At 38.3% G+C, this 49353-nt stretch carries 45 protein-coding genes; 34 read left to right on the top strand and 11 right to left on the bottom strand.

The features are described from left to right. Nucleotides 1-282: 282 nt before the first annotated feature. The gene (locus tag JZO83_RS10315) at nt 283-681 is read right to left on the bottom strand and encodes a VOC family protein (protein ID WP_207115682.1); all 399 of its coding nucleotides are present in this window, start codon (nt 679-681) and stop codon (nt 283-285) included. A gap of 87 nt (nt 682-768) precedes the next feature. Then, complete coding sequence (locus JZO83_RS10310) at nt 769-1248, bottom strand: hypothetical protein (protein WP_207115681.1); 480 nt, start codon at nt 1246-1248, stop codon at nt 769-771. Nucleotides 1249-1458: 210 nt separating this feature from the next. Between JZO83_RS10310 and JZO83_RS10305 the strand changes: the two genes are divergently transcribed. Beyond that, a complete protein-coding gene (locus tag JZO83_RS10305; protein ID WP_207115680.1) occupies nt 1459-2091 on the top strand; it encodes a helix-turn-helix transcriptional regulator in 633 nt (210 codons plus the stop codon). A 132-nt stretch (nt 2092-2223) separates the two neighbouring features. Here the strand turns inward: JZO83_RS10305 and JZO83_RS10300 are convergent, their stop codons facing one another. Continuing rightward, nucleotides 2224-2568, bottom strand: a complete 345-nt coding sequence (locus tag JZO83_RS10300) for a DUF3788 family protein (RefSeq protein ID WP_206857526.1) — start codon at nt 2566-2568, stop codon at nt 2224-2226. Between the two features lie 224 nt (nt 2569-2792). On the opposite strand from JZO83_RS10300, the gene JZO83_RS10295 reads away from it, so the two are divergent. Then, the gene (locus JZO83_RS10295; protein ID WP_206857524.1) at nt 2793-3563 is read left to right on the top strand and encodes a phosphotransferase; all 771 of its coding nucleotides are present in this window, start codon (nt 2793-2795) and stop codon (nt 3561-3563) included. 96 nt (nt 3564-3659) lie between these two features. On the opposite strand, the gene JZO83_RS10290 is transcribed toward JZO83_RS10295, so the two are convergent. Further along, a complete protein-coding gene (locus JZO83_RS10290) occupies nt 3660-4517 on the bottom strand; it encodes an AraC family transcriptional regulator (RefSeq protein WP_206857515.1) in 858 nt (285 codons plus the stop codon). A 164-nt stretch (nt 4518-4681) separates the two neighbouring features. On the opposite strand from JZO83_RS10290, the gene JZO83_RS10285 reads away from it, so the two are divergent. From JZO83_RS10285 to JZO83_RS10230, 12 genes are all read left to right on the top strand, one after another. Then, nucleotides 4682-6022, top strand: coding sequence for a PTS transporter subunit EIIC (locus JZO83_RS10285; RefSeq protein WP_207115684.1), 1341 nt, complete (start codon nt 4682-4684; stop codon nt 6020-6022). 91 nt (nt 6023-6113) lie between these two features. Further along, entirely contained in the window at nt 6114-7895 is a 1782-nt protein-coding gene (locus JZO83_RS10280) for a beta-galactosidase family protein (RefSeq protein WP_207115679.1), read from the top strand. Between the two features lie 495 nt (nt 7896-8390). Continuing rightward, nucleotides 8391-9251: a ribosome biogenesis GTPase YlqF gene (gene ylqF, locus JZO83_RS10275; protein WP_206857504.1), complete on the top strand. Its 861-nt coding sequence runs from the start codon at nt 8391-8393 to the stop codon at nt 9249-9251. Continuing rightward, the gene (locus JZO83_RS10270) at nt 9244-10011 is read left to right on the top strand and encodes a ribonuclease HII (RefSeq protein WP_206857502.1); all 768 of its coding nucleotides are present in this window, start codon (nt 9244-9246) and stop codon (nt 10009-10011) included. Before ylqF ends, JZO83_RS10270 begins: the two co-directional genes overlap by 8 nt. A gap of 55 nt (nt 10012-10066) precedes the next feature. Further along, nucleotides 10067-10924, top strand: coding sequence for a DNA-processing protein DprA (gene dprA, locus JZO83_RS10265; protein ID WP_207115678.1), 858 nt, complete (start codon nt 10067-10069; stop codon nt 10922-10924). Nucleotides 10925-11051: 127 nt separating this feature from the next. Continuing rightward, nucleotides 11052-13130, top strand: a complete 2079-nt coding sequence (topA, locus tag JZO83_RS10260) for a type I DNA topoisomerase (RefSeq protein WP_207115677.1) — start codon at nt 11052-11054, stop codon at nt 13128-13130. Between the two features lie 22 nt (nt 13131-13152). Then, the gene (gene trmFO, locus JZO83_RS10255) at nt 13153-14478 is read left to right on the top strand and encodes an FADH(2)-oxidizing methylenetetrahydrofolate--tRNA-(uracil(54)-C(5))-methyltransferase TrmFO (RefSeq protein WP_207115676.1); all 1326 of its coding nucleotides are present in this window, start codon (nt 13153-13155) and stop codon (nt 14476-14478) included. A 235-nt stretch (nt 14479-14713) separates the two neighbouring features. Then, entirely contained in the window at nt 14714-15652 is a 939-nt protein-coding gene (gene xerC, locus JZO83_RS10250) for a tyrosine recombinase XerC (RefSeq protein WP_206857475.1), read from the top strand. A 24-nt stretch (nt 15653-15676) separates the two neighbouring features. After that, the gene (hslV, locus tag JZO83_RS10245; RefSeq protein ID WP_206857465.1) at nt 15677-16225 is read left to right on the top strand and encodes an HslU--HslV peptidase proteolytic subunit; all 549 of its coding nucleotides are present in this window, start codon (nt 15677-15679) and stop codon (nt 16223-16225) included. Between the two features lie 11 nt (nt 16226-16236). Continuing rightward, nucleotides 16237-17634: an ATP-dependent protease ATPase subunit HslU gene (hslU, locus tag JZO83_RS10240; RefSeq protein ID WP_206857458.1), complete on the top strand. Its 1398-nt coding sequence runs from the start codon at nt 16237-16239 to the stop codon at nt 17632-17634. A gap of 15 nt (nt 17635-17649) precedes the next feature. After that, nucleotides 17650-18441 carry a GTP-sensing pleiotropic transcriptional regulator CodY gene (gene codY / locus JZO83_RS10235; RefSeq protein ID WP_206857456.1) on the top strand — a complete coding sequence of 264 codons (792 nt, stop codon included), beginning with the start codon at nt 17650-17652 and terminating at the stop codon, nt 18439-18441. A gap of 66 nt (nt 18442-18507) precedes the next feature. Then, nucleotides 18508-19383 (top strand): aldose 1-epimerase family protein, encoded by an 876-nt coding sequence (locus JZO83_RS10230; protein WP_206857454.1) that lies wholly within the window; start codon nt 18508-18510, stop codon nt 19381-19383. Between the two features lie 124 nt (nt 19384-19507). On the opposite strand, the gene plsY is transcribed toward JZO83_RS10230, so the two are convergent. Continuing rightward, nucleotides 19508-20143, bottom strand: coding sequence for a glycerol-3-phosphate 1-O-acyltransferase PlsY (gene plsY / locus JZO83_RS10225; protein ID WP_206857453.1), 636 nt, complete (start codon nt 20141-20143; stop codon nt 19508-19510). A gap of 97 nt (nt 20144-20240) precedes the next feature. Between plsY and JZO83_RS10220 the strand changes: the two genes are divergently transcribed. From JZO83_RS10220 to JZO83_RS10190, 7 genes are all read left to right on the top strand, one after another. Next, nucleotides 20241-20666 carry a CoA-binding protein gene (locus JZO83_RS10220; protein WP_207115675.1) on the top strand — a complete coding sequence of 142 codons (426 nt, stop codon included), beginning with the start codon at nt 20241-20243 and terminating at the stop codon, nt 20664-20666. Between the two features lie 280 nt (nt 20667-20946). Beyond that, nucleotides 20947-22992 carry a DNA topoisomerase IV subunit B gene (gene parE / locus JZO83_RS10215; protein WP_206857451.1) on the top strand — a complete coding sequence of 682 codons (2046 nt, stop codon included), beginning with the start codon at nt 20947-20949 and terminating at the stop codon, nt 22990-22992. 11 nt (nt 22993-23003) lie between these two features. Next, complete coding sequence (parC, locus tag JZO83_RS10210; RefSeq protein WP_207115674.1) at nt 23004-25454, top strand: DNA topoisomerase IV subunit A; 2451 nt, start codon at nt 23004-23006, stop codon at nt 25452-25454. 273 nt (nt 25455-25727) lie between these two features. After that, entirely contained in the window at nt 25728-27959 is a 2232-nt protein-coding gene (gene pflB / locus JZO83_RS10205; RefSeq protein ID WP_206857446.1) for a formate C-acetyltransferase, read from the top strand. A gap of 136 nt (nt 27960-28095) precedes the next feature. Beyond that, nucleotides 28096-28857 carry a pyruvate formate-lyase-activating protein gene (pflA, locus tag JZO83_RS10200; RefSeq protein ID WP_206857444.1) on the top strand — a complete coding sequence of 254 codons (762 nt, stop codon included), beginning with the start codon at nt 28096-28098 and terminating at the stop codon, nt 28855-28857. 84 nt (nt 28858-28941) lie between these two features. After that, a complete protein-coding gene (locus JZO83_RS10195; protein ID WP_207115673.1) occupies nt 28942-29868 on the top strand; it encodes a manganese-dependent inorganic pyrophosphatase in 927 nt (308 codons plus the stop codon). Nucleotides 29869-29959: 91 nt separating this feature from the next. Beyond that, nucleotides 29960-30808 (top strand): DUF1803 domain-containing protein, encoded by an 849-nt coding sequence (locus JZO83_RS10190; protein ID WP_207115672.1) that lies wholly within the window; start codon nt 29960-29962, stop codon nt 30806-30808. A 44-nt stretch (nt 30809-30852) separates the two neighbouring features. On the opposite strand, the gene JZO83_RS10185 is transcribed toward JZO83_RS10190, so the two are convergent. Together JZO83_RS10185 and JZO83_RS10180 are read right to left on the bottom strand one after the other, a co-directional pair. Further along, nucleotides 30853-31464, bottom strand: a complete 612-nt coding sequence (locus JZO83_RS10185; RefSeq protein WP_207115671.1) for a hypothetical protein — start codon at nt 31462-31464, stop codon at nt 30853-30855. Between the two features lie 138 nt (nt 31465-31602). Continuing rightward, the gene (locus JZO83_RS10180) at nt 31603-32151 is read right to left on the bottom strand and encodes a DUF2179 domain-containing protein (RefSeq protein WP_206857435.1); all 549 of its coding nucleotides are present in this window, start codon (nt 32149-32151) and stop codon (nt 31603-31605) included. A gap of 137 nt (nt 32152-32288) precedes the next feature. Between JZO83_RS10180 and JZO83_RS10175 the strand changes: the two genes are divergently transcribed. Together JZO83_RS10175 and JZO83_RS10170 are read left to right on the top strand one after the other, a co-directional pair. After that, nucleotides 32289-32675 (top strand): hypothetical protein, encoded by a 387-nt coding sequence (locus JZO83_RS10175; RefSeq protein WP_206857434.1) that lies wholly within the window; start codon nt 32289-32291, stop codon nt 32673-32675. A gap of 8 nt (nt 32676-32683) precedes the next feature. Continuing rightward, a complete protein-coding gene (locus tag JZO83_RS10170; protein WP_207115670.1) occupies nt 32684-33433 on the top strand; it encodes an alpha/beta fold hydrolase in 750 nt (249 codons plus the stop codon). Nucleotides 33434-33576: 143 nt separating this feature from the next. On the opposite strand, the gene JZO83_RS10165 is transcribed toward JZO83_RS10170, so the two are convergent. Both JZO83_RS10165 and JZO83_RS10160 read right to left on the bottom strand, forming a co-directional pair. Then, the gene (locus tag JZO83_RS10165; protein ID WP_207115669.1) at nt 33577-34314 is read right to left on the bottom strand and encodes an ABC transporter permease; all 738 of its coding nucleotides are present in this window, start codon (nt 34312-34314) and stop codon (nt 33577-33579) included. Further along, complete coding sequence (locus JZO83_RS10160; protein ID WP_242542584.1) at nt 34307-35212, bottom strand: ABC transporter ATP-binding protein; 906 nt, start codon at nt 35210-35212, stop codon at nt 34307-34309. The genes JZO83_RS10165 and JZO83_RS10160 overlap by 8 nt, the downstream gene beginning before the upstream one ends. A 954-nt stretch (nt 35213-36166) precedes the next feature. On the opposite strand from JZO83_RS10160, the gene JZO83_RS10155 reads away from it, so the two are divergent. The 3 genes from JZO83_RS10155 (at nt 36167) to JZO83_RS10145 (ending at nt 39076) form a co-directional block, all read left to right on the top strand. Then, the gene (locus JZO83_RS10155; protein ID WP_207115668.1) at nt 36167-37120 is read left to right on the top strand and encodes a LacI family DNA-binding transcriptional regulator; all 954 of its coding nucleotides are present in this window, start codon (nt 36167-36169) and stop codon (nt 37118-37120) included. A gap of 77 nt (nt 37121-37197) precedes the next feature. Continuing rightward, nucleotides 37198-37890 carry a hypothetical protein gene (locus JZO83_RS10150; protein ID WP_206857420.1) on the top strand — a complete coding sequence of 231 codons (693 nt, stop codon included), beginning with the start codon at nt 37198-37200 and terminating at the stop codon, nt 37888-37890. A gap of 148 nt (nt 37891-38038) precedes the next feature. Continuing rightward, nucleotides 38039-39076, top strand: coding sequence for a zinc-binding alcohol dehydrogenase family protein (locus JZO83_RS10145; protein WP_207115667.1), 1038 nt, complete (start codon nt 38039-38041; stop codon nt 39074-39076). Between the two features lie 90 nt (nt 39077-39166). On the opposite strand, the gene JZO83_RS10140 is transcribed toward JZO83_RS10145, so the two are convergent. Continuing rightward, complete coding sequence (locus JZO83_RS10140; RefSeq protein WP_206857416.1) at nt 39167-39832, bottom strand: YitT family protein; 666 nt, start codon at nt 39830-39832, stop codon at nt 39167-39169. A 489-nt stretch (nt 39833-40321) separates the two neighbouring features. Here JZO83_RS10140 and JZO83_RS10135 point away from each other — a divergent pair, with 489 nt between their 5' ends. From JZO83_RS10135 to JZO83_RS10100, 8 genes are all read left to right on the top strand, one after another. After that, nucleotides 40322-40537 (top strand): hypothetical protein, encoded by a 216-nt coding sequence (locus JZO83_RS10135; protein ID WP_206857414.1) that lies wholly within the window; start codon nt 40322-40324, stop codon nt 40535-40537. Nucleotides 40538-40666: 129 nt separating this feature from the next. Further along, nucleotides 40667-42205, top strand: coding sequence for an ABC transporter permease/substrate-binding protein (locus JZO83_RS10130; protein ID WP_207115666.1), 1539 nt, complete (start codon nt 40667-40669; stop codon nt 42203-42205). Beyond that, nucleotides 42202-43149, top strand: a complete 948-nt coding sequence (locus JZO83_RS10125) for an ABC transporter ATP-binding protein (protein WP_207115665.1) — start codon at nt 42202-42204, stop codon at nt 43147-43149. The genes JZO83_RS10130 and JZO83_RS10125 overlap by 4 nt, the downstream gene beginning before the upstream one ends. Before the next feature lie 413 nt (nt 43150-43562). Then, nucleotides 43563-45047, top strand: a complete 1485-nt coding sequence (locus tag JZO83_RS10120) for a helix-turn-helix domain-containing protein (RefSeq protein ID WP_206857409.1) — start codon at nt 43563-43565, stop codon at nt 45045-45047. Between the two features lie 312 nt (nt 45048-45359). Further along, the gene (locus JZO83_RS10115; protein WP_207115664.1) at nt 45360-46832 is read left to right on the top strand and encodes a helix-turn-helix domain-containing protein; all 1473 of its coding nucleotides are present in this window, start codon (nt 45360-45362) and stop codon (nt 46830-46832) included. A 372-nt stretch (nt 46833-47204) separates the two neighbouring features. Further along, a complete protein-coding gene (locus JZO83_RS10110) occupies nt 47205-47561 on the top strand; it encodes an LPXTG cell wall anchor domain-containing protein (protein WP_242542582.1) in 357 nt (118 codons plus the stop codon). A gap of 38 nt (nt 47562-47599) precedes the next feature. Further along, nucleotides 47600-48202: a hypothetical protein gene (locus JZO83_RS10105; protein ID WP_206857405.1), complete on the top strand. Its 603-nt coding sequence runs from the start codon at nt 47600-47602 to the stop codon at nt 48200-48202. A gap of 99 nt (nt 48203-48301) precedes the next feature. Further along, nucleotides 48302-48823 (top strand): hypothetical protein, encoded by a 522-nt coding sequence (locus JZO83_RS10100; RefSeq protein ID WP_206857404.1) that lies wholly within the window; start codon nt 48302-48304, stop codon nt 48821-48823. 119 nt (nt 48824-48942) lie between these two features. On the opposite strand, the gene JZO83_RS14430 is transcribed toward JZO83_RS10100, so the two are convergent. Then, nucleotides 48943-49353: peptidase M23 (locus tag JZO83_RS14430; protein ID WP_242542580.1), on the bottom strand; the 411-nt coding region annotated here is incomplete at its 5' end.

Raw genomic sequence — 49353 nt, 5'->3', positions numbered from 1 at the left:
ATGATTATTGTACTATCGTTTTTAATTTAACGTAAAATAAAAGTTTTAAAAATAAAAGTCAATTATGAGTTAAAAAAAATGACTAAAAAAATATTCAGTTCCTTTATTATATTACCCGAATAGAATCGAACCAAAGAAAGGTAGATTCCTAAAGATAAAATAGATGAATATCAAAAAAGAGCCTAGTTTTGTCGATATAATGAATGATCCACAAAAAGTTAGACTAAAAAAATCTAATTTTTTGAACCGCTATATACATCAAAATAAGGCTCTTCTTCTGTTTTACATATTCATCCACATTGGTTCCAACGTGTTTCCATCGGGATCTTGGACTTCGAGGGAGAACATTTCTTCCTCAGGCATCCCCATATCAACTGTATGGTAGCTACCACCATTTTCTTTTGCGATTTCACCAAAACGTTTGACTTCAGCGGCATTAGCTAAGCTAAAAGCAATCAGTGCGCCACTTGTTTTCTTTGTATCTGCGATATCTTTATCTTTCAAGAATTTTTTGTAAAAGTCATGTGTCAAGAGCATGATCCAAAATGTGTCATTCCAAACCATTGCACTAGCATCCTCAGTTGAAAATTCTTTGTTTTGCTTGAATCCTAGTTTAGTGTAAAATTCGACTGATCGACTAACATCATGTACAGGGAAATTGACAAAAACCATTGTGTCCATTTGATACAGCTCCTTTCAATTTTCCTCTATCATGCGCCGATAAGTAAGCGTTGTCAAAAGATTCAGCTTGGGGAAGAGACTCTTTTCTTACTGGACATATCCAGAAAAAACATAATCAACTGTGCTGTAAAATTCGTAGTAGAATCTTGAATTTCGGTCCGTCATATTTAGGCTACTAGTGATTGTAGAACCAGAGGAAACAAAGTGTGTTTTTAAGACCGCATGGTTCACTGAGTTTCTCATTCGAATTTCCAATGTTCCACGACCTTGGTTATGGAAGTAATAATTATACGTATTCTTACCTAAGATATTGTAGTTAGAATAAAGGTAATATCCGCCACTATAAGTGCCAGACATCGTATTTCTACCTGATGACGCGACATTCCAATTGGCTGTTGGTAAACTGGTACCTCTTGTAAGCGCAGGAGTCAAATTGTACAACATGACCTCCGTTTGCATTTCGACGTTTTCTGGTGGACTCACTAATTCATTGGCAGAAACAGAGGGGCCTATCATTGATCCGTAAAAAAATAAAAGAGGCATTAGTGTTAAGAATAGTTTTCTCATAAATTCTCCTTGATGTTATTTTTTGGTAAACGTTTACTACTAAATGATAAGCGTCAAACTGCTAGATTTCAACCAGAAAAACCTTATTTTAACGTGTGTCACAGATTGTGGCATCCGATTTTTTCGAAAGATCATACTAGACACTAGAAATATCTTTCAAGTTTTTTTATTAAATGGTTAAATGTTAGATAGAGTGAAGGAGGAGATGAAATGGAGTTTGGAAAAATCTTAAAAGAAAAAAGAAAACAGTTAGGGATCACTCAAGAAGATTTGGCAAAAAAATTGAATGTCAGTCGATCAGCGATCTCAAATTGGGAAATAGGTAGAAACTATCCAGATATACATACCTTAGTAGAAATATCGGCACTTTTAGCTGTTTCTTTAGATGAACTACTAGAGAATACAGATGCGATTGAGGAAGCAGTAGAATCGGAGCTGAAACAGAAACGACGACTGAAGAAAATGGTGGTCGGCATATCAACTTGTTTTGCGATCTTTTTGGCAATGGGGATTTTGTATTTTATGACGAATCAACCCAAAATCGAATGGGCTCAAGCAAAGACGACTACATCTGGTGAAGTGGTGCTTTTCAACAAAAAAGATATTAAAGAGATCAATCTATCAGATAAAAAATTATCGATCGTCTTTGATTTACCGGATGAAAATCACTATGCAGGTTACTACGTAGATGGTAGTGAGCAATTGGGAGAAGTCAACTTGGATATTTATAAAATGCAAAATTCTGAGATCAGCAAGCATGGAGTCGATCACGACGGTCTTGTTGAGATCGACCTTAGCAATTTTACAAGAGTAAAAAAAGTCAATATCAATCATGCACAATAGAAAAAATATCAAGTACTAGTGAAAAAATTTAGTTAGAAAAGCAAGCTTCGTGAAGTGATCGCTGATTCAATCACTGCACGAAACTTGCTTTTTTAGATTATGCAGAGTTTTTTGGTCGATGTCAGGATAGGATCATTTTGTGCTTATTTCCTCATAACGCTGAATGACTGCCAGTTTTGCTTCTTCCAAAACTTTCTCATCACGAACTTCAAAGGAACGGCCAGGGATCAGAACCAAAAGGTATCCTGCTTGAGGGTAAATGGTGCAAAGTATTTTACCATGTTTGCGGTATTTGATATTCCAACCTCGCCAAATATTTTTGTCCATTCTACAGTTTGAGTAAGCATACTTGGGTTTGATCTTATATCCTTCAGTCAGGTACTCATTTAGTTTCGAAAAAAGCTCGGGATCGGTAAATTCCTTGATTTCAGCTTCTGTAGGTTGAGTTTCTTTATCAAAGTTTTCGTAATTAAGCATATACTTTCTCCTTTTTTTATTTATTAAGTAGAGAGATCTTCAGAAATTAACTCAGTCGTTGCATAGAAGAGTCAGCTTCTTTCGTTTTAATGTAAACGATTTCTTAAAATGATTATAACAAATGAGAGATCATTTGAAAAACCATCGTCCATTCGCATGTTTTTCAAATATATAGGGGAATCAATATGGTAAACTGATTAAAAGAGCTGAAAGTGAGGATTCAGATGATCGAAAAGAAACCAAAAGGACGTGACGGTGTAGTTATCCAAGAAGAGCATGTGATTCGTCCAAAAAAAGTTTGGTCAGAGGATGTTCAAAAGTTTTTAAGGTATCTGAGAGAAAAAGGTGTAGATTATGTCCCAGAACCGTATGGCTATGATGAACAAGGAAATGAAGTGGTTTCTTATCTGGCTGGTGAGGTCTATGACTATCCGTTACCACCACAACTGTTGACGGATGCTGCTATTTGTTCCGCAGGGCGATTGCTAAGAAATTTTCACGATCAAAATCAAGCCTATCTTGCTTTTTTGAGCGGGGAAGAAAAATGGATGCTCCAGTCATTCGGGGAGCCTGAGGTGATGTGCCATAATGACTTTGCTCCATATAATGTGACAACAGAAAATGGTCTAGCCATTGGTATCATTGATTTTGACACAATAGCTCCCGGTTCAAGAATTTGGGATGTGAGCTATGGTGCCTATCGTTGGGTACCTTTGGAGTCGGCACAAGAAACCCTGATCACGGACGAAGCTTGTCTTCGGTTGAAAAAATTTATTGAAGCTTATGGCCTTCATGAATCTGCCTATCCAGACTTGATTCCTACGATGGTCAAACGCCTCGCTTATATGATTGCGTTCATTACTTATGCAGCCGAAAGTGGCGAAGCAAATTTTCAAACAAATATTCAAGATGGGCATACAAAAAAATATGAACAAGATATTCATTGGTTGCTAGAAAATGAGGAAAAGATTTTAAAAGAGTTACAAAGAAAATAAAAGATGAACTTGCTTGAAGAAGCATACTCGAGTAACCAGGCGACATCCACGAATATTGGTGGGTGCCGCCTGGTTGAAGTCGTTTAGAAATCACGTTCATTTAAATCGAATATTTTTCAATTGCTCTTTATCTAGTTTTCTGAATTTGGAAGGACAGTAACCCATGTTTTTGGAAAAAGTTTTTGAAAACAAAAACTCATCTTTGTAGCCAATCCTGTGCGCGATTTCTTTGATGGTTGCATCAGAATCGAGTAGTAGATCGACAGAGACTCTCATTCTGTGGTTAGTGATTATTTTTTTAGGGCTCGAATGAAATTTAGACATACATAATTTGTACAATTGGCTATAACTTATATTAAAATGTTCAGCGATGTTTAGCGGGGAAATATTGTCCATATAATGATTATTTATGTAATCAACAATATTAACCTCAGTAGGTCTATTTGTGTTTAAAGAAGGTAGTAAAAAAGTCTTTTTGATCCGGTACAAAAAATCATATAAAGCGGCTGTATTTCGAAGCTCTTTTAAAGACTCAGATTCATCGATCTGTTCTCTGTTATCTTGTATGATCTCTAGCATGATTTTTTTTATATTGCTCGTCATATCATCAGTTAAGGTTGCGGTATGCTTATTTACGAGTGTTGTTTCGTCTAGAAAATCGAAAATTTTTTCTCCTTGAACACCTAACCAAATCAGTGTCCATGGCTGTGCTTTATCTGTATAATATCTCACTTTTTGTCCTTGGAAAAAGAAGAAAACATTATTTTTTTTTAGTTCATAATGTTGTCCATCTACTTCTAAGAATCCTTTGCCAGATAAGACATAATGAAATATCCATTTTTGCTGAACAGTATACCTGCGAACAGTAGAGTTTGCTTGGTAAGATTCATATCCGCATTGAGAGAGCGAAATAGGGGTTGCAATTGATTGACTATGGTACCAAAAATCTTCCATTACTTCCATCCTTTAAATTATCATTTATGAAGAAAATTCCATGTTTTAAGTATAAAATATCATGTTCAAAAGTTCAATTCGAATGTATACTCTTTTCGTGGATAGCGCTTCCAACATGTTTTTTTATATTTTTGAAAGTGGTGAATAGAGTGAGTAGTAAAATAATGGATGGGATTCAGAATAAAATTTTACCCATTGCGACTAAAATTGGTAACCAACGATTTTTAGTTGCGCTTAGAGATTCTTTTATAGGAACGATGCCTGTAGTAATGACAGGTTCGATTGCTATACTGATCAATGCATTTTTAGTTGACATTCCTAGTCAATTCAATTTAGAAAATATCACAGCGATGTTCCAATGGTGGGTGGATATCAATAGTTTAGTGTTTAAAGGAAGTATCTCAGTTGTTGCTTTACTCTTTATTTATTGTTTAGGTGTAAATATTGCGAAAATATATAATATCGATACATTATCTTCTGGTTTAGTTGCTTTATCGGCCTTTATTATTTCGATTGGAAATTCTATGACTTCAACTTATAGTCTAACGAATACTGGGGATGCTGATCTTTCAAGTCTATTTAAAGGGATCGATGGCATAACAGTAACAGGAAATAACTTGAATGTGACGATCACAGGTTTACTGCCTGGTGCGCAAATCAATTCAAATGGATACTTTACAGCGATAATCGTAGGTTTTCTTTCCTCGATTGTTTTCTGTAAATTAATGGGGAAAAATTGGACGATAAAATTACCAGAGACAGTTCCTCCTGCGATTGCCAAACCTTTTTTATCGATCATTCCGGCTCTTGTTTCTTTATATGTAGTTGGTGTTATCACTTATTTCTTCAGCCAAATCACTGGCTCGTTACTGATCGATTGGATCTATAGAGTTTTACAAACGCCATTGCTAGGTTTATCGCAAAGCTTCTTTGCTGTAGTGTTAGTCGCTGTATTGACGCAATTTTTCTGGTTTTTTGGTATTCACGGTGGAAATGTGATGGCACCGATCATGGAGGGCGTGTTTGGCGTCGCTTTGCTAGCTAATTTAGAAGCTTTCCAAAACAATGAACCAATTCCATATGTTTGGACAAGTGCTTCATATGGTTCATATGTTTGGTATGCGACGTTAGGTTTGTTGATCGCTATTTTTTGGTTCTCAAAAAATGGTCATTACAAAGAAGTGGCTAAGTTAGGCGTTGCTCCATGTCTGTTCAATATTGGGGAACCAGTGATGTATGGACTACCTACAGTATTGAATCCACTTTTGTTTATTCCTTTCATTCTTTGTCCAGCTGTAATGTCTAGTGTGGCATATTTAGCAACTGATCTAGGCTGGGTTTCTCCAGTGACACAGAATGTCACGTGGGTCATGCCCCCTGTTTTATATGGCTTCTTTTCAACCGGTTTTGATTGGCGAGCCATTGTCTTATCGCTTGTAAACTTAACTTTAGCTACTCTGATCTATTTACCATTTGTCAAAATGGCGGATAAGGAAGCTGTATAATTTTAGTTGCTTGATAAATAAACAAATCACCCAAGTGCAAAAGTAACTTTTTAAATTAAAAAATGGAAATTTTGACCAGAAAGAAGTAAATATGCAAATGTTTGAGATACAAGAAGAGTTTTTATTTGATGGAAAACCAGTAAAATTGATCAGTGGAGCGATCCACTATTTTCGAATGACACCGGCACAGTGGGAAGACAGTTTATACAATTTGAAAGCTCTCGGTGCGAACACGGTAGAAACTTATATTCCTTGGAATTTACATGAACCGATCGAAGGGGTCTATGATTTTGAGGGGATGAAAGATATCGTTGCTTTTGTGTCATTGGCACAAGAACTGGGCTTGATGGTCATCCTAAGACCATCCGTCTACATTTGTGCCGAATGGGAATTCGGTGGGTTACCAGCATGGCTCTTGAAAGAAAAAGGACGATTACGCTCGACTGATCCACATTTCATGGCAAAAGTACGCACCTATTTCAGTGTACTTTTGCCCAAATTAGTACCTCTACAGGTGACTCATGGTGGACCAGTCATCATGATGCAAGTCGAAAATGAGTACGGTTCTTATGGGATGGAAAAAGAATACTTGCGCCAAACTAAGCAATTGATGGAAGAGTTTGGGATCGATGTTCCGTTATTTACCTCAGACGGGGCATGGGAAGAAGCATTGGATGCGGGTACATTGATTGAAGAGGATGTATTCGTGACTGGAAATTTTGGAAGTCATTCCAAAGAAAATGTTGCAGTGATGAAAGCATTTATGGCAAAGCATGAGAAAAATTGGCCAATAATGTGCATGGAATACTGGGATGGCTGGTTCAATCGTTGGGGCGAACCGATCATCAAGCGTGACGGGCAAGAGCTAGCGAATGAAGTCAAAGAGATGTTGACGTTAGGTTCTTTGAATCTTTATATGTTTCATGGAGGAACTAACTTTGGTTTTTACAATGGTTGTTCCGCTCGTGGGGTTCTTGATTTGCCGCAAATAACAAGTTATGACTATGATGCTTTATTGACCGAAGCTGGTGAGCCAACTGAGAAATATTTCCATGTGCAAAGAGCGATTAAAGAAGTCTGTCCTGAAGTATGGCAAGCTGAGCCTCGCAAGAAGGTTTTCGGTACATTAGGAACTTATCCAGTGACCAACAGTGTATCGTTACTCGCAATCAAAGATCAGATCATGCCACCACAAGAGACGATATATCCATTAACGATGGAAGAAGCAGGTACTGGCTATGGCTACATACTTTATTCAGCCAGTATCAAAAACTATCATCATGAAAACAAATTAAAAGTCGTTGACGCCGGTGATCGTTTGCATATTTTCGTTGACGGCAGGCTACAAGCAATCCAATATCAAGAAACGCTCGGCGAAGAAATAATGATCAATGATATGCCGGAGACAGAGTGGATTGAACTGGACGTTTTAGTGGAAAACTTAGGTCGGGTAAACTATGGCTTCAAATTAAATAGTCCTACGCAAGCAAAGGGCATACGTGGTGGAATCATGCACGACATCCATTTCCATCAAGGATATTTGCAATATGCGTTGACGTTGTCCGAAGAGCAACTACAAAAAATCGATTACACAGCAAATAAAAATGCCACACAACCTTCTTTTTATCAGGTTGAATTCGCGTTGGAAACCCTTAGTGATACTTTTATCGATTGTAGTGATTATGGTAAAGGTGTAGTGATCGTCAATGGCATCAATCTAGGACGGTATTGGCAAAATGGCCCGATCCATTCTTTGTATTGCCCAAAAGAATTTTTGAAAAAAGGATCAAACGAAATCGTGATTTTTGAAACCGATGGGGTAGAGATCAAGGAACTTATCTTTTGTGAGCAACCAATGATCAGCAAAAAGTAAATTTGAACGTTAGGGTTTCAACTAGGGAATGTGTCCTTCTCCTTTTGACTTTATCGAGGCTATGGAGTGGATAACACCAACTAACTCTTATATATTTGGATGGAAAGACGTTTAAAAAAAGATATATGACATTGCTGGAAACACGTAGACAAGAAACTACGTGTTTTTTCTTTTTTAAAAGTTCTAGTCCTTAAAACATAGCTGCGCTTAGAACGTAGTATAGCTGATTCTACGGATTACTTGAGGATGAATCGTGGGAATGGTCAAACGATCAGGGGGAAGCTTGCTGCATGAAGGGAAAGATGGCAGATATTCACTATTTAACTGATTTATGGTAAAATGCGAAAGATACTTGGTTATAAGAGATTGTTCAGGGATAATCTTTTTATTTTATGGAAAAGATAAGTTATCCATCGTTCTCCCAGTTACACGTTACTTGGATTTATGGGAAAAACGCTCTTAAAACCTTGATATGAAAGGAGTGGCCTTAAAGAAATGACTATCCAATGGTTCCCAGGGCATATGGCGAAAGCCAGACGTGAAGTTTCAGAAAAAATGAAGTATGTCGATATCGTTTTTGAACTAGTCGATGCACGCTTGCCTTTATCTTCACGTAATCCAATGCTAGACCAGATCATTCAACAAAAACCAAGACTTGTTCTGTTGAACAAAGCAGATTTAGCCGATCCACAACAAACAAAATTATGGCAACAATATTTTAGAAAACAAGGACATCAAGCCTTAGCAATCACTGCACAGGAAAGTAAAGGAATCAAGGCGTTGATTCCTGCTGCAAAAGAAGCACTGAAAGAAAAGCGGGAAAGAGATGCAGCTCGTGGGATCAAACCTCGAGCGATCCGCGCGATGGTCTTAGGTATCCCCAATGTAGGGAAATCGACCTTGATGAATCGATTAGTTGGTAAAAAAATCGCGCAGACAGGAAATAAACCTGGTGTGACGAAAGGGCAACAATGGCTTCGTTTAGGTAGTGAATTAGAACTCTTAGATACACCGGGGATTTTATGGCCTAAGTTTGAAGATGAGGAAATCGGGAAGAAATTAGCATTGACTGGCGCGATCAAAGATCAATTGGTCCACCTTGATGATCTAGCGATTTACGGTTTGGATTTCTTTGCCCGTTACTACCCAAATAAAATCAGTGAACGTTATGGATTGTCACCAGAAGAAGAGCAACAAATCGCACCTGAACTTTTGATGACGATCACGCAACGTAGAGGGTATCGAGATGATTATGACCGTGGGAGCGAGCTAGTGGTCTTTGATATTCGCCAAGGAAAACTAGGCCGCTATACTTTGGATCGCTGTGAGGAAATGGAAGAGACTACGCATGAGTGAATCCATCCAAAGCATCAAAGAAAGACTGAAACAAATCACAACCTTAGATGATCCAGTGGTCACTCAACTAAGATTGGATGAGCGAAAAGGTGTGCAGCAAGCGTTGCTCTCTTTTGAAAAGCGCTTGGCAAAAGAAGCACTGATCCGAGAAAAATATGAAACGATGTCTTTCTATGAAAAAGAAGGGTACGCACAAGGGCATCAACTGATTGCTGGCATCGATGAAGTCGGCAGAGGTCCGTTAGCTGGTCCTGTTGTCTCCGCAGCAGTTATTTTACCTAACGATGTTTCGATCTATGGTTTGAATGATTCAAAGCAACTTTCGGAGAAAAAGCGGGAAGAATTGTACGAACAGATCCAAGAAAAAGCTCTCTCGATCGGTATCGGTGTGATCGATGAACAGACGATCGATCGTGTCAATATTTACGAAGCAAGTAAATTAGCGATGTGTGAAGCGGTGAAACAATTGACCCCTCAACCTACGTATTTATTGATCGATGCAATGACGTTAGATTTACCGATTGCACAAAATAAACTGATCAAAGGGGATGCTCGCTCGATCTCGATCGCAGCTGCAAGTATTATTGCGAAAGTCTATCGTGATCGATTGATGAAGGAATATGAGGAACAATACCCTGGCTACGGTTTTGCGAAAAATGCAGGTTACGGTACCAAAGAGCATCTCTTAGGATTAGCGCAACACGGTATTACACCGATCCATCGTAAAAGCTTTGCACCAGTCAAACAATATTTATCATAAACAATGCGCCGCTTTTCACGTATCTTATTAAAAAGATTAGAAAAGGTGGCGCTTTATGATTTTTCACAATGAATTTATTACAAAATTAGCACTGGTCAAAGGTCTGAGCGGACCACAAAAATGGCTTGTGATCCAGCATCTATTGGTGGAGAAGAAAGCGTGGCTTTCGATCGATGAAATACTGACAGTCATTCGTTTCCATCGTTCAAAAGAGCAATTTTATGAAAATTGGCAGCAGATCAACGATACGTGGCGGCAAGTAATAAGAGGGAACCCGTACATAACTTTTCTTGATCCGATTTACCCTCCCCAACTGCTTCACTTGGCAAATCCTCCGATCATCTTGTTTTACCAAGGAGACCTTTCGTTGTTGCAACGAAAAATGATTGCTGTTGTTGGGGGTAGAGAAACTTCTGGGTACGCGAAAAAAATAGTTGAAGAAGTTCTTGCCCCTGTGATCGATCAACACTATGTGATCGTTAGCGGTTGTGCAAAAGGCGTGGATACTTATGCGCATCAAGTAACGATGCGTCGATCAGGTAGGACGATCGCAGTGATCGGTACTGGCATCAACCAGAGTTATCCGAAAGAAAACCAACAACTGCAACGAGAGATTGCGCGTAATCATCTTTTATTGAGTGAGTTTCTACCAGATGCGCGTCCTCAAAAATTTCATTTCCCAATGAGAAACCGACTGATTGCTGCTTTGTCACAAGGGATTTGCGTGATTGAGGCAAGAGCAAAAAGCGGATCGCTGATTACCGCAGAGCAAGGGTTAGAGATCGGACGACCAATTTTTTCTATCCCTGGGAATATTTTGACAGGACAATCGACTGGCTGTCACCAATTGATCCAAGATGGAGCAATATGTACATTTTCGGGCCAAGATATCCTGAATGAATTGGAATCATAACGATTGATTTATTATTGCTTTCCTTGACAAACGTTTTCTGAATGGATATGATAAGCTACGATTTGTAAAAAGTCCTTGTGGCATATATATAGTAGGAACCCGAAAATGGAAAGGAGTCCATTCAGGAATGGCATATAAATATTTAGTGATCGTAGAATCACCTGCAAAAGCCAAGACGATTGAAAAATATCTTGGCCGTAATTATAAAGTAATGGCTAGTGTAGGACATATTCGTGACTTACCTAAGAGTAAGATGGGGATCGATTTTGAAAATAATTATGAACCGCATTATATCTCGATTCGAGGTAAAGGCGATGTGATAAAGAGTCTCAAAGCAGCGGCAAAAAAAGCACAAAAAGTTTACCTCGCAAGTGACCCGGATAGAGAAGGGGAAGCAATTGCTTGGCATTTGGCCTATTTATTAGGCTTGGATCTAAACGATAAGAATCGGGTTGTCTTCAATGAAATCACCAAGGATGCAGTCAAGGCGGCATTTAAAGAGCCACGTTCGATCGATGTGGATCTTGTTGATGCGCAACAAGCACGTCGAACGCTTGACCGTATCGTTGGTTATTCGATTAGTCCGATCTTATGGCGTAAAGTGAAGAAAGGATTGAGTGCTGGTCGGGTCCAATCGATCGCATTGAAGATCATCATTGAACGCGAAAAAGAAATCCGTGATTTCACACCGGAAGAGTATTGGAGTATTGACGGAAACTTTAAGAAAGAACGCAAGAAATTCAAAGCGAACTTTTGGGGAGTTGACGGGAAAAAGAAAAAACTTTCTGATGCTGAAACTGTAAAAGAAGTGACTGATCGTATCACTGGCAAAGAGTTTGCTGTGACAAAAGTTGAAAAGAAAGAACGCAAGCGAAACCCAGCGAATCCTTTTACGACAAGTAGCCTGCAACAAGAAGCGGCACGTAAACTGAATTTCAGAACACGTAAAACGATGATGGTCGCGCAACAGTTGTATGAAGGAATCTCACTCGGGAAGCAAGGAACGATCGGGTTGATCACTTATATGCGTACCGATTCCACACGGATCGCTGACACTGCAAAAGCGGAAGCCGCAACATTTATCGAAGAAACTTATGGGAAAGAATTCTCGAGTCATTCAGAACGTAAAGCAGCAAATTCTAAAGGCGCACAAGATGCCCATGAAGCGGTCCGTCCGACAAGTGCATTGCGTACACCTGATGACTTGAAACAATACTTGGATAAAGACCAATTAAAATTGTATACGTTGATCTGGTCACGTTTTGTTGCCAGTCAAATGACACCAGCTGTCTTAGATACGATGAAAGTGACGTTGGAACAAAATGATGTCAGATTCATTGCGAACGGCTCAAAAATCAAGTTCAAAGGATTTATGCAAGTCTACGTTGAAGGTCGCGACGATGGGAAAGAAGACAAAGAAAATATTTTACCAGAGTTAGCAGAAGGCGATACAGTGCAATCGGTCGATATCGAACCGAAACAACATTTCACTCAACCGCCTGCTCGCTATAGCGAAGCGACATTGATCCGTGCGTTGGAAGAAAATGGGGTAGGTCGTCCATCGACTTATGCGCCAACATTAGATACGATTCAACGACGTTACTATGTGAAATTGACACAAAAACGTTTTGAACCGACTGAATTAGGAGAAATCGTCAATTCGTTGATCTGCGAATTCTTCCCGCAAATCGTGGATATCCATTTCACAGCTGAAATGGAAGATGACTTGGATAAAGTCGAAGAAGGAAAAGAAGAGTGGATCGAAGTCGTCGATCGTTTTTATAAACCATTTGAAAAAGAATTATCGAATGCCGAAGAAAAAATCGAGAAAATCCAGATCAAAGATGAACCAGCTGGCTTTGATTGTGATTTGTGTGGGCATCCTATGGTGATAAAATTAGGGAAGTATGGTAAATTCTATGCATGTAGTAATTTTCCGGATTGCCGTAATACCAAACCGATCGTTAAAGAGATCGGAGTCACTTGTCCAGTTTGTCATGAAGGACAAGTCATCGAACGTAAATCCAAGAAAAATCGTCTTTTCTATGGCTGTTCTCGCTTCCCTGAATGTGAATTCACGTCATGGGAAAAACCAATCGGCAGAAATTGTCCGAAATGTGATCATTATCTAGTCGAGAAAAAAGTCAAAGGCGGTAAACAAGTCGTTTGTACGAATGGTGATTACGAAGAAGATGTGCAAAAATAAAGAAATGAGAAGAGGTTTTTAGTTGGAAAACGTGAATGTTGTAGGTGCAGGCCTAGCAGGAAGCGAAGCAGCATGGCAAATCGCTCAAGCAGGTGTACCTGTGAAGTTATATGAAATGAGACCAGTGAAAAAGACAGAAGCCCATCATACAGATAATTTTGCTGAATTGGTCTGTTCAAATTCTTTGAGAGGGAATAGTCTGGCGAACGCAGTTGGCTTATTAAAAGAAGAAATGCGTCGCTTAGATTCAGTGATCATCCATTCAGCCGATGAAACAGCAGTTCCTGCGGGTGGTGCGTTAGCGGTTGACCGTGATTCATTTTCTGAAACGATCACTCGTAAGGTCAAAGAGCATCCTTTAGTCACAGTAGTGAATGAAGAGATCACTGAGATTCCAGAGGGGATCACAGTAGTTGCTACAGGACCTTTGACTTCTCATCCTTTAGCAGAAAGCATCAAAGCATTTAATGGCTCAGACGGTTTTTATTTCTATGATGCTGCTGCACCGATCGTCGATAAAGCAACGATCGACATGGACAAAGTATATTTAAAATCACGTTATGACAAAGGGAAAGCTGCTTACTTGAACTGTCCAATGACAGAAGAAGAATTCAAAGCTTTCCATGACGCGTTAGTGAATGCTGAAGTCGCAGAATTGAAATCCTTCGAAAAAGAAAAATATTTTGAAGGCTGTATGCCAATCGAAGTAATGGCGCAACGCGGCTTTAAGACAATGTTGTTTGGTCCAATGAAACCAGTTGGCTTGGAAGATCCAAAAACAGGCAAAAGACCTTACGCAGTCATCCAGCTAAGACAAGACAATGCGGCCGCTTCTCTTTACAATATCGTAGGTTTCCAAACCCATTTGAAATGGGGCGAACAAAAGCGTGTATTCCGTATGATCCCAGGTTTAGAGAATGCAGAGTTCGTACGCTACGGTGTAATGCACCGAAATAGTTTCATGAACTCACCAGAGCTATTGAAACCGACCTACCAATCAACAAAGCGTGAGGATCTGTTTTTCGCAGGACAAATGACCGGTGTAGAAGGTTATGTTGAAAGTGCGGCAAGTGGCTTACTTGCAGGAATCAATGCTGCTCGTCTAGCCAAAGGACTGGAACCTGTCGTTTTACCGCAGGAAACAGCGATGGGAAGTATGGCGTACTACATTACCCATGCAGAAGGCAAACATTTCCAACCAATGAATGCAAACTATGGATTGTTCCCAGAATTGCCTGAACGTATCCGTGATAAGAAGTCTCGTTACGAAGCAATTGCCGAACGTGCCTTAGCAGCCAATGAAAAAGTGAAGCAAGAATTATTGAATGAGGAATTTGCTTCTCGTTAAACGGATGTTATGTAATAAGTCGAAGTTTCTCTGAATGGTGTTCACCATTTATGAGTGCTTCGGCTTATTTCTCGGCAGTCCTCTTGAATTGAGTCACTCTTTAAGATAACTAAGGTTTTTTAATGCGGTTTTTAGTTTCCTCAGCCCTTATTTGTCAAGTAAATTGGCTAAATTGTGAACAAACTTAGAAATATTGATTAAATTCTGACAATTTGTTTGTTTTTTCTCTAGGGCTATGCTAAATTTATTTTGGGATCAAAAGGTAGGTGTAAAAAGAATGAAATCAACTTTGCAAGAAGATTTTTTGCGTTATTTAATTATTGAGCGTGGTTATTCAGAAAAAACAAAATCAGCCTATGAAGAAGATATCAACGATTTTCAGCGATTCTTAGCGGAATCGGGCGAATCTGATCTGCTGAAAGTAAGCTATTTGGACGTGAGAGTGTATTTGAGCTATCTGTCAGATAAATCATACAGTCGAAATTCAGTCAGTCGAAAAATCGCAAGTTTACGTTCCTTTTATCAATACCTTCTGCGTGAAGAAAAAATTGCAGAAAACCCATTTTCGTATGTTCACTTAAAGAAAAAAAATGTCAAACTACCGCGTTTTTTTTATGAGAATGAGATGCAAAGTTTATTTGAAAGTGTCACTGGGGATAGTCCTCTAGCACTTAGAGATCGAGCGTTACTTGAAGTTCTCTACGGATCAGGTATCCGTCTGAGTGAATGTAGCCAATTGACGATGTCTGCCATCGACTTTGGGACAGAGGTGATGTTGATCCATGGAAAAGGAAATAAAGAACGTTATGCGCCGTTGGGTTCATTTGCGCAAGATGCTTTGCAAGAGTATTTTGCCAAGGGACGCAGCTTCTTAATGACGAAATACCATAAGTCACATGACCATGTCTTTGTAAATCATCATGGAGAACCGATCACACCTACTGGTATTGAATATGTATTAAACCAAATCATCAAAAAAAGTAGTTTGGATAGCGATATCCATCCTCACATGCTACGTCATACTTTTGCGACACACTTATTAAACAACGGTGCGGATATGCGTACGGTGCAAGAACTTTTAGGTCACGCAAATTTATCAACGACCCAAATCTATGCGCATGTCACAAAAGAAAGTTTACAAAAAAATTATCGCTCGTTCCATCCACGAGCGTGACCACATTTTTAGGAGGAAACAACTATGGTAGAATCACAGTTTCATTCAACAACCATTTGTGCAGTTGAAAAAAACGGTAAATTCGCGATGGCTGGCGATGGCCAAGTCACAATGGGCGAATCAGTCGTCATGAAAGGCAGTGCTAGAAAAGTACGCCGTATCTACAATGGAGAAGTAGTTGTCGGCTTTGCTGGAAGTGTTGCCGACGCATTTACTTTAGAAGAAAAATTTGAAGGTAAACTCAATGAATATAACGGAAATCTGCAAAGAGCAGCCGTTGAATTAGCCCAAGAATGGCGCACACAACAATCGATGCAAAAATTAGAAGCGATGCTGATCGTGATGAACGATAAAGAAATGTTGCTTGTTTCAGGTACAGGTGAAGTCATCACACCGGATGATGGCATCTTAGCCATCGGTTCTGGTGGAAACTTTGCTTTAGCTGCCGCACGAGCAATGAAGAACTATGCTCAAAATGACATGAGCGCAAAAGAAATTGCTGAAAATGCGCTGAATATTGCCGCAGATATCTGTGTCTTTACAAATCACAACATTATTGTGGAAGAATTATAGAGGTGAAGGATATGTATGAATTAAAACAAACACCAAAACAAATCGTCAGTGAGTTAGATCAATATATCATTGGCCAACAAGCAGCAAAAAAATCAGTGGCAGTTGCCCTTAGAAATCGTTATCGCCGTCTGCAATTAGACGAAAAAATGCAACAAGACATCACACCAAAAAACATGTTGATGATCGGACCAACTGGGGTTGGTAAAACAGAGATCGCGCGTCGTTTGGCGAAGATCGTCAATGCGCCTTTTGTCAAAGTTGAAGCAACGAAGTTTACGGAAGTTGGATATGTAGGACGTGACGTTGAGTCAATGGTTCGTGACCTTGTCGAAAATGCGATCCAAATCGTTGAAAAAAGTCAATATAGCCGCGTTCGCCCGCAAGCGAAGAAAAATGCGGAAAAACAATTAGTGAAAATTCTTGTACCTGGCATCAAAAAAGAGCAAAAACAATCAAACAACCAATTTGAACAAATGATGAATATGTTCAACGCTTCGCAACAACCGGCAGAAACGCAAGAAGAAGTGACCGAAGAGATTCGAGTGAATCGTCGCACAGTGTTAGAGCAATTGCAAAAAGGCTTGCTTGACAACCGAGAAGTGACGATCGAAGTACAAGATCAAAAGAAACCTGCACCAATGATGAACAATGGACTGGAACAAATGGGGATCGATTTGAACGAAACACTAGGTGCTTTGACACCTAAGAAAAAAATCGAACGTACAGTGACAGTCAAAGAAGCATTGGAGTTATTGATCAAAGAAGAGTCTGCCAAATTAGTCAATGATGCGGATATCCACAGCGAAGCAATCAAATTGGCTGAATCAAGCGGAATCATCTTCATTGATGAAATCGATAAGATCACCTCTAAATCCCAACAATCTGGGGAAGTATCAAGAGAAGGTGTGCAAAGAGATATCTTGCCGATCGTAGAAGGATCACAAGTCAATACGAAATACGGCGCATTACAAACAGACCATATTCTGTTTATCGCTTCAGGAGCGTTCCACTTGTCAAAACCAAGTGACTTGATTCCTGAATTACAAGGTCGATTCCCGATCCGTGTTGAGTTAGATGATTTAACAGCTGAGGATTTTGTCAAGATCTTGACTGAACCAAACAATGCATTAGTCAAACAATATATTGCGTTGATCGGTACCGAAAATGTAACTGTTACGTTCACGAAAGAAGCCATCGAACGCATTGCTCAGATCGCTTATGATGTGAACCGTGATACAGACAATATCGGCGCACGTCGTTTGCACACGATTTTAGAGAAATTGTTGGAAGACTTGTTGTTTGAAGCACCAGAAATGCAAATGGGAGAAATCACCATTACAGAAGCCTATGTCGATGATAAATTAGGATCAATTGCGGCGAATGAAGACTTGAGTCGCTATATATTATAAAATCGGAGGAAAAAAATGACGGATTTGTTGACGAACACTCGAAAGATAAACAAATTATTGCAACAAAAAAATACGTTTGATATGCAGGCGGATTTACCTTACGATAAAATGGCGGTCACTTTAGGTGCTGTTTTAGATAGCAATACGTATATCATTGGCAGTGAAGGGGTTCTACTTGGTTACAATGAACGACACGATGTGAATAATGATCGTGTGAAGACAATGTTTGTACAAAAACAATTTCCTGATGCGTACACGGAAACGGTCGATTTGATCACAAAAACAGAAGCAAATATCCCAATTACAAGTGATATGACGGCATTTCCTTTTGAAAGCCGTGAAAAATATCCTTTTGGCTTAACGACAGTTGTGCCGATCTTTGGTGCCGGTGAACGATTGGGAACCATTATTTTAGCAAGAATGGAGCAAGCATTTACCGATGAAGACCTTGTGTTAGCAGAATATGGCGCAACGGTAGTAGGGATGCAGATCCTTTATCAAAAATCACGAGATATCGAAGCAGATGTCCGTAGTACGACTGCTGTCCAAATGGCGATCAATACGTTATCATACAGCGAATTGAAAGCAGTACAAGCCATTTTTGATGCTTTAGAAGGCAACGAAGGACGTTTGACTGCCTCAAATATTGCAGATAAGATCGGCATCACTCGCTCGGTGATCGTGAATGCCTTACGTAAACTTGAATCAGCTGGTATCATTGAATCTCGTTCACTAGGCATGAAAGGGACGTATTTAAAAGTATTGAATGCTCGGTTTAAAGACGAGCTAACGAAGCATAGTTATTAAATGGAAACTTTCTCAGACATTTACTACTTGACGCAGTAAATGTCTGAGAAAAGATGGAGGATGACGATGACTGTTATAATTCAAAATGATCAGCTGATTGCTGAGATTTCGGAACATGGAGCAGAATTGATCAGTTTGAAATCGAAAGAACATGATCTAGAATATATATGGCAAGGCGATCCTAAGTACTGGGGAAGACATGCCCCCGTTCTTTTTCCTATCGTTGGACGTTTGAAAAACGATCAGTATACGTATCAAGGAAAAACGTATTCGATGGGACAACACGGTTTTGCTCGTGACATGGATTTTGAAGTTGCTGAACACGACAAAGAACGTGCGAAGTTCGTACTGAAAAGTACCCCTGAAACAAAAGAAAACTATCCGTTTGATTTTGAACTAGTATTAGTTTATGAACTAGGCGGAGATGGGATCACTGTTCATTACCAAGTTGAAAATATTGGGGAAGAAGAGATGTATTTCTCCATTGGCGGTCATCCGGCATTCAATGTGCCATTAGAAGAAGGGTTGACGTTTGAAGATTTCTATTTGGCTTTTTCTCCTAGAAAATCACGTTTACGTTTACCGTTATCTGGACCATTCATCGATATGGAACAAAAAACGATCGGACAAACGAATACCAACCTTGCGTTGATGCGTGATCTGTTCGATCAAGATGCGTTAGTATTTGAAACAAGAGGCTTGAATGCGTATAGTATCCGTAGTGAAAAATCAAGTCACAGTGTCACACTGAGCTACAAAGATATGCCTTATGTCGGCATTTGGTCGCCGTATCCAAAAGAAGCGCCATTTGTCTGTATCGAGCCTTGGTTTGGGATTGCTGACACCGTCAACAGTACTGGTCAGTTGATCGAAAAAGCGGGAATCAATCAATTGGGCGCGCACGAATTATTCAAGACGAAATATTCGATCACTGTGAAATAATCTAAGCTCTAGCAAACCTTCGCTTTCAGTTAGTTCGACAATAAAAAATGCCTTCTGAACAAATGAGTCGCTAGTTGGCGCTCAATTGTGTTAGAAGGCATTGTTTTTCATTGATCGAAAGCGATCATTTCTTTTTACTGCTATTCAAACCGAATGGGATCCGGCTTTCTGTTTTATTCTTGATTCGTTTGATGTTGTCTTTATGACGGTAAAAAATAAAAGCGGAGACACCACAAGCAATGAGTGTCAAAAGTAAATTTGGTTCTGGCAAGATCGCTGGCGCAACGTACGGCAAAAAGATCGTGGATAAAGTGATCAAGACCGCGCTGATCATACTCGTTAAGCTCACCATACTTGTACAATATAAACTGATCACAAAGATCGCAGACGAGTAAATAAAGAAGAGTGGATTGAAGCCTAACAACATACCGGCACTTGTCGCTACCGCTTTGCCACCTTTGAACTTTGCGAAGATCGGAAATGTATGTCCTAAGATCGCGCATACCCCAAACCATAGTGGATTGACGGAAGTAACATGGAAAATGACTGGTAAAGCAGTGGCTAAAGTTCCTTTTAAAATGTCCATGAACAATACAACTGTTCCAGCAGTTTTTCCTAAAACACGGAAAGTATTCGTCGTGCCCATATTCCCACTACCATGTTCGCGGATGTCTTTTTTAAAAAAGATTTTACCAACCCATACTCCGGATGGAATGGAACCCAAAAGATATGCTACAATAAACAATAAGATTATTTTCATTTTTTAACCTCTTTCAAGTTGAAACTAATGTATATTTTAGCATGAAAGAATGCTTCAAACAATCGAAAAAATTGAACGATCGAAAGGAGTCATCCATATGTCATTTAAAAATCCAGAACAAGCAACCATCTTCCGTTATCTCCAAGAAGCAAAAACGATCGCAGTCGTTGGTTTAAGTAATAAGCCTGAACGGACAAGTTACCAAATTGCGCAATTATTACAAGAACACGGCTATCGTATCATTCCGGTCAATCCTGTTTTAGCAGGTGAAGAAGTGCTTGGTGAACCTGTTGTTGCACAACTGACGGATATCAATGAACCGATCGATATCGTGGATATTTTCCGTCGTAGTGAGTTTTTACCGGAAGTGGCAGCCGATTTCTTGAAAACAAATGCGAAGGTCTTCTGGGCGCAACTAGGTATTGCAAATGAAGAAGCTGCTGAAATGCTCCAAGCTGCTGGAAGAAATGACATCGTCATGGATCGCTGCATCAAGATCGAGCTAGCGAAGATGGAACAATAAAACACGAGAAGTATCAGAAGAGCACGTTCAGATACGCAATAAAGTAACTTCTCGGAAACCTGTTAACTAAGTATGAGAAGAACGCATGTTGACCGATTGTTGATTTTTAAAAAAGAGTAAAGGATCGTTGCCATCGGTCTAGTTGATAGAAAAGGATGAAAAAGCGGGAGAGTTGGTTGTTTCTTGTAATTCTGACCTTCCCTCTTTTTTTTTGAGGACTTTTCTAGTATGATAAGCGTGGTGCGGTTATCCCGCAAGTATTATTGAAGGAGCGTTTGCCTTGGCAAAGAAAATTAAAAATGAATACAATGATGCCTCGATCCAAGTTCTTGAAGGATTAGAAGCAGTAAGAAAACGACCAGGGATGTATATCGGGTCGACTGATAGCCGAGGCTTGCATCATTTAGTCTATGAAATCGTTGATAATGCCGTAGATGAAGCTTTATCAGGCTACGGGAATGAAATCGCTGTAACGATCCACGAAGACAACAGTGTGACTGTTACAGATAGTGGTCGTGGAATGCCAGTTGGAATGCACGCTTCAGGGATTCCAACGGTTGAAGTCATCTTCACTGTATTGCATGCTGGCGGTAAGTTTGGCCAAGGAGGATATAAAACTTCTGGTGGGCTGCATGGTGTCGGTGCCAGTGTCGTCAATGCGTTGTCTAAATGGTTAACGGTGACGATCGTTCGTGATGGCATCGAATACCAACAAACATTCAAGCAAGGTGGAAAACCAGACGGAACATTGAAAAAAATCGGTAAAACGAAAAAAGCTAATGGCACGTCTGTTCATTTCTTACCAGATGATAGTATTTTCTCAACCACTAAATTCTCTTATGATACCTTGTCTGAACGTTTAAGAGAATCAGCGTTTCTGTTGAAAGGTGTAAAAATCACATTAACCGATCTAAGAGGCGACGAAAAGGTTCAAGAAGTCTTTCATTACGAAGAAGGAATCAAAGAATTTGTTGCGTATCTAAATGAAGAAAAAGATACGTTGACTCCAGTGGTCTATTTCTCTGGCGAAAAAGAAGGCATCGAAGTCGAAGTGGCTTATCAATATAACGACGGTTATTCTGAAAATGTGCTATCGTTTGTCAACAACGTTCGAACGAAAGATGGCGGTACGCATGAAGTCGGTATGAAAACAGCGATGACCAAAGCATACAATGAATATGCGCGAAAAGTCGGCTTGTTGAAAGAAAGAGATAAGAACTTAGAAGGTAGTGACTTCCGAGAAGGTCTTGCAACAGTCTTGTCGATCCGTGTACCTGAACATTTGCTTCAGTTTGAAGGGCAAACAAAAGAAAAATTGGGGACACCGATCGCTCGCTCCGTCGTTGATAATGTCATGAGCGAGCAAATGGGCTTCTATTTGCAGGAAAACAGCGAGATGAGTCAGATGTTGGTCCGCAAGGCAATCAAAGCCAGAGAAGCACGTGAAGCGGCTCGTAAGGCGAGAGAAGAAAGCCGTAACGGCAAAAAACGGAAAAAAGGCGAATCTTTGCTTTCTGGAAAATTGACACCAGCACAATCGAGAAATCCCAAGAAAAATGAATTGTATCTTGTCGAAGGAGATTCAGCTGGTGGTTCAGCCAAACAAGGAAGAGATCGGAAATTCCAAGCGATCTTACCACTTCGAGGAAAAGTCATCAATACCGAAAAAGCTAAGATGCAAGACATTTTGAAAAATGAAGAAATCAATACGATGATCTATACGATCGGTGCGGGCGTTGGCCCTGAATTTTCGATTGAAGATTGCAACTATGACAAAATCATCATCATGACCGATGCGGATACCGATGGTGCCCATATCCAAGTCTTATTGCTGACATTTTTCTATCGCTATATGAAACCTTTGATCGAAGCAGGCAAAGTTTACATTGCATTACCTCCTTTGTATAAAGTGTCAAAAGGCCAAGGGAAAAAACAAGTGATTGAATATGCTTGGACGGATGATGAATTAGCGGCAGTGATCAAAAATATCGGTAAAGGATACATGTTGCAACGGTATAAAGGTCTTGGTGAAATGAATGCCGAACAATTATGGGAAACAACAATGGACCCAGCGACTCGGACATTGATCCGTGTTAGGATCGACGATGCCGCACAAGCAGAGCGACGAGTAACAACGCTGATGGGCGATAAAGTCGAACCACGTCGTAAATGGATCGAAAACCATGTGCAATTCAGCTTAGAAGAAGAACGCAGCATTTTAGACAAAAAAGAAGAAACGGATACTTCCTCTTCAGTCTCTAATGAATTGCTAGATGAAGAACGCATAGAAGAAAACCAAAATGAACAATCAGTTGATGTAGAATAGGAGGTCACCTAATGGAAGAACGTCAAGAAATCCAAGAGTTAACGTTAGAAGAAGTGATGGGTGACCGCTTCGGACGTTACTCGAAATATATCATCCAAGAACGTGCGTTGCCCGATATCCGAGATGGCTTGAAGCCTGTTCAACGCCGTATTTTATTTGCGATGAACAAGGACGGCAATACGTTTGACAAAGGATTCCGTAAATCAGCGAAATCTGTTGGGAATATCATGGGTAACTACCACCCTCATGGAGATAGTAGTATCTATGATGCAATGGTCCGTATGAGTCAAGATTGGAAGCTGCGAGAAGTACTTGTGGAGATGCACGGCAACAACGGAAGTATGGATGGTGATCCACCAGCGGCCATGCGTTATACAGAAGCACGTTTATCACAGCTCAGTGGTGAGATGCTCGCTGATATCGAAAAGAATACGGTCGATCTTGTTTGGAACTTTGATGATACTGAAAAAGAACCGACCGTATTACCAGCAAGATATCCCAACCTGTTAGTCAATGGCTCAACGGGGATTTCTGCGGGATATGCGACTGAGATCCCAACACATAACCTTGCTGAAGTCATCGATGGGACGGTCTATATGATCGACCATCCACAAGCAAGCTTAGACAAATTGATGGAATTCATTCCTGGTCCTGATTTTCCAACAGGAGGTATTTTGCAAGGAAAAGATGAAATCAAGAAAGCTTATGAAACCGGTCGTGGAAAAGTCATCTTACGCTCAAAGACCTCGATCGAATCAATCAAAGGAAACAAACAACAGATCGTGATCACTGAGATCCCTTATGAAGTGAACAAGGCAACACTTGTCAAAAAAATGGATGAGATCCGCTTGAATAAAAAAATCGATGGGATCGCAGAAGTTCGTGACGAAAGTGATCGTACGGGTCTACAGATCGTTGTTGAATTGAAAAAAGACGCAAATGCCCAAGGGATCTTGAACTATTTATTCAAGAATACCGAATTGCAGATCAACTATAACTTCAATATGGTCGCAATCGATCACATGACGCCTCATCAAGTCGGCTTGAAAGATATTTTAAGTAGTTACATCGAGCATCGTAAACAAGTGATCACTAAGCGTAGTCAATTTGACCTAGAAAAAGCTCAAAAAAGACAACATATCGTCGAAGGTCTGATGAAAGCTTTATCGATTTTAGATGAAGTGATCGCAACGATCCGTGAAAGTAAAGATAAAAAAGACGCAAAACTTAATTTGGTCCAAATGTTCCAGTTTACAGAAGAACAAGCGGAAGCCATCGTTACATTACAACTTTACCGTTTAACCAATACAGATATCACGGAGTTGCGTCGTGAATCGCAAGAATTGATCGCTCTGATCACGGAATTGAATAAAATTCTTTCAAATGATAAAGAGCTGTTTTCTGTCATGAAAAAAGAACTTCGTGAAGTCAAGAAGAAATACGCTTCCTCTCGTTTGACGATGATCGAAGAGGAAATCGAAGAAATCAAGATCGACACACAAGTACTGGTTGCGCAAGAAGATGTCATCGTCAGTGTGACGCGTGAAGGGTATGTGAAACGGACGAGTCTCCGTTCTTACAGTGCCTCAAAACCAGAAGAAATCGGAATGCGTGAAGGAGACTATCTGCTATATGCAGGTGAACTGAACACCTTGGATCACGTTTTGTTAGTCACGAATAAAGCCAATGTGATCTATCGTCCCGTCCATGAACTGCCAGATTTGAAATGGAAAGATGCTGGGGAGCATATCTCTCAAACGATTTTGAATCTTGCGGTCGATGAATCGATTTTAGCGGTCTTCCCATATCAGAAGATCGATTCTGAAAAAACATTTGTATTCATCAGTAAAAATGGCTTGATCAAACAGACACGGATGACCGATTTTGAACCATGGCGTACGTATAAGAGCCGTCCGTTGAGTGGGATGAAGTTAAAAGCTGGGGAAGATGAATTAGTAGCTGTCTATCTTGAAAAAGAACAGACAGATCGGGATGTTTTCTTAGTTACACATCAAGGCATGGGCCTACGTTACCCATTGACGGAAGTACCTGTTGTTGGCACAAAAGCCGCAGGTGTCAAATCGATCAACTTGAAAGAAGAAGATTATGTCGTCAATGGCTTACTCGTCTTGGCAGAAGGCGATACGCCAATCGTCATCATTAGTCAGCGAGGTGCTGTGAAACGCATGCTTGCACAAGAAATCAGTCAGACTTCTCGTGCCAAACGAGGCGTAGCTGTTTTACGAGAACTGAAGAAACAACCACATCGAGTCGTTTATATGTCTGAAGGACACGCGAAAACGATCACTATGATCAATCAAAAAGGACAAGAAACTACGATCGATCCGACGGACTATCCGATCGGAGACCGTACATCTAATGGCTCTTTTGTCATCGACGAGAAAAAAGGTGGAGAAGTGCAGATGGTCATCGATTCACCAATGATCGAGATTGAGGATTAACTGTTATAGTTTTTTATGGAATAGCCCAAAACTGTATTATTACAGTTTCGGGCTATTCTTTTTATATTAAAAGAAAATTAATACTTGCACAAACAAAATATGAATAGATTCACAAGCTGTAAATGTTGATTTAACAACTTTAATAACTAATATTATTTTATATACACTTTATTTGTTACTAAAAAAACAAGAAAACCCTTGCATTGGGAGCAACATGTGTTATACTTATCACGTAAAAACTGTTACATAAAACAGAAACGGGAGGTCCATACGATGGAACAATGGAATGGATTTAAAGGAACGAAGTGGAAAGAAGGCGTGGATACACGCGATTTTATCCAAAACAACTATACAGAATACCGCGGTGATGATAGCTTTTTAGAAAAACCAACTGAAGCAACTGACAACTTGTGGGAAAAATTACAAAAATTGAATGATATCCAATTTGAACGCAACGGTGTTTACGATATGGATACAGATGTCGTGTCAACGATCACTTCTCACGAAGCTGGCTACTTAGACAAAGACTTAGAACAAGTCGTAGGTCTACAAACAGAAACACCATTAAAACAAGCCTTCATGCCATTTGGTGGTATCAACATGGCAAACCATGCGTTGACAAGTAATGGCTATGAGCCAAAAGAAGAGTTGACACATATTTTCACAGACTGGAGAAAAACACATAACCAAGGTGTGTTCGATGCTTATACAGCAGAAATGCGTGCTGCACGTAAAAACAAGATCATCACTGGACTCCCTGACGCATACGGACGTGGCCGAATCATCGGTGACTATCGTCGTATCGCATTGTACGGAATCGATTATTTAATGGCTCAAAAGAAAAAAGACCATGACAATACTGGCTACCATACAATGAGCGAAGAAGTGATCCGTCTTCGTGAAGAAATCTCAGAACAATATCGTGCATTGGCTCAAATGAAAGAAATGGCTGCAAAATATGGCTATGATATTTCAAAACCAGCTGCAAATGCGAAAGAAGCTGTTCAATGGTTATACTTTGGTTACCTAGCAGCAATCAAATCTCAAAACGGAGCAGCAATGTCTATCGGACGTATCTCTGCTTTCTTAGATATCTATATCCAACGCGACTTAGATAACGGCGTGATCACTGAAAGAGAAGCACAAGAATTGATCGACCATCTTGTGATGAAATTACGTATGGTGAAATTTGCACGTACGCCTGAATACAATCAATTGTTCTCTGGTTTCCCGATCTGGGCGACATTATCAATTGCTGGTATGGGCTTAGACGGACGTTCATTAGTAACGAAAAATGATTTCCGTATGTTGCATACATTAACAAACATGGGACCTTCACCAGAACCAAACTTGACTGTTTTATATTCAGAAAACTTACCTGAAGGATTCAGAACGTATGCAAGTAAAATTGCGATCGAAAGTTCTTCGATCCAATTTGAAAATGATAACTTACTTCGCGAACAATGGGGTTCAGATGACTGTGCGATCGCATGTTGTGTATCTGGAACTGTTGTTGGTAAAGATATGCAATTCTTCGGAGCACGCGCAAACTTAGCGAAAGCATTGTTATACGCGATCAACGGTGGTGTTGATGAGATGACAGGAGCGCAAGTAGGTCCTGAATATCGTCCAATCACAAGCGACACATTAGACTTTGAAGAAGTGAAACACAACTTCATGAATATCATGGATTGGTTAGCTGAGCTTTATGTAAATACGCTAAACATCATCCACTATATGCACGACAAATATTCTTATGAAGCTGCACAATTAGCTGTAATGGATACTGACTTGAAACGTACATTTGCGACAGGTATTGCAGGGATCTCTCACGCAGCAGATAGCTTGTCTGCAATCAAATATGCACAAGTAAAACCAATCCGTAATGAACAAGGGATCACAGTTGACTTTGAAGTGACTGGCGACTTCCCTAAATATGGAAATGACGATGACCGTGCAGATGAAATCGCTGAATGGGTATTAGAATACTTCATGGGCCAAATCAAACGTCACAAAACTTACCGTAATTCAACTCCGACAACTTCATTATTGACGATCACGTCAAACGTTGTTTACGGAAAAAATACAGGTAATACACCAGATGGACGTGAAGCTGGTAAACCGTTGGCACCTGGTGCAAACCCAAGTTACCAAGCAGAACAAAATGGTTTGCTTGCAAGCTTGAATTCAACAGCGAAATTCAATTATGCACATGCTAGAGATGGAATCTCTAACACACAAACGATCAATCCTTCTGGGTTAGGGAAAGACGAAGAAACAAGAATCGACAACTTACGTAACGTATTAGATGGTTACTTCTCAAGAGGCGCATACCACTTGAACGTGAACGTATTCAGTAACGACTTGTTACGTGATGCAATGGAAAACCCAATGAAATATCCAAACTTAACGATCCGTGTTTCTGGATATGCCGTTAAATTCCGTGACTTGACAAGAGAACAACAATTAGATGTATTGATGAGAACGTCACACGACAGAATGTAAGACAACCAACGTAGTGTAAAAGGAAAGACAAAAGTTCCGCATGAGCTTTTGTCTTCCTTTTTTACAAAGAGGTTGTGATTGAAAAACATTGTCCGTGGCTCGAGACGAAAGAAATTAAAGAAAAGAAGTGATTAAGATGGAAGAACAAACAATAGGCTATGTCCATTCGATTGAAACATTTGGGTCTGTAGATGGACCAGGCGTTCGCTTTGTCGTCTTCATGCAAGGTTGTCGGATGCGTTGTGAATTTTGCCATAATCCAGACACTTGGAATATCGGTGGAGGAAAAGAATATACCGCAGAGGCGATTTTAGATCAAGCAGAGCGCTATCGTTCTTATTGGGGTAAGCAAGGAGGGATCACGATCAGTGGTGGTGAACCTTTATTGCAGATCGATTTCCTGATCGAATTATTCCAAAAAGCGCAAGAACGTGGCATCCATACAACGATCGATACGTGTGGGAAACCATTTTCGTATGATGAGCCTTTCTTTTCTCGTTTTGAAGAGTTGATGAACTATACGGACTTACTGTTATTTGACATCAAACATATTGATAATGAAGCACACAAGAAATTGACTCACTGGGGCAATGAAAATATTCTGGAAATGGCTCAGTATCTTTCAGATATCAAAAAACCAGTCTGGATCCGTCATGTCTTAGTCCCTGAACGTAGTGACTATGATGAATATTTGATTCGCCTAGATGCGTTCATCAAAACACTTGAGAATGTCGATCGAGTGGAGATCCTTCCTTATCATACAATGGGTAGATACAAATGGGAGACCCTTGGTCTGGCGTATCCACTTGAAGGGATCGAACCACCGACAAAAGAGCGAGTTGAAAATGCGAAACGTCTTCTTCATATAGAAGATTACACAAAATATTTAACTAGATAGACGTTAACGGAAGGAAGATAAGTATTGCTTCTTTCCGTTTTTTTGCTATTATTGAATAGGAGAAAAGAAAAAGGAGCGAGTCAAATGTCAAAAGTTTTAGTTTTTGGTCATCAAAATCCTGATACAGATGCAATTGGAGCAGCGATTGCATTTTCATATTTGCAAAATCAATTAGGAGTAAATGCGGAGCCTGTTGCTTTAGGCACACCAAGTGAAGAAACACAATTTGCACTAGATTACTTCAAATTAGATGCACCACGTGTGATCTCATCAATCAAAGAAGAACAAGCAGATGTGATGCTAGTGGATCATAATGAATTCCAACAAAGCGTAGCTGACATTGCGGAAGCAACGATCTTAGCAGTAGTGGACCACCATCGTATCGCAAACTTTGAAACAGCAAATCCATTGTACTATCGTGCTGAACCAGTTGGTTGCACAAGTACTATTGTTTTAAAACTATTCAAAGAAAACCAAATTGAGATCCCTAAAGAAATCGCTGGAATCATGTTATCTGCAATCATCTCAGATACTTTATTGTTCAAATCACCAACATCAACAGAAGAAGATCAATTGGCTGCAAAAGAACTAGTTGAGATCTCGGGTGTGGATTTAGAAGCATACGGCTTGGAGATGCTAAAAGCAGGGACAAACCTTAGCGATAAAGCAGCCGAAGTATTACTTGACCTAGATGCAAAAAGTTTTCCAATGGCGAGCTCAAGCGTGCGCATCGCTCAAGTTAATACAGTTGATTTAAACGAAGTGATGGACCGTCAAGCAGAGCTTGAAGCAGCGATGAACGCTGAGATTGCTAAAAACGGTTATGATCTTTTCGTCCTTGTAGTAACGGACATCTTGAACAGCAATTCAGAATTATTGATTGCCGGTGAAAGAAAAGCAGAAGTTGAACAAGCATTTAATGTGAAGTTAGAAAACAATCGCGCATTTTTACAAGGGGTCGTTTCACGTAAAAAACAAGTGGTCCCTCAATTGACAGAAGTTTTCAATTAAGCGACGAGATTGAAAGAAGTGGGAGTGTGACCAGTTGACTGGAACCTCTCACTTTTTTATTTAAACGTCCACATAGAAAGCAGGTAAATCGATGCAATATTTTCATTCTCAAGATGATCGGCGGAAACTGATCGCACAGCCATTATTTCAACCAATGATCGACTATCTGATCAGTCAAGGCACACAAGATATCATCTTGCGACAACTAAAAAAAGAATTTCCCCAGAAAAAAATGGAACATTTTCTTGACCAAATGATCGACAACGGCTTGATCATTCGAGAGAACCGGCGTTATCGCTGTGCCTTTCCAGTGTATGATCAAAAAGATTTTCGAGAGGAAATCGCTCAGTTAACCCAAGAATTGATGCAAGAATTGCTGAAGCAGCCAGAAAGTCAAAGAGCGCTCTTTTTGGCAGAAGAGATCTGGCATTTCTGTCGTGAGACTGAAACAGATTATTTTTATGCGACCGCCTTTTCAGTTCCAACGATCGAACGATTAGAAGCAGGCAATGAAAATTACCGATTTGTAACGCTCCAACAAGAGAACGAAGTTTCTTTGCCAACTTATTTCCATCTTCAAAAACAGCAGACGACATTACCTGAAGAGTTCCAGGCGTTGGGGCAGTTGATCGGCGATGTGAACGAAGCATATTTTTTTGATCAAGTTGAAGTGATCATCGAACGGATTTGTGAAAACAAATACAAAAAACGCCGTGAGTCGATTTTTTTAGATGCGTTATTATTAGCAAATGTCTTGTCCCACAATGAGCAGTATCACTTACTGCTGCCTGTAGTCGAGAATAAGAAAGATTCATTGTTGGAAGAGCGACCATTGGCTCAAACGAGTGTGGAACGTGCCTTTATCAAAGAACAAGCGTTGGTTGCGCTGATGAAGGAGCTAGAGGTAAAATCTTATTCTTACATCAAAAAAATGATTTAAAAAAATCACTGTTCTCCCTATTTGGATGAACAGTGATTTTTTAGTCATGCTGTTTTTCGAAAGTGCCACATCATATAAGCTAAATTACCGATAAACAAGATATCTAGTATATTACTAGTGATTTGAATATTTGCAGAATTGATCGATGGTGCAAATGACAAGATGAACAATGCGACGATACTATAGCAAAAACAGAAAAAAGTACTCATTTGGATAAGCATCGGCATCCTTAATTGCTTAGTGATCAATGAAAAAATAAAGAAAGTGAATATCGTCAAAATCACCACTAAACCATTGATGATGAAGAAAAATAGTGAATCTTGATTGAACGTATACAACATAGCTGTTAAGAGATTCAGTGATTTCAGTATGACGAAAATGATGTTCACTTCATTAAATGTATTCATTTTTTTCTTTGCAAAGTAGGCCGTGAAGCATAACGAGAAAATGAGACCACATAAGGTAGACAAAATCAAGAATGTTGGATTGTCGCTCGATTGGTTAAGCTCAGAATGGTCTAGTAGTAACCAGCCAAATGAGTTGCAAGGTATGCTGGATGTCTTGAAGTAAGCGTAAAAGAAAAAAAGCAAGGCACTCAAAAAGGCAAAAACAGATCCCCAATGTAAATAGGTCGTTGTTTTTTGTTGTATTTGCATAAGGACTCCCATAAATTTAATGATATACATTATAATAACAAAATGATGAGGAATTGTCGACATTTTTTAATAAAACAAATAAATAAACGATGATTTGATGAAAGGGCTTCATCAGATCATCATTTACTTCACATTTATTTATTTTACATTGCTTCGGCGTTTGCGCACTTTTTTTGTCCAGAACCCACCAGAAATATATTTTGGTTCATAAGAGATAATAAAAGCCCGCTCTTCCACTTCTTTGATCAATCGGTAAAGTTCGCGCTCACTTTTACGTGGAGAAAGAATCTCTAATACTAAACGCTCACCTTCAAGTCCTGTCGCAGAAGTTTGTGTCACACCAAAGCCATTTTCTCTAAGAATGATCGGTAAGTTCTTATCTTCAGACGTATTCGCTGGCAAGATCGTTGTTACCATGATATAGCCTAGTGCTAATTTATCTTCGATGGCGATCCCGACACTGATACCCACAGCATAGCCTAGTGCGTAAACGAATAAGTTCAAAGGGTTATCTAAGCGGTCTAAGACCAGCGACAAACCAACGATGTAAATAATGATCTCAACCATACTAACTAAAGGTGCGATATAACGATAGCCTTTCATGGTCAGCATAAAGCGTAATGTATTTAATGTGATGTAAGCGAAATTGATGAAAAAGATCATCGCTAACATTTTTGGATCGAACATGGTAAGAACTCCTTTCTGATTTCTCTATACTCATCATATCAGAAATAATTCAAATGAAGAAAAGAATAAACGTTTATTACTTTAAAAAAATGATAAAATGATTATAATAGAATTATAAAGAGAGTCAGGTGAGCGCGATGAAGCGAATGAACAAGGTCGTTGGAGTCAGTCATATATGTAGTATTTTTCTTAGTATGTATTTAGGCAACAATGCAATCCAACAACCAGTCGAAGCGAATGCTTTGTTATTCCCAATCTCATTGACAGACGGGGTAATATTAAGTATTTTTCTATTCTTAATGGTATTTATTGGAAATATCTTTGGCAGTTTTGCTAGTTTTTTTAAAATGTCTATTTACCCAGTACTATCAATAGGGTTAGGGATCACAGGGGTATTCGCCATGCTATTCTTTGTTAAAAGAATGGATGTTTACACAACTACATTTGGACTATTATGTCTTGTACAAGTGATGTTAGGTTTATGGCTGTCATTACGTTCAGCCAATCTTATGAAAATCAGGTGAATCGATCAGTGAATCCAATTATTTTGAAACGAACAATAAAAAATATCCCAGTCTTAGAAGTGGTCCAAAAAGAGTTGAAGTCAGAAAAAATCCCAGTAGTGATCTATTATCATGGCTGGCAGACGAGTAAGGAACTTGTGTTGACGCAAGGAAGAAAAATGGCAAAAAAAGGAATGAGAGTCTTACTCCCCGATGCCATGAATCATGGAGAACGGAAGCAACCGGTGTCAAAAATCCCTTCCTTTACTTTTTGGAGTAGTATTTACGGCAATCTATTTGAATTCGATACATTGATCGAACATTTAAGAAAACGTGAACTTCTTTCAGACAAATTGGCAGTGGGTGGTGTATCGATGGGTGGCATGACCACATGTGCCTTATTGGCAAAGCATCCTGAGATCACTGGCGGTATCTGCTTGATGGGATCACCAGCACCACTTGAATATGGTAAAGAAATTTCACGTAGAGCGCAAGAATACCACTACAAGTTGCCAGATGATTACTTCGACTTGATTTCATGGGTCAATCATTACGATCTATCGATGCACCCAGAAAAATTAGCCGGACGTCCTTTGTTTTTCTGGCATGGCGAAAAAGATGAGAAAATCCCTTATCAGCAAGTAGCTAAATTTGTAGAAAAAAATAAGGATGAGTCTTACGGCAAGGGCATCGTCTTTCGTGCCTCTTCGGAGAAACGTCATATGGTAGAAGTCCCATTGATGGAAGAAGCTGCAGAGTTTTTGGATGGGATGATGTAGCGTTTCAGCAGCTAAAATGACTGGAAGATTTTACATGAAGAAGATAAACTATTGTATTTATAGATGCTAAAAACAAAGAGATACCAAGAAAACCAACTTTTTGATTTTTCTTGGTATCTACATATTTAGTTCTAGAAAAGTCATTATGAATGGCTTTTTTTTGTTTTCAATATAATAAGATAGGAAATGCCTAAAAAAAGACAACTATAAGCAAGCATTGCTAGTATTGATACTATTGGAATGGAGCCTTTGTTGATATAGCCAACGGCCAACTCTCTAAAGTGATACGTAGGTGTCATTTTAGAAATTGACTGTAACCAAGAAGGAAATTGTTCAGTGGGGAACCATAGACCTCCTAATAAAGCCAAACCTAAGAACAAGATGTTTGCGCAAACGGAAGCAGTTTTTTCTTCTTTAAAATTACTTAGAATTGTCCCAAGGGTCAAGAAAGCAAGAGCACCAAATAATAGTAATAGAGATGAAACAATCCACTCTATAATGGACAACTTAACCCCTCTAAATAAATATCCCGTTAGAAAAACTAATGAGATAGCTAAAATAAAAAGGATAATCATTTTAATGATTTTCACTAAATAAACCTCATATTCACGAATAGGTAAACGGTTGATCAAGGATCTCCAACCATTTTTTTTGTCTTCGATTATTTCAAACGGAAAAGTAAAAAGGGAAAAGCTTGTCAAACTAAAGGTAGTCATAGACATAAGGTATTCTCTCATGAATACTATTTGTATTTCTTCTGTAGGCATCTGTATCATCGCAGTAAATATAATGTAAAAAACTACAGGCATACCAACGCTCATAATAAGATATTTTTTATTTCTAGTCAGCCGTATCATTTCTATTTTTAGAAGATTACTCATTGGCGTCTTCCTTTCTGATTGAATCGATTCCGTTGAAAATAGAATTTAGTAAAGATGTATTCATTAGTTCGATATCATCTAAAGGGAAATCGATAGTAATTAAATCTTTGATGATAGATACTGTTTGATCAAATGAGAAATGTAATTCTACCAAGGATTTTTTTTCATTTAAGAATATATCATGTTTCTGGATAACCTTTTTTAGCTTATGCTGGTATCGTTGATAGCTTTGTAATTCTATCATCAATATTTTTTTTCGTTCCATTATTCTTAGCCTGTAAGGCGTGTCATCCGCGATAATTTTTCCTCTATCTAATAAAAGCACCCTATCCGCACAATAGTCAACTTCTTCGATATAATGTGTCGTGAAAAGAATAGTCGTTTTGTTTGCCTTCAAGCGCTGTATGATATCCCAAAATCGTTTGCGAGTGAGTGTATCCATACCGGCAGTTGGTTCATCAATAATCAATAACTTAGGTTGATTGATTATTGATAAACAGAAGTCAAGAATTCGTTGTTGGCCACCTGAGAGCGTATTTGCGAATTGTTTCAATTGTTCTTCTGTAAAACCTAATACATCATTTATCTTATCAACAGACAGAGGATTGGTGGAAAAGCTTGATACAAACTGGAGTAACTCAGAAACTTTTAAATCATCGGGAAAACTTGTTTTTTGAGGGAGGTAACCAATTTCGCTTTTTGAATATCTATTTTCAATAGAACCACTACTCATTGTATAATTTCCTAAAATAATCTTTATAAGTGTACTTTTTCCTGCACCATTTTTACCTAGAAGAGCAATACATTCATTTTCTTTGATAATTACATTTATATTGTCGAGAATAATTTTTTTTGAAAGTACTTTTTGCAATTGTTCTATAACAATTACTTCAGACATAATGTTCCTCCTTAGATGATAAAATTTAAAGGGTTTATAAAGTATGAGAGTAGATGTTTTTTTTCGAAAGCATTAAAGATGGGTAATCAAATTGAAAGATTGAATTTATTGGAAGACCTAAATTTTCAAAAGTTAACTTGAAATGGCAACACTTATTTTGACAAAAATTATAAATTGTAGTTGCTTGATTACTCTTTTGATCCGATAGCCCTTGATAACGAGCCTCCATGGGTAATCTAATATTCTGATGGGAAAGGGGGGGAGCGTATCTTAATGAATCATGTAATCGTAGATAGTTACACCAATGAACATAGACAAAATGTTGGATCTCCAACTGATATAGGATATCCTTCTTTACTTATGCAATACTCAATTTAAAAAAAGCTTGCAAGAATCTGTTCAATCGTTTGAGTGTCAATTTCTTTTCCTCAATCTGTATAAAATACTGAACGTAAATAATCCGGATAAAGGCTTGTTTCACAGTTCCTTCAATTCTTTCTGTTCAGGAGTATTGTTGTCCTTTTCAGAGAAAGACCAGATATTTTAGTTTGTCTCAACCGCTTGTTGATTAAACAATTATGTAAAGGTGCGACTTTCAAGTCTTGACGTGAAAACATCAATAAGCGTGTTTTTAATCTATACAACTTAATTTTTCTGTCTAGTCTAGTATAGCCTATCCATTCAATTAGGTCATAGTAATTTAAAAAATAAATCCGACTATTTATAAAAATATGTGGGAATATTTATAATATTGAGGGGATTTCGCTAAAAAGCTTCAATATCCTTTATAAACTTGTCTGTTTTAAGCATTGCAATGAAATACTTAAGCGGTTTATACGTTCGGTGGTATTTCTTTATAATAAAATTAGACAACTAAAATCATTTTTTATTTTTCTCCCGATTCTTTGCTATAATGACTATAGTTATGTATTTAGGCATGGAAGGGGAGATTTTATGCCAACGTTAGCAGATGTAGCTAAACGAGCAAATGTCTCAAAAATGACAGTTTCTCGGGTGATCAATCATCCAGAACAAGTGACGGATGAACTAAAAGAATTAGTTTTTACAGCGATGGCTGAGCTTGATTATCGCCCAAATATTGCAGCAAAAGCCTTAGTTTCAAACCGTTCACAAATCATCAAGTTGTTTATTCTTGAAGAAATCGATACGACAGAACCTTATTATATGAATTTACTCATGGGAATCGCTAAAAGAATTGGAAAAGAACATTATTCCTTGCAATTAGTGACCAATGATGCGTTTGATGTCGGGTCTTGTGATGGCTATATCATTACAGGGGTGCGTGAAAGAGATTTTGATTGGATCAATCGCTTGGAAAAGCCAGTCGTCTTATTTGGTGAGAATCGCATGGGCTACGATTATGTCGATAGCGACAATCAATACGGAACTGCTAAAGCGACCCAATATGCTTTAGAAGTTGGTTACCAAACAGTCGTGTATATTGGTATTGATGAAGCAGAGCCTTTTGAATTATCTAGAGAAGCAGGTTATTTAAAAGTAATGGAAGAAGCTGGCTTAACACCGAGAATGTTACGTTTTGATAATCATTCGACCACACCAGAAAAATATATCACCGAGCATTGGGACGAATTTACAGATAAGACTTGTTTTGTTTGTAGCTCTGATCGCTTGGCACTAGGCATCGTTCGTGGTATCACGCAAGTAGGCGGGCAATTACCAGAGCAATTTGGAGTGATTGGTTTTGATGGCGTATTTCTTGATCAAATCAGTTCGCCCAAGCTGACGACCGTCAAGCAAGGCATTATTCGGATGGGTGAAGTTTGCGGAGAAATGCTACTGAAAAAAATTAGCGAAAAAGGAGCGAGTCAAGGATATCGCCATTTTTTCCCCGAGTTGATCATTCGTGAAACGACAAGAAAGCGATAAGCGACTAACGCTTAGCTATAGAAAATACAAGATTTATGCTATTATAAGAGAAAGTCCACTTATAAAGGATGGTTTACATGACAGAAATCAAACGAAAACATTTTCGCTTCCCTGCCTATGATGATCACATCGGCGTGAAACTGAAAAATGAAAATAGACGTGTATTGTTCGACGGTCAAGATGATCTGATGACAGATACGAGCGACAAGCCATTGTTTGAACAAATCAATGAATTTCATTTTGAGGATTACTCAAAAAAAGAAAAAAACAGTCATGCGACAGTCAATGTTCGACATGCTTCGACACAAAAAGAAAATCTAGCCAAACATAAACAAAATTTGCCAGATTACAGACAAAGCAATACGACGAAAACAAAACGAAACAGTCAGACGAGTTTCGGTTATGCTCGTCGGAACAGCACGTCAGAGCAAAGACCACCACAAGAGAAAAAGTCTTCATCGCGAAGCGTATTCAATAGCTCTGTAAGAGAACGGTCTTATTTTGTACCTAAATATGTGCCAGCTTCAATCATTCCTGATCAGAAGAAAAATAAAATCTCTGAAGAAGAACTGATTGCTTCGATCAAAAAAGAAAAGAATGCGTATCTTCTATTTGAAGCAGAAAACACCCCATATGATGGAAAACAAAGCGTAACAATGGACGAGAAGAAACATCCAAGTAAAAAAAGTCATGGGGTACTAGATCGTTCACTGGAAGGCTTGATCAATGAACAAGGCGATTCTTTGAATGGGAATGGCTATTTCAACTAAGAATCAATCAATTACGAAAAAAGTTGATTCCTTCAACGATTCAGTCAAATGAAAAACAGGCAAGGCTTGTGCTAAATTGTTTGAATGTTGGAGTGAAACAGCTTTTTTGTCGATCGATCAGATAACTTGAACGGAAAGAAGGCGAAAGATGATGGCTGTTCCCTCATCAATGAAAAGATTTGGTTTTACTCGTGACACACCTTACCCACGATTGGTTGAAGAAGAAATCGTGACGCCAGAACCTGGCGAACATGACTTGTTGATTGAAGTCGTTGCTCTCTCAATCAACCCTGTAGATACAAAGCGAAGAGAAATCGTTAAAGCAGAAACCTTTACAGTCTTAGGTTATGATAGCGTGGGTTATGTACGAAAAGTAGGCACAGCTGTGACAGATTTTAAAGTGAACGATCGTGTCTATTATGCCGGTACGACGCAACGCGGAGGCAGTCAGCAAGAGTATCAATTAGTTGATGCGCGCATCGTTGCGAAAGCACCACAGAATCTGACGGACGAAGAGGTCGCTGCGATCCCGCTGACTGCATTGACTGCGTATGAACTGCTATTTGAAAAATTCCATCTGATTCCGCAAAAAGGAGCAAATGAAGGCAAAGAATTATTGGTGATCAACGGAGGCGGTGGCGTCGGTTCGATCATGACACAGTTAGCAAAATGGGCAGGTATGAAAGTCTATGCTACCGCTAGCCCGCAAAACTTTGAATGGCTGGAAAAAAATGGCGTAGATGTTCCTTTAGATTACCATCATTCTCTCTATGACCAATTAGCAGAAGTTGGGGGCGAAGGTGTGGATCATGTTGCTGTACTCTATGATATCGAACCTTATTTATCAGAAATAAAAAAAATCATTCAACCACTCGGGCATATCGGGATGATCGTCAATACAAAAGAAAAAATCGATCTAAATGGCTTTAAAAATGATTCGATCAGCTTCCATTGGGAGTATGTGTTTACAAAAACGGATCATGACAAAGAAATCGCCACACAAGGAGCGATTTTAAAGAAATTGGCGCAACTCTTTGAAGCGAACCAGCTCCATAGTCATGTCACAACGGTTTACTCAAAGGGCATCACCAGAGCTTCACTTGAACAAGCGATGGCGGCAGTTAGTAAAGGAAGCCAACAAGGAAAATTAGTAGTCTCTGGTGGATTCCCAAAGGCGGCTCACTGATTCAACAAAACAACTGACAAGAAAAAAAGAGCTACATCCTTAAATAGTCATGCTATTTAAAGGAGGTAGCTCTTATTGTATGAAAATGGCTTAATCTAAGTAAGGTTCTTCCATAGGTTCTAATGGATTCACTGTTGCTGTTGTAGATGTGATTTTTTTGAAAGGATTTGAGATTCTGAGATACTTCACTTTATTCAATGTATAAGATAAAATCGAACAGCTTAAAAGAGTATACGCAAAATGAGTGAAATCCAAATACATCAAAGAGACAATTAAAATACCAAAAGTGATAATAAATAGGCTTTTGCCAATATTTACATGGTAGTATTTTTCAATCGCTTGATAAATGATATCTGTTCCGCCTGTACTTCCTCCAAAACGAAAGACTAGCCCGCAACCGATCCCCGAAAGAACCCCGGTCATTAGACTATTCACAAGCAAGTTTCCGACAGCAAAATGAACGTTCAGATTTTCCCATACATGTAAAAAGAAGACCAAAGAAAATGTTCCGACTATCGTTCGAATAAATGAATGTTTTCCAAAAATAAATAAGGAAACCAACAATAAAGGTAAATTTATGATCAGCGAGGTGATAGAGGGCGCAAAGCCAAATAAATGATTTAGTAAAAGAGCAATACCTGTAACACCACCGTCAGCTAATTTTGAAGGGAGATTGATTCCAGTGACTGCCAATCCGTAAAGAGCTGCCCCTAAAATAATTCCACATAAGTCTAATAAAAATTTGATATGTTTCATCTCTAACCTCTTTTCTTTTTGAAAATTTTCAGCAATCTTTATATTACACTGAACAACTCTATTTATTCAATAGGAAAATGGAAAAAAATATACATAAAGAAGTATATTTTATTTCCTTCAAGATTTTCTCAATGAAAACTGGAAAAATTCTTGGTAAACATCTCATCGTCCTTTATTTTGAAAACCAGAAAAGTAGTGCATGAGTAAAAAAGAAGCATTTCTATATAAAAAACAGCGATTATCTTATGAAATTTAACGATTATGATGTCAAAACAACCGATTTTTACTTTTTTGGTCACGGACACTCAAGATAAAGTATAATATTTATTGAACAAGCCAGTAAACAAGTATCTCCCCCACGAGATTTTAAACGTTACTGGCTGTTTTTTTTTGCCCAAAAAGAAAACTTCTACTTTACAAAGGGAACGATTGTTCGTATAATAGAAGTGCGAACAATCGTTCGGTATAAAATCTTAGAGGTGATCGAATATGCAATCAATGAGACGTTTAGGTGCAATGTTGTTGATTTTATTTTTTGGTATTATTATAGGCAATTATGGGTTACAAACAGCATTGTTGATTTTTCTGCCTTCATTTGTACTGTGGTTTGTAATGTGGGATGAAAAAAAGTATCGACAAACCGAACGAAAACGCAGATATGAAGAAAATTTTTATCAGCAAGGAACACCCTATCATTCCAAATAACTCAATAGAAAACGCCACTTGCAATCGGTTCTCACCAACGACTCGATTGCAAGTTTTTTTTTAAAACAACTTAGTTGGGAATTTGCTTGGCTATGTTTATACTTAAAGGAGAACGGAAAGGAAGGTCATATGAATACGTTTATCGAAACGCTCAGTGAGAGAAAAGAAGAGTTACTTGCAGCTACATTCCAGCACTTATCTATATCATTGATTGCCTTACTGATCGCCGCAGTGATTGCGATCCCATTGGCTATTTGGGCAGTAAGCCACAAACGAATGGCAGAATTTTTATTACAAGTCACAAGTGTACTGCAAACCATTCCCTCACTTGCACTTTTAGGATTATTGATTCCATTTGTGGGAATCGGGACATTACCAGCATTGATTGCTTTGATTTTATATGCATTATTACCCATCTTTCAAAGTACCTATATTGGCTTAGCAGAGATTGATCCGTCGATTGAAGAAGCTGCGGTTGCTTTTGGCATGTCGCGTTTTAGAAGATTGATCAAAGTAGAATTACCCATTGCACTTCCTGTAATCATCTCAGGAATTCGAACAGCTTTAGTGTTGATCATCGGGACGGCAACATTAGCTGCATTGATCGGTGCTGGTGGACTAGGAACGTTTATCTTACTAGGGATCGATCGGAATACACCGGTATTAACATTGATCGGGGCGATCAGCTCTGCGCTATTAGCGATCATTTTCAGTAGTTTGATCCGTTTACTACAACATCTGAGACCACGTTATACAATGCTTGTATTAGGGTTGATCTTGACTGTGGTCGCCGGGGCTTCCATTTATCAGACCAGCTTCTTTAAGCAAGAAAAAATCACGATTGCTGGTAAACTCGGTGCCGAACCAGATATCTTGATCCAAATGTATAAAGGACTGATTGAAGAAGAAACTGACGCGGAAGTCGAGTTAAAACCTAATTTCGGAAAAACGAGTTTCTTATTCAGTGCTTTAGAAAATCAACAAATCGATATCTACCCGGAATTTACAGGAACAGTATTGGAGAGTTTAGTTCAAGTTCCCGATACATTAAGGGAGAAAAAATTAACAAAAGAGGAAACCTATCAAGAAGCCAATAAACTGTTGAGTGAACAGTTCTCAATGACACTATTAAAACCAATGGCATACCAAAACACCTATGCACTTGCTGTGAAACGTGACTTTGCAGAAGAAAATCAGTTGCGTACGATCTCTGATCTAGCTAAAATTGAAAATCAAATCAGAGCAGGTTTCACTTTAGAGTTTATTGACCGTGCAGATGGCTATAAAGGAATACAAGAGCTTTACCAATTGGACTTCCCTAGCGTTCAAAGTATGGAGCCAAGTTTACGCTATCAAGCAATAAATAATGGTGACGTGAATGTCGTTGATGCCTATTCGACCGACAGTGAATTAAAGCAATATGATTTAATCGTTCTGGAAGATGATCGCGGCTTGTTCCCAACTTATCAAGGTGCGCCATTGATGAATGAAGATTTTGCAAATGAACATCCGGAAGTTGTGACTGCTTTAGAGAAGCTTAGCGGAAAAATCACGGAAGAACAGATGCAAACGATGAATTATCAAGTAAACGTCGAGAAAAAACAACCTGCTGAAGTCGCACGACAATTTCTAGTTGACCAAGGATTGGTGAAGGAGGGAAATAATTGACCGAGCTGATTGAATTTAAAAACGTACAAAAAAACTTTGGTGACAAGTATGCCATTAGACAATTAGATCTTTCAATCGAAGAAGGGGAGATCTTTGTGTTGGTCGGTCCTTCTGGAAGCGGGAAGACGACTTCGCTAAAAATGATCAATGGACTTTCTTTACCAAGTAACGGAGAGGTGTTTTTCAAAGGTAAATCTTTGAAAAACTATAATTTGCAAAAAATGCGTTGGCAAATGGGGTATGTCTTGCAACAAATCGCATTGTTCCCAACCATGACTGTGAAACAAAACATCGAAGTGATCCCTGAGATGTTAGGCTGGGAAAAACAGAAACGTTCTGAAACGTCGGATCAGTTACTGGCGAAAGTTGGCTTAGATCCAGACATCTATCGTGATCGAATGCCCCAAGAATTATCAGGAGGAGAACAACAACGTGTCGGGATCGTCCGAGCGTTGGCTGCTAATCCTGAGGTGATTTTGATGGATGAACCGTTCAGTGCGCTTGATCCACTTTCCCGAACATCCTTGCAAGAGTTAGTTCTTTCACTTCATAAAGAGTTAGGGACAACCATTGTTTTTGTCACACATAATATGGAAGAAGCCATAAAATTAGGCAATCGAATCGCCGTAATGAAAGAAGGCGAATTGATCCAATGTGATACCCCAGAACGATTATTACTACACCCTGAGAATGATTTTGTTCGTAGCTTCTTCGAGGAATCGATCCAAGACAAAGCTCAGACAGTTGAACAAGTCATTTTGGCTGGTTTTTTTGAAAAGGAAATCACTGAACAACAAAGAGCGGTAGAACTTGATACACCTTTACAGCAATTGTTTGCTCAATTGGAAGAAGTAGAAAAAGTCAGCGTATATAAACAAGAGACGCCGATTGGAGAAATCTCTAGAAAAAATGTATTTGCATTTTTAAGTGGGAAGAAAAGTTGATTCACTTGAATACTTCTGTGATAAAGTGGATTTTCTATGTATATAACTTTAACCAGATAACGGAGGAATCATCTAAAGTTATTTAAAACATCTTTAAGATAACGAAATAAATAAATGGTCGAGTAAAAGTTGAAATGAACGCAGCTTTTACTCGATCTTTTAGTGTGATGGATGTATTTTAATTAATAATTAAAAATATCTCATGTTATCTTCATTTTTCTGTAGACATAAGAAGATTTATATTCTAAAATTATGATTAAGTAATAGTACATACTTTTTAAAATAATGTGGTATAAGTAGTAACAAGGGGATAGTTTTGAATTTTAATATCATAAAAAAATGAAAAAAGACACAGGTGGGGTGTTATTTTTTTGATTATAACTGTGCTTTTTTATTAGATTTGGGGGAGTAAAATGAAAGGAATATTAAATAAACAAAGTACAAGGCAATTAGCATTACTAGAATTGCTGTGGGAAAATGAATGGTTAACTGTATCAGAAATCGTCCAGGTCATCGGGGGAGTGGAGAAGACGATACGAACAGATATCAAACATTTGAATGAAATAATCAAGCCGCTTAAAATTGAGACTTCTTTTAAACATGGTGTTTTCTTAGATAAAACACTAGGTGTATCAAAGACACATCTTTATTCTTTGTTCTTACAAAACTGCATCGAATGTCAGATCATCGAAGAAATTTTTATCCATCCGAATCTGACTAAAGGCGAGTTATGCGATCGGCTATTTATTTCAGAAACGCAGTTAAATCGATTACTGACAAAGCTAAATTCAGTATTAGATAAATTTTCAATACAAATCAGTCATGAATTGAAAATCGAAGGTTCAGAGATAAATATTCGCAAATTGTTTGCTAGCCTGATGTATGAAAAATATCTTTCAGCGGAAAATTTGCTTTTAAAAGAAGAATTCAAGTTGATCGATCGGTTGATCCAACGTTTCTATGAAGAAAACGCAACGATCATTGAAATGAATGATCAACATCATTTTCTGTTGAATAAAATCCATTTAAAAGTACTAGCTGCATTATACCGTTGTCGGCAGGGAGAATTTATAGAGAAGAAAGCAACCGTGTTTAACTATCAAACTATTTTGGATGACGATGGATTGAAACAAAAATGTCAAGAATGCTTTGAGATAGAACTGAATGAAGACATATTATATAACTTATTTGCAAATTATTGCGAACCTTTCAAAGTGACAAAAACCTGTCATCAGTTAGGTATCGAACAATCATCATTACATAATCAAATGGAACAACTAATCAAAGATTTATCACAACGATTCAACATTGAGTGTGGCCATATCGATACTTTGATCAGTGATATTTTATGGAGTAGTTTTCGAATCATTGGGCCAACTTTTATTTTGAACAATGTGATTGAAGAATTCGTCTTGGAATTGATGAGTGAAAATCAAACGATCATGTTTGAATTAAAAGAAAGTTTTGCAGCAATCTATGAAGATCTTGATCTCAAACCTTTTGACAAGAAAAATATGGTGTATCAATCGATATACAGTTTGGTGACTCAGTGGTCGGATTTTCGTATCGAGATGAAAAAAACGCATAGAATCAAAGCAGCATTGATCTTGGATGTTCCAATCGGTCATTTGCGCATGTTGAAAGAAGAAATTGAAATGCACTTCAGAAGCGCTTATTCGGTTGACATCTTATCGCCGTTCGATCAGTTCAGTCAAGCGAAGTTAGAAAAATACGACTGTGTATTAACGGATATTTTTACGATCCGCGGCGCAATCGAGCAATCAAGGGTCATTGGCATCCCACATTATTTCGATAATGAATTTATCAACAAATTACATACTTTTATTATAAAGAGAAAAGAAAGTATCCAGTTATTTAGGAAAGAGCTAGTGATTTAAAATATACTTTAAAATCCAATTTATTAGATATGCCATAAACTGGCATATCTTTTCTTGTTTTTTAGCAATCGTAATAGGGTAGAAAGGAGATATACACGAATTCTGATGGTCGATATAGAGAAGTGGTCTGTCTTTTTATTAACTATACCATTTTTTAAATGATAGAATTATTGACATTGATAAAACAAATTTTCATGACTTTTAGCGTTATTTTACCAAGCAGTCGGTAGATTGAGATTATTTTTAGAGAAATCACTATGTTAAAAATGATGTAGACGTTCAATATTTTTTGTTTGGAGAGGTGGAAAAGAAATGAGAGAAATCTTAGATGGACGTTTAAAACGTCAGTTGAAGATTTTGGAAATATTATGGGAAACTCAGTGGGTGACAACAGCCGAATTAGCTGAAATGATCGAAAGCTCAGAGAAGACGACAAGAAATGATCTTTCACAAATCAACGAGATGATCGAACCACTGACGATTGAAACCTCCTTTAGATCAGGAGTATTGTTAAAGAAAAATTTAACTACACCAAAAGCATTCATATATTCAAAAATATTAAGTAAAAGTTTGGAATATACCTTACTTGAAACGTTGTTTTTTAAGAAAGTAGCTTCAAAAGATGACCTAAGTGATAGTCTATATATATCTGAAACACAGGTATCGCGTATTATCAATCGAATCAATCAAGTGATCAGTAAGTATGATTTTAAAATCAATAATCATCTTGAAATTGTTGGAAATGAAGGGAATATCAGAGATTTTTTTTCTGCGTTTTTTTCAGAAAAATATAATTTGCCTGAGAATATGATGGAAATGAAAGATATCTCATTGATCAATGATATTATCGAAGTGTTTGTGAAAGAGAATACGATTTGGGCATTAGTCAATAATGACAATCATTTGTTTTTAGGAAATATGAAATTCCACTTATTCATCTGTTTTATCCGACTAAAGCAAGGATATAATTTACTCTCATGGAACGTGCCTTTTATTTTCCAGCATTTCGCCAATGAAACAGAATTATTAGGCCGAATCAATGAAAATTTCGCTGTTCATTTGAAAGAGGAGAATCTCCAACAGCTATTCTACGAGTTTTATCAACCGATCCATCCGACTTTGCGTTTACAATATCTAAATATTGAAGTTGATGCAGTGGATCAAAAAAATAAAATTAATAAAGTGATCGGCTATTTAGAAAAACAGTTCGGGGTCGTTTGTGAGAATCGAGATCAATTGACTCATGATATTTATTGGACAACGATGAACACAGTAAAGCCAACCTATATTTTACATAATAAGAAAAAAGAATTTTACCTAAACGTAAAAAGAGATAGTTCAACACTTGTCAAAGATTTAGAAGACCGTTTTTTTGAGATCTATCAAACATTAGGACCATCATTTCACATTTACATAGATGAAATGATCCATCAATCTATCTTTAAATTATTGACATCATGGTCAGATCTATGGATTCAAGTACGTAAACAAAAGGTGAAACTTCATGTCGCACTGCTGTTAGATAGTTCTTATGATCATATGCGTATGCTCAAAGAAGAAATCCAGTTTTACTTTAGACATAATATTGATATTGAGATTTTAAATCCTGCGACGAAAATACAAAATGGCTATTTACAAAAATTTGATTGTGTCCTGACAGACATCTATTCAAATGATTATTTTGAAGTGCCTACTCTTGGAATATCTAACTACTTAGATGAAGCAATCATCAACAAATTGGTGGATTATTATCATATCAAAGTGGATGAACTTGCAGAGATATAAGACGGTTTGAAAAAACGGCTACATCCTTAATAAGGGACATTCTATTAAAATTTGCATTTCATGACACAACTATTTCTCAAATAGGGAAATATTGAGAAAAGTTCGGACTGGTTGGTTAAAATAATATATTATTAAATTTAGCGAAGGTTCTTAGAAATACAAGAATGCTATTTTAACGCTGTTATATGTGGTTAAATAGTTGATAATAGCAGTTGTATTTTATATTTATCTGCAGTAAAAATAACTGCATATTCTTATTTTATTTACCAAACTAACGGTAAAACTTGGTTTTAAAAGTGCTAGTTTTTTAAGGATAATTGTTTTGTGGGAAACGTGTCGTTTACATAGGAGGTGAAGGGTAAGATAAAAAAAATGATGTACTACATGGTAGGTGCGTTGCTGTTATGTGTTATGAGTCCAACGATCTATCATGCTCAACAATCAGAAATACAAACGGTTCATGTCGAAGCAACGATCGGCGATTTAGGAAATAGTTCCGAAAATCAAGACGACACAGGGCAGGATACCCAAAATGGAGAACAAAAAAAGGAACAACAAGCTACAGTTCCAGTGTCAAGTAAAAGTAAAGGTTCTTCCTCTAAATTCCCACAAACTGGTGAACATTTGACCAATGGAATTGCCTTGATCGGTTTATTGCTTACTCTTTTTTCGATAGGATCGTTTTATACGTTCAATCAAAAGGAAGATCGACTACAAAAAATTAATTGAAATAATGTTTATTATTTCTGCAAGGAGAGAAACATAATATGAAAAAGCTAAGTAATTTAGCGATCGTATCAACTATCTTATTGAGTGGTTTAGGACTTGGATCTTTAAATGCTGCTGCTGCTGATTTGGGCTGGATCCCTGGACAACCTGACAATACACCTGGTCAGACGATCAAAGGTGACGATAAAGCAGACGTTCAAGTTTCAGGTTGGATCGGTGAGTGGGATCCAGTTGATCCGGAAGATAAACGCTATATCGATATCACGGTTCCTACGACTGTAAGATATGCGAATTCGATGGCAGATGACGGCACGCCTCAACCAGAAATCGTTTCGCCGTTATATTCAATGACAAATAATTCAACTTCACATAGAGTAATGATCGAAGTAGATAGTTTTGCGGAGACAAGCTCAACTGGTATCACTCAAGACTTGTTCTTTACACCACTAAATGAAGCGGCAGTTCGCTTGCAAAGTGCTTCTGGACAATTCTTGAATACTCGTACTTATTTAACAACAATCGGAACAGGACAAACAAAAGCTTTAAGATTTGAAGGGGCGATCACTAGTCCATTCCAACAAAACGTGATCGTGACACCTGCATATACGATGTCATTCCATTTCACTGCATTAGCTAACTAAGTTCACAAATATTGAGAAGTATCCATTACCTAATTCTTTAGAAAAGGATCTAAATAAATATACTTTTCAACTAGAAATTGAGAAAGGAGGTTGAGAGAAATGGCACATAGTAATATTAAAAACAACAATCGTAGTAAAAAGAAGAGAACATATATCTTATTTTCCTTGCTTATCTTCAGTTTGATTGCAGGGATTGGCGGATACCTTTATTTTAATCAATCTCCTCCTCAAGTAGTGGTAGGATTGCCAGATTTAGATGATAACCTGACAAGATTGAGTAATGAAGATATTTTAAAAGCGATGCAAGATCAAGTGGATAAAGACAAAATGCGTATCCTCTTGAAGCATGATATAGAAATCGATGCACAAGGAAAAGCGAGTGTCGATGTACGTAATAACGGACAGAACGCATTCAATATCCAAGTAGAGTATTATTTAGTCTCAAACAATAAAATATTGTACAAATCAGGATTGATTCCACCAAACAATCGAATAGACTCTATCCCTTTTGAGAATCTACCTGATGAGGGCAGCCATGATGTCAGAATCTTATACAATATTTATAACGAACAACAATTGGTCAATACAACGACGATTGACGGTACGATTACCATTAGTTGATGGTCATCAAATAAAGAAATATTATACAAAAAACAGGAAGGATCGGAAAATAGATTATCTATTTTCGGTCCTCCCTGTTTTTATTTTAGCTCATTATTAAGTGATAAAATCACTCGTTCTTAGTACCAACCGTTAGCTAACCAGAAAGCTTTTGCTGCGTCCCATGAGCCATAACGAGAGGCAACATATTGTTCTGCAACTCTTTCTTGGTTGGCAGCTGAGTAGTCACCATTCAAGTAAGAAGAGTCTAATTGGTAACGACCGATGTAGCGTCCGTTTGTTGCTGTGTAAGAACCGCTAGATTCTTTTTGTGCGATCCATTCTTTGGCATCGTTTGTACCAGTCGAAACTGCCACTTCAGCAGCAGGAGCTTGTTCAACAACTGGTGCTTGTTCGACTACTGGAGTTTGTTCCACTACAGGTGTTTCCACAACTGGAGCAGTTTCTTGAACAGGAGCTGCAGGAGCTTGAGTAGCTACAGGAGCTGTTTTTTGTTCGCCAGTAGGAATAGTTAGTTCTTGACCTGAAAA

This window comes from Enterococcus sp. DIV1298c, assembly GCF_017316315.1.
GTDB classification, from domain to species: domain Bacteria; phylum Bacillota; class Bacilli; order Lactobacillales; family Enterococcaceae; genus Enterococcus_B; species Enterococcus_B mangumiae.
This window is presented reverse-complemented; position numbering and strand designations above follow the sequence as displayed.

Coding starts and splice junctions, on each gene's coding strand:
- JZO83_RS10315 (WP_207115682.1), bottom strand. CDS start 681: ATGGACACAATGGTTTTTGTCAATTTCCCTGTACATGATGTTAGTCGA.
- JZO83_RS10310 (WP_207115681.1), bottom strand. CDS start 1,248: ATGAGAAAACTATTCTTAACACTAATGCCTCTTTTATTTTTTTACGGA.
- JZO83_RS10305 (WP_207115680.1), top strand. CDS start 1,459: ATGGAGTTTGGAAAAATCTTAAAAGAAAAAAGAAAACAGTTAGGGATC.
- JZO83_RS10300 (WP_206857526.1), bottom strand. CDS start 2,568: ATGCTTAATTACGAAAACTTTGATAAAGAAACTCAACCTACAGAAGCT.
- JZO83_RS10295 (WP_206857524.1), top strand. CDS start 2,793: ATGATCGAAAAGAAACCAAAAGGACGTGACGGTGTAGTTATCCAAGAA.
- JZO83_RS10290 (WP_206857515.1), bottom strand. CDS start 4,517: ATGGAAGATTTTTGGTACCATAGTCAATCAATTGCAACCCCTATTTCG.
- JZO83_RS10285 (WP_207115684.1), top strand. CDS start 4,682: ATGGATGGGATTCAGAATAAAATTTTACCCATTGCGACTAAAATTGGT.
- JZO83_RS10280 (WP_207115679.1), top strand. CDS start 6,114: ATGCAAATGTTTGAGATACAAGAAGAGTTTTTATTTGATGGAAAACCA.
- ylqF (WP_206857504.1), top strand. CDS start 8,391: ATGACTATCCAATGGTTCCCAGGGCATATGGCGAAAGCCAGACGTGAA.
- JZO83_RS10270 (WP_206857502.1), top strand. CDS start 9,244: ATGAGTGAATCCATCCAAAGCATCAAAGAAAGACTGAAACAAATCACA.
- dprA (WP_207115678.1), top strand. CDS start 10,067: ATGATTTTTCACAATGAATTTATTACAAAATTAGCACTGGTCAAAGGT.
- topA (WP_207115677.1), top strand. CDS start 11,052: ATGGCATATAAATATTTAGTGATCGTAGAATCACCTGCAAAAGCCAAG.
- xerC (WP_206857475.1), top strand. CDS start 14,714: ATGCTAAATTTATTTTGGGATCAAAAGGTAGGTGTAAAAAGAATGAAA.
- hslV (WP_206857465.1), top strand. CDS start 15,677: ATGGTAGAATCACAGTTTCATTCAACAACCATTTGTGCAGTTGAAAAA.
- hslU (WP_206857458.1), top strand. CDS start 16,237: ATGTATGAATTAAAACAAACACCAAAACAAATCGTCAGTGAGTTAGAT.
- codY (WP_206857456.1), top strand. CDS start 17,650: ATGACGGATTTGTTGACGAACACTCGAAAGATAAACAAATTATTGCAA.
- JZO83_RS10230 (WP_206857454.1), top strand. CDS start 18,508: ATGACTGTTATAATTCAAAATGATCAGCTGATTGCTGAGATTTCGGAA.
- plsY (WP_206857453.1), bottom strand. CDS start 20,143: ATGAAAATAATCTTATTGTTTATTGTAGCATATCTTTTGGGTTCCATT.
- JZO83_RS10220 (WP_207115675.1), top strand. CDS start 20,241: ATGTCATTTAAAAATCCAGAACAAGCAACCATCTTCCGTTATCTCCAA.
- parC (WP_207115674.1), top strand. CDS start 23,004: ATGGAAGAACGTCAAGAAATCCAAGAGTTAACGTTAGAAGAAGTGATG.
- pflB (WP_206857446.1), top strand. CDS start 25,728: ATGGAACAATGGAATGGATTTAAAGGAACGAAGTGGAAAGAAGGCGTG.
- pflA (WP_206857444.1), top strand. CDS start 28,096: ATGGAAGAACAAACAATAGGCTATGTCCATTCGATTGAAACATTTGGG.
- JZO83_RS10195 (WP_207115673.1), top strand. CDS start 28,942: ATGTCAAAAGTTTTAGTTTTTGGTCATCAAAATCCTGATACAGATGCA.
- JZO83_RS10190 (WP_207115672.1), top strand. CDS start 29,960: ATGCAATATTTTCATTCTCAAGATGATCGGCGGAAACTGATCGCACAG.
- JZO83_RS10185 (WP_207115671.1), bottom strand. CDS start 31,464: ATGCAAATACAACAAAAAACAACGACCTATTTACATTGGGGATCTGTT.
- JZO83_RS10180 (WP_206857435.1), bottom strand. CDS start 32,151: ATGTTCGATCCAAAAATGTTAGCGATGATCTTTTTCATCAATTTCGCT.
- JZO83_RS10175 (WP_206857434.1), top strand. CDS start 32,289: ATGAAGCGAATGAACAAGGTCGTTGGAGTCAGTCATATATGTAGTATT.
- JZO83_RS10165 (WP_207115669.1), bottom strand. CDS start 34,314: ATGAGTAATCTTCTAAAAATAGAAATGATACGGCTGACTAGAAATAAA.
- JZO83_RS10160 (WP_242542584.1), bottom strand. CDS start 35,212: ATGTCTGAAGTAATTGTTATAGAACAATTGCAAAAAGTACTTTCAAAA.
- JZO83_RS10155 (WP_207115668.1), top strand. CDS start 36,167: ATGCCAACGTTAGCAGATGTAGCTAAACGAGCAAATGTCTCAAAAATG.
- JZO83_RS10150 (WP_206857420.1), top strand. CDS start 37,198: ATGACAGAAATCAAACGAAAACATTTTCGCTTCCCTGCCTATGATGAT.
- JZO83_RS10145 (WP_207115667.1), top strand. CDS start 38,039: ATGATGGCTGTTCCCTCATCAATGAAAAGATTTGGTTTTACTCGTGAC.
- JZO83_RS10140 (WP_206857416.1), bottom strand. CDS start 39,832: ATGAAACATATCAAATTTTTATTAGACTTATGTGGAATTATTTTAGGG.
- JZO83_RS10135 (WP_206857414.1), top strand. CDS start 40,322: ATGCAATCAATGAGACGTTTAGGTGCAATGTTGTTGATTTTATTTTTT.
- JZO83_RS10130 (WP_207115666.1), top strand. CDS start 40,667: ATGAATACGTTTATCGAAACGCTCAGTGAGAGAAAAGAAGAGTTACTT.
- JZO83_RS10120 (WP_206857409.1), top strand. CDS start 43,563: ATGAAAGGAATATTAAATAAACAAAGTACAAGGCAATTAGCATTACTA.
- JZO83_RS10115 (WP_207115664.1), top strand. CDS start 45,360: ATGAGAGAAATCTTAGATGGACGTTTAAAACGTCAGTTGAAGATTTTG.
- JZO83_RS10110 (WP_242542582.1), top strand. CDS start 47,205: ATGATGTACTACATGGTAGGTGCGTTGCTGTTATGTGTTATGAGTCCA.
- JZO83_RS10105 (WP_206857405.1), top strand. CDS start 47,600: ATGAAAAAGCTAAGTAATTTAGCGATCGTATCAACTATCTTATTGAGT.
- JZO83_RS10100 (WP_206857404.1), top strand. CDS start 48,302: ATGGCACATAGTAATATTAAAAACAACAATCGTAGTAAAAAGAAGAGA.